This is a genomic window from Hyphomicrobiaceae bacterium, assembly GCA_041397645.1.
In the GTDB taxonomy this organism is placed as follows: Bacteria; Pseudomonadota; Alphaproteobacteria; order Rhizobiales; family Hyphomicrobiaceae; genus Hyphomicrobium_B.
In genome coordinates, this window is the sequence record JAWKWE010000005.1 from 1 (window position 1) to 57305 (window position 57305).

Here is a 57305-nt window from a genome sequence, read left to right on the forward strand (position 1 = left end):
CCTCTGCCTCCACGTTCCGCGGCTCGGATAAGCGTGGTGGCGCCAACGGTGGCCGCGTACGCCTTGCGCCTCAGAAGGACTGGGAAGCAAACGAGCCGGCCAAGCTGGCGAACGTGCTTTCTAAGCTGGAAGAGATTCAAAAAAGCTTCAATGCGAGTGCGAGCGGCGGCAAGAAGGTTTCGCTTGCCGATCTGATCGTGCTTGGCGGTTGCGCTGCTGTCGAGCAGGCGGCGAAGGATGGCGGGCACGCGATAGAAGTGCCTTTCACACCGGGCCGCACGGATGCTTCGCAGGAGCAGACTGACGCTGAGTCGTTCGAGCCGCTGGAGCCTGAGGCTGATGGCTTCCGCAACTATGCGAGGGCGAAGTATTCGGTACCCGCAGAGCAGATGCTGGTCGACAAGGCTCAGCTACTGACACTGACGGCTCCCGAGATGACCGCGCTCGTCGGTGGCCTTCGCGTGCTGGGCGCCAATCATGGGCAGAGTAAGAACGGCGTCTTCACCAAGACACCGGGCAAGCTCACCAACGACTTCTTCGTCAACGTGCTCGATATGGGCACGCAATGGAAGCCGACGTCGGGCGATGACCTGTTCGAAGGCCGTTGCTCCAAGACAGGTGCTCCGAAGTGGACCGGCACTCGCGTCGATCTGATTTTTGGTTCGAACTCGCAGTTGCGCGCGATCTCAGAGGTCTACGCTCAGGATGACGCGAAAGAAAAGTTCGTCAAAGACTTCGTGGCGGCTTGGACCAAAGTGATGAACGCCGATCGCTTCGATATCGCCTGACCACCGCGCGGCACTACAGTGCTACAAATTAGGTGAGGGCTCGTTCCGCTTTTTTTCGGAACGAGCCCTCTCTTGTTTCTGAGTGTGCATATGCGCCGTTATGGCGGTGTTTCGACACCAAGCCTCTGCAGAGCGTGGCGGGGCTTCACTTGCATGCCATTCGCCTTAAGCGAAAGCTTGTAACTCTCGATTGCGAGTGCCGTATCGCCGCGCCGTTCTGCAATTTCGCCTCGCGCCATAAGCGCGGGAACGTGGTCTGGCTTTATCTTCAAGGCTTCGGCGATCGCTTCATCCGATTTTTTCCGGTCGCCCGTCATGTCAAATGCCCGGGCAAGCCCGATAAGCGCTGCCGTATTCTTGGCGTCGATCTTGTTTGCGCGCTGATAGGCCAAGATGGCTTCCGGGAAGGCGCCCGAAGCAAAGAGATTGTCGCCTAATCGAATGAGCGCTCCAACATCATCGCTTTTTAGTTTGGCAACCTGCTCCCAATCTTTTGCGGCCTTGGAATACTGGCCATCCTCACTGTATGCCTCAGCGCGCCCTTCCAGGGCCGACACGTTGTCGGGCTCGGCAGCCAGCACAAGCGAGAAGTCCTCTGCGGCCTCGGCGAAATAGAAAAGCACAAGTTGCGCGCGCGCACGTCGCTCGTGGATGCGAATCTGTTGGGCGCTGTCGGGATTTGTGCTCATGAGAATACGTGAGCAAGCCCCGAGAGCCACATAAGCGTGCTCCTGCTGAAAGCAGTCTTTCTCCAGTTGTTCGAGTGTGTCTTGTGCGCGAGCGGTTGCGGTAGACAGGATCGTGGCCAGCGCAACTAGGACGTATGTTCTAGTTCTATCGGTCAATCGCAGCTCCTTCCGAATTGAAAGTTCAGATAAACACAGCGGCTCTGCGGGCAAAAATAGCAGCGAGTGTTCCAGCTTCGGACGCATTTTCGGCGGCCGCGTTACCCGCTTTCGCGCGCGCTGCGATGCCTTCAAAGATAATGGTCCAGCGGAACAACGCAAATGCTTTATGAAATTTGGTCAACTCGATTGGCTCACCCGCTGCAGCGTTGTAATCGGCAATGTATTCGTCGAGCGATGGAATGCCGAGACTGTCGATGTCGATGCCAATCAGACCGCCATATTCATCGCATGCAGTCAGCCAAGCAATTGCGTTATGGGCGACATCAGCCAGCGGATGTCCAAGTGTCGACAATTCCCAGTCCAGAACTGCGACGACGCGCGGCTCGGTCGGGTGAAACATAATATTGCCCGTGCGATAGTCGCCGTGAACCAGGCTCGTTCGGTCGTCGTCAGGGATGTGTTCCGGCAACCAGGCAATAAGCTTTTCCACGTTGGGGTCATTGCGTGTGCGCGATAATTCCCATTGCTTGCTCCAACGTGAGATCTGGCGCGCAAAATAGTTGCCCGGCTTTCCATAGTCGCCAAGACCAACGGCGTTGACGTCGACGGAATGGAATGCGGCAAGCGTTTGCGCCATGGCGCGGTACATTGCGCGCCGTTCGCTCTTGCTTACGTCGGGCAGGGTGCAGTCATGGAAGATGCGTCCGTCGACGCGCTCCATGACGTAGAAGGGTGTGCCGATGTGGGAGGGATCATTGCAATAAAGGATCGAAGGCGGCACTGGCACCGGCGTATCGGCAAGCGCGCTGATGATGCGGTATTCGCGATCGATGGCGTGTGCTGATGGCAGCAGTTTCCCCGGAGGCTGCTTGCGCATGACAAGACGGCGGTTGTCGAACGATACGAAATAGGTGGGGTTCGACTGTCCGCCCGAGATGGACTGCATACGCATGGCACCTTCAAGGCCAGGGATAGCCGCGCGCAGGTACGACTGAAGCGCAGCCGCGAATTCGGGAGCCGGGCTCTCTTGCATACTCATGCTTTCACCTCGGGATCGGCAACAGGCCAGCTCCAGAAATCCCATCCCTGCTTCTGGAGGGATCGATTAAGCACCATCTGGTGAACTTCGTCGGCGCCATCGACGAGGCGCGCCTGACGTGCGTAGCGATAGATCCATTCCAGGACGGTGTCTTTCGAGTAGCCGCGCGCGCCGTTGATCTGAATGGCTAGGTCCACGGCTTGATGGAGCGTGTTGGCGGCCTGGACCTTGGCCATGGAGACTTCCTTTTGTGCCTTTCCACCGCGGTCCAGTTCCCACGCGGCCTTCATGACGAGTAGCCTTGCGATCTCGATCGCCATAGCGGTCTTGCCCATCATGAGCTGAATGGATTCGCGGTCCGCGAGTTTTACCCCAAAGCCATAGCGTTCTGCCGCATAGCTTTGCGCAATCTCAAGACAGCGCTTGGATAGTCCCAGCCAGCGCATACAGTGGGTCAGTCGCGCAGGCCCAAGACGGATCTGCGTTGCACGCAAACCATCGCCTTCAGTCATCAGCACGTTATCGGGCGAGATCTGCAGGCCGTCGAATTCCATCTCGCAGTGGCCGCCGTGCTCTTCCGGGCCCATGATCGGAATGCGCCTGACAATGCTCCAGCCCGGCTGATCCTTATGAAAAAGAAAGGCGCTGAGACCACGTCGTGGGTCGTCCGAGGTGCGCGCGACGAGAATGAAATGGGAGGCTTCACCCGCACCGGTGATGAACCATTTGCGTCCGTAGATGCGATAAGAGCCATCGGGCTGCTTTTCTGCGCGCGTCAGCATCATGCCGGGATCCGAGCCGCCACCGGGATGCGGTTCGGTCATCGCAAAAGCGGAGCGGACTTCTCCTCTCACGATAGGGGCAAGCCACTTCTCTTTCTGTGCGGGCGTTCCTACCGCCTCAAGCAGCATCATGTTGCCGTCATCCGGGGCTGCCGAATTGAAGACGACCGGGCCGAAGATGGAGCGATTCATTTCTTCGTAGCACACCGCCATGCCGACGCGCCCGACACCCTTGCCGCCGGTCTCCGGCTTGAGCTGAAGACACCACAGCCCCTGCTCACGCGCCTTCGCCCGCAGCCTCGCGAGCACGTCGAGAGCGATGTTTTCGTGCTCGTCGTAGGAACTCGGTTCGCTTTCAAGCGTAAGAATTTCTGTTGCAACGAAAGTTGCGATGCGGCGGCGATAGTCTTCCAAAGAGGGAGGTATGGTGAAGTCCATGTCTGATCTCACAGTGAAGAAACGAGATGTCCGCCATCGACGACCAGCGATGAGCCGGTCATGTAGCGGGCGGCGTCGGAGCAGAGAAATAGAAGCGGACCTTCAAGGTCGGCGAGCGTGCCGAAGCGGCGTTGCGGAATGCGCTTGGTCAGGGCTTGGCCCACATCGCTCTCCAGAAAGTCGCGGTTGAGGTCGGTTTCGATATATCCAGGGCAGAGTGCGTTGATGCGAATTGAAAAGCGCGCCCACTCAAGCGCCATGCTCCTGGTCAATTGGACCAGCGCAGCTTTGGAGGCGGCATATGCCGCGACTTGTCCGGCAATGCGATGACCGAGTATCGAGGCCACGTTGACGATGTTTCCGCCGTTCCCTTGATCGCGCATGGTTCTTGCCGCCGCTTGCGCCACAAGAAATCCGCCTTTCAAGTTCGTATCGAAAATGCGGTCCCAGCCTGCTTCATCCTGGTCGATGAGTGGGATCGTTTGGGTGACGCCAGCGTTGTTGATCAAAATGTCGAGGCCGCCCAGTGCAGCCGCGGCCCGTTCCACCGCGCTCGAGACGTTATCGCTCGAGGACACGTCCATCGCCACGGCGACTGCTTTGCCGCCGCGAGAGCGAATGGAATCGCAAACGCTTTCGCAGGCCTTCAAATCGCGGGCAGCCACGGCAACGTATGCGCCAGAGGCGGCAAGAACGTGTGCAAAGTGCGCGCCCAATCCCTTTGAGGCGCCCGTGATCAGTGTGCGCCGATCACTAAGAGATATGACAAGGTCCTTCGTCATGCTTTCTTCCCATTTGCCCGCCAGTTGCGCTCCGCATCGTCCCAAGCGCCGAGAGGCTGCAGATCTGGGACCCATGCTAGCCCGGTCTTGCCGTCGGAAGATACAACCTCGGGCGTGACCACAAAGTCGATGAGCGCGGGGCGATTGGCGAGCGCGCGCGCGATGGCGGGGCCAATTTGGTCTTCTGTCTCGACGCGCTCAGCGTGCATACCAAGTGCACGCGCCATGCCTGCATAATCGGAAAACCGCAACCGGGTGCCGACAACCTTGCCATGAGTGACGGTCTGGTCGTGAACTTCGATGGCCCACGCTCCGTTGTTGGCAACTGCGAAAAGCACAGGCGCCTTATGGCGCACCGCAGTATCAAGTTCCATGGCGTTGAAGCCGAATGCGCCGTCGCCCGTTGCAACGAGGACCGTTTTATCGGGGCAAGCGAGGCTAGCCGCTACGCCGTAAGGCACGCCAACACCGATGCAGCCGAAGGGACCGGGGTCGAGCATCTGCGGTGCGCTGAGGCCGATGCGTGCGAAGGCGAGAAAGTCTCCGCCATCGGTGATAACAACCGAGTCTTCCGGGATCGCATCTTGCAGGGCCGAGATCACCTTATTGGGATGCAACCGCCCGTCCTTTCCGGGCTCAGCTGCGGCCATGCTCGATTTGAGTTTCGTCGCGCGCTTCTGGTGTTCGGCGCGCAGTTTCGCCGCCCAGGATTTGTCGAGCGTAGGTGCGCGATTGCCTGCGGCATCCACGACGGCTCGCAATGATGCTACGGGATTTGCGTAAATTTCGACGCTTCCGCGGCGGTTGTCGCGAACCTCGCCCGCCACGTCGCCGATGCGAACAAACTGCGCCGCGCCGAAAATGGCGGGTGAGCCAAAGCCAAGCTGGAAATCCAATCTGCGGCCGACGGTGAGAACAACATCGGCATCGCCCATCACCGCGCCCCGCATGGCGCTGACAACGCTGGGGTGGCTGTCGGCGATGAGGCCACGGCTCTCGCCGGTGTCGAGATACACGGCTCCCAGCTTGTCGAGTAGCGCGGTGAGTTCTGGTCCTGCTCCGCGCGCACCGCGACCGGAAATGACGAGAACGCGACGCGCCGACCACAGCACATCGACAGCTTTGGCAACGACGTTCGGATCGGGCAGGGCGATGGCGCGCGGCTTTGGCGCGAAGTGCTCTTCAAGCTGAAGTGGCTCGGGCACAAGCGCACGCATGGTGTCGGTGGGGAAGTCGATATACGCAGGGCCTGGCTCTCCGCCTTCGCCAAGGGCGCGGGAAATCGCTTCGTCAATCTCAGCTAACGCCAGTGACGCTTCGCGCACCGTTCGCGAATAGCGTGTGATGGAGCGCACGAGTTGGGGCTGGTCGAGGTCTTGCAATGCGCCGCGGTTTTCCTGTGGCCTTGTAACGGTGCCCGAAATGATCAGAACCGGCGCGCGCGAAACGTGCGCGTTGGCAATGCCGGTGATGGCATTGGTAAATCCCGGACCTGCAGTCACGAGAGCAACTCCAAGTTCGCCTGTCAGCTCAGTATGGGCTTGCGCCATATGCACCGCGCTGCGTTCGTCGCGAACGTCGATGATGCGTATTCCTTCCGCGTCGAGCCGCATCCATATCGGCATGATGTGTCCGCCGCACAAGGCGAATACATGCTTGACCCCGCGCGCCTTGAGCAGTCTGGCAACGACACCGGCAACGCTGTCTTGAGATATGTTCATTTGTCAAACTCCTTCACGGCGCCGATGGGCATTCCATCAGGCCAGCCATGCGATGATCAGCGACAATGTGAGTACTGAGATGAGGTGAGACGCAAGAATTGCGCCTGCGGTCGGTCCGGCATCAAGTCCGTAGGTCTTGGCGATCGTAAATGGCCCTGATCCGATCGGGAGGGAACTCAAAAGGACGGCTGAAGCCGACCAGACCTTTGGCATATCGAAGACAAATAATACCAAGCCTGTTGTCAACGCAGGCTGGAAGAGCAGCTTCAGAGAGACGAGCGTTCCCAAAGAACGCATGTCGGTTTGGCCTATGGGGATCTGCGCCAGAAATAGACCGATGCAAAAAAGGGCAGTTGGCGAGGCCGCAGCGCCGAGGAAACTCGCGAACCGTTCCAGGGGCGTCCAGAGCGGCATCCCGGTCACTCCGAAAGTCAATCCGAGGATGGGTGCGATGAACAGCGGGTTTCGCAAAAGCGCGCGTGCTGTCTTGCGCGCTATTTTTCCTCGTTCGTCTGCGGGTTGCACCCCTCGTTCGATCATGATCAGGCCAAAAAGAAAAAGAATGCAGGCGGTGAAGAGCGTCGCGATCACGGCCGGAGGCATGCTTTCCTGGCCAAGCGCAAGAAGGCAAAGCGGAATGCCCATGAAGCCCGTGTTTCCGTAAGCGCCGTCGAGAGCATCGAGGCTGGCATCGGCGAGTGGCTTGCCGCGCGCAGTCGCAATGAAATGACCCAAGGCATATGTGACGGCAATGCCAAGTCCGAAGGCGGCAGCAAATCCGTAATGACCAAGTTGTTCTGGTGTTACCTTGGACATAACCACGAAAATCAGAGCCGGAAGCGCGAAGTAGAAGGCGAAGCGATTGAGTGTGTCCGTTCCGTTCATGTCGAACATCTTTGCTCGTCCCGCCAGATAACCGACGAGAATGAGCGCGAAGATCGGCACGGTTGCGTTAAAGACGGCGGACATGATTAGGCGGCTTTATATCGAGGGCTGAGGGTTGGAAGGCGTCCGAAGGTTGACGTTGTGAGCAACGAGCCCCGTTACGTCTTTACGTCGGCGTAGCGTGTCTTGAGCTCACGATGGAGAATCTTTCCGGTCGCGTTTCGCGGCATCTGTGTATCCTCGATGAGCACGAACGCGCGGGGCCGCTTGTAGCCCGCCAGACGGGTCTTGACCCACGTGGCGAGGTCCTCATGCGTCAGCGTTGCGCCTTGGTGGGGCACGACGACGGCAAACACGCTCTCACCCCACTTCTCGTGCGGAACGCCGATAACGGCGACGTCCTTCACCTGCGGATGGGCTCCAAGCGCGGCCTCGACCTCGGATGGATATACGTTTTCACCGCCTGAGATGATCATGTTGCTCTTGCGGTCGACGAGGCGGATATATCCATCCTCGTCGCGCCGCGCCATGTCGCCGACGGTGCAATAGTCACCGCGAAACGCTTCTTTTGTCTTCTGCGGAAGATTCCAATAGCCGTCGAAGGTGTAGGGATTGCAGGAGTAGAGCTCTCCGGCTTCGCCATCGGGCACCTCCTCTCCGTCTTCGTTGAGGATCTTGATCGGGGCAGATCCGATGCACTCACGCCCGACCGAACCGAGCTTGTCGAACTGTTCATGGGGATGGAGCATGGTCACCCAGCCGGTTTCGGTGGAGCCGTAAAGCTCAAACAATCCGGAATTTCCGAACATCTCCATCACCGCGCGTTTGGTTTCGGCGCGTGCAGGCGCTGAGGAAATCATCAGCTTTGCAACGCGCGAGACATCGTGGCGTGCCTTTATCTGTTCGGAGAGTGCCAGCATCATGATGTAGTGGGTAGGAACGAGCGATGTGAACGTGGTTCCGCTTTGTGCAAGCGTGCGGACGCATTCTTCCGGATCGAAGCTCTTGCGCGAGTAAATCGTGGTGGTGGCGCCGCAGTAGGCAAACGCTCCGAAGAAATACAGCGAATTGGCATGGCACATCGGCATGACGAGGAGTGCGCCGTCCTCGCGTTGCAGACTGAGTTCAATGGATGTCACGAGCGCCATGGCAGCGGAACCGCGATGACTCCGAATGGCTCCCTTAGGGTTTCCCGTGGTGCCCGACGTATACATCAATGTCCACGGGTCACTCAGGCTGTGTTGCTGGTCCGGCTCACGAGCGCTGCCGCGTGAGAGCAGATCTTCGTAGTCACGAAAACCCGTTTGGCGTGAGTTGCCGAAGCAGATGATCCTGTCTTTGGGTATCGAGATGCCGCCGTCCATCTCCTCGACGACGCCTGCGAGTTCGTCCTGGACGATCAGCGCCGAAGCACCCGCATTCTCGGCGATGAAGGCGGCCTCTCTTGCCGTAAGGCGAAAGTTGATTGGCACGGCGACCAATCCGGCTTTTGCTGTTGCGGCGTAAATTTCCGCCCACTCCAAGCAGTTGTAGGCAAGAACGCCGACGCGTTCGCCCTTGCGCAGGCCAAGACCAAGAAGCGCATTGGCCAACTGGCATGCGCGCGCGTTCCATTGGCTGAACGTGAGCGAGCGTTCAAGATCGCGCGCACCGGCCTTATTGGGAAACAGGCGTGCGTGCGCGGTGAGCATCGCGCCGATGTTGAGAAGTTCCATCTTAGTTGAACTCCGGGTGCGGTTCGTCAGGCTTCATTTCAAAAATCCAGTGGAAAGGATCGGAAAGGCGGCGACCAAAGCGAGGCCGACAAATAGGGCGACGATGTAGGGAAGGATCTCGCGCATGCCTTTGTCGGGATGGACGCGCCCGATAGCGCAGGCGGCGTAGTAGCCGACGCCGAAGGGCGGGGCAAAAAGACCGAGTCCCATCGCAAGGACGACCACCATCGAATAGTGCACCGGATGGATGCCGAGCGATTTGGCAATCGGAAACAGCATCGGACCAAACAGCACGATCGCCGGAATTCCTTCGAGCACACTGCCAAGCACGATGAACGCCAGGATAGAGATCACTATGAAGCCCACCCCGCCGCCCGGGACGCGCGACATGGCGTCAGCAAGCTGGTGCGAGAAGCCAGACTGTGTCAGAGCCCAGGCCATCGCAGTCGCTGTTCCGATAATCAGAAGGATTGCACCGGAAAGCGAAGCGGTCTCGACGAGCAGCGTGCGAAGTCGTCCGAATTCGAAGCGGCGATAAAACACCAGGCCGACAAGAATGCAGTAGGCGATGCCCAGCGTGGAGACTTCTGTGGCGGTTGCGACGCCTTCTACGACGGCCGCCCGGATGACGAATGGCAATGCAATGGCCGGCGCGGCGATCAGCAACGCACGTCCAATCTCACGCGAGGTCGCGCGGCGAATGTGGCTCATGTCGTCATTGCGCGAACGCCAGAAGACAAGCAGACAGAGCATGGTTCCCAGCACGAGAGCCGGAACCAGACCGCCGCTGAACAGACTTGCAATGGAGACGCCAGTAACAGATCCAATGGTGATGAGGACGATGGACGGAGGAACTGTTTCGGTTTGGGCGCCGGTGGAAGAAAGAAGGGCAACAAGATCGCCTTCGCGCGCGCCGCGCTTTTTCATTTCCGGGAAGAGAACCGGTGCGATTGCCGCCATGTCGGCAACCTTGGAACCTGAGATTCCCGATACGAGATACATGCCGGCGATAAGGACGTAGTGAAGTCCGCCGCGCACGTGGCCGAGCAAGGACGCCAGGAAATCGACCATGGCCTTGGCCATTCCCGTCATCTCGACGATCTTTCCAAGGAACACGAAGAGCGGAATCGACAGAAGAATGAGGTGGCTCATGCCTTCCTCCATCCGCATCGGAATGATTGAAAGCGGCACCTGGGTCGTGAACGCGAGATAAGCGTACGTCGTCAGCGCGAATGAGAAGGCAATCGGAATGCCTGCCAGAATGCATACAGAAAGCGCAAGGATGAAGAAGACGATTAGATTTGCGTTGCCCAGACGATCCCAAAGAGGCGTAGCGAGCCAAATGGCCGCCAGTGCGCCTGCGATTAGCGCAAAAGCCAGACCCGGGCTCGGTCTACGCGCTATTTGAAACGCGCCGAAGACGAGCATCAGCGCGATGCCGGTAGGGATCGCTGCGATGCGCCATGAGTTCGGTATCTCCAGTGCCGGTGAGAGGATGACGTGCTCCTCGTGCGTGTAGGAAACCGCCGCGTAGATGATCAGCGCCAAAAAGACAATAGGGCCAGCGATGGCGAGCGTATCGAGGAACGCGCGGGGCTTTTCGCCAAGTCTGCTCAACGCGGCCGTCATGCGCATGTGTTCGCGCCGCCGGAAGGCGATTGCAGCGCCGAGCATGGCGAGCCAGAGAAACAGCACGGACGCGAGTTCATCGACCCAGGGCAGCGGATTGTGAAGCGCATAGCGCGCGCACACGCCAGCAAAGAGGATGACGATTTCGGCCGCGACAAGGATCGCCGCGGCTATTTCCACCATGGACCCCAGGGCGGATTCGATAGGTGAGGCGGTATGGCCGGCCTGCGCGTCCGGAGCGGTGTGGGTGTCTAGCAGATCCATCGCATTACCCCAGCCGTCCGGTGAATTTTTCAAGAAGGCTCCACGCCTGTTCTCCAAATCGCTCCCGTGACCGCGCGTAAAAGCCACTAGTGCGTAAAGCGGCTCTGAAGGCGCCGGGTTCAACGGTGGAAAATTGAAGGCCGTGGCTCTCCAACTCCTTGCGCAAAGTCGTATTGGCTTGTGCGATATCGGCGCGTTCGGCGAGGGCGGCCGCGTTGAGATGTTTGGCGAGCACGCCTTGAATGTCTTTCGGCAGCGCGTTCCAAACACGGTCGTTTGCGACCAGCCAGAAGCCGTCCCAGGCGTGATTGGTCAAAGAGCAGTACTTCTGCACCTCATAGAACTTCGCAATGCTGATCAGCGAGAGCGGGTTCTCCTGCCCGTCCGCGATGTGCGTCTGCAGGGACGAGTAGGCTTCGTTGAGCGGAATGCTCACGGGCGCGGCTTGCAGTGCTTTGAACATCGTCACCCACAACGGCACGACGGGAACGCGGATTTTGAAGCTGATCAGGTCTTGCGGAGAGAGGATGGGCTTCGTGCTCGTGGTGATTTGCCTAAAGCCGTTGTCCCATGCCGCCTCGAAGGGATGCAGGTGCGCACTGGAGAGTTGGGAACGCAGATGCTGGCCGAGCGCGCCATCCATCGACGCCCAGACGTCGTCGTAATTGGTGTAGGCAAAGCCGATACCCGGCAGTGCCATCACCGGAACCAATGTCGACATCACGGTTCCCGGGAACGTCGCCATCTCCAGCGCGCCCGACCGGACTTGCGACAGCATGTTGGGATCGCCCCCTAAGTGGTTGTTGGGGAACAATTCGATGAGAATAGCGCCCTGGGTTTCAGCCTGAATGGCGGCGACGGCTTCGCGCAGGCGCACGTTTACGGGATGGGCCGGCGGCAGGTCGTTGCCGAGCTTCAATCGGACGGCAGAGGGGTTCGCGCGGAGTTGCCCAACAAAGCGGCGACGCAATAGGCGCCAACACCTGAAACTGCCTGTCTGCGGCTTAACCCGTTCAAATCACACCTCTTTAGCGCAGGAAGCTGGCGGACCCTCGGAAAGGGATAAGCAACCTTATTCTGAATTCAGAATTCAAGCAAGTGAATTCTGAATTCAGAATGCGCTTGTGTGGAGAGGGCGTCGCTACTATTATCTTGCCAATGCCCGCCAGCCATGGAGGCCCGCCGTGAAGCCGCTTGCAGCCCAGCCTAGTCTTGTCGAACAGGTGTACGAGCAAATTCTCTCCGAGATCATCGGCGGACGGCTGGAGGACAATCCACGGCTGATTCAGGATGACTTGGCAAAGACTCTCGGCGTCTCGCGACAGCCTGTGCAGCAGGCTCTGTTGTTGTTGCGCAACCAAGGCTTCTTGCGGGATGCGCCGGGCCGCGGATTGGTGGTCGCGCCAATTGATGCCGATTTCGTGCGCGACCTGTTTGAGGTTCGTGCTGCAACGGAGGCTCTGGCGTGCAGGCTCGCAGCGGATAGAGGCTGCGATGAAGCAGCAAAGTTAGGCGCCAAGTTTATCGAAGACGGTCGCAAGGCCGAAGCCGAAGGCTCCGTTCCCAAGTTGATCGCCGCCGATAAGCGGTTTCACGAATTTCTCTATGAGATCTCCGGTAACGGCTTGATCAAGGACATGATGCAACCCTATTGGGCGCATCTGCGCCGCTTGATGGGCGAGGTGCTGTTGAAAGATGAGACACCAAGGAAAATTTGGGATCAGCACGAGGCAATCCTCGCGGCCGTCATCAGTGGAAATGGTGCTAAAGCGGAGGAACTGGCGCGCGCGCACATCGCCAATGCGGCAACGGTCTTCATAGAGCGGATGGCGAATTCGGAACACAGATCGGCTGCGCGCCGGCGTGCGGTTTGAATTCGCGCTACAAATAGAAATCCAAGACATTAGGGCAGGATAAGTCATGAACGCAGTGTTCGTCGTCGGCGCACAACGCAGCGCAATCGGAAGCTTCGGGGGAAGCCTGAAGGATGTGCCGCCCGGGGAACTCGGCGCACATGTAACGCGGGCAGCGATAGAGCGAAGTGGCGTCGATGTAAACCGCGTTGGCCATGTCGTATTCGGTCAAGTTGTGCCGACGGTTCCGGCGGATGCCTATCTATCACGTGTTGTGGCGGTGAACGCAGGCGTCCCTGTCGAAACTCCAGCCTTGACTGTCAACAGGCTGTGCGGTTCCGGACTGCAAGCGATCGTGTCAGCAGCACAGGCCATCATGCTGGGTGATTGTGACGTTGCAATCGGTGGCGGAGCTGAAGTGATGAGCCGTGCGCCCCACATAGTGTCTGCGTCGCGTTTCGGCCAGAAGATGGGCGACACGCTCATGATCGACACCATGATCGGTGCGCTCACCGATCCGTTCAACAAAATCCATATGGGCGTGACCGCGGAAAACGTTGCAGAGCGCTATCAAATCACACGAGAAGATCAGGATGCGCTTGCACTGATGAGCCAGCAAAGGGCTGCGCGCGCGGTCCGGGAGGGCCGCTTCAAAGAGCAGATCGTGCCCATTGACGTCAAGATGAAGGGAAAGGTTGTTACGTTCGACACGGATGAGTACGTGCGTATGGACGCGAAGCCTGATGACTTCAGCAAACTCAAGGCTGTGTTCAAGCGCGATGGCAGCGTAACGGCTGGCAACGCTTCGGGTATAAATGATGGAGCCGGGGCGGTTGTTCTTGCCAGCGAGAAGGCAGTGAAGGAGCAGGGTCTGAAGCCGCTTGCCCGTCTCGTTGGGTACGCCCATGCGGGCGTCGATCCGGCATATATGGGGATCGGTCCCGTGCCGGCGACGCAAAAGGTTCTGGAGCGGACTGGACTGAAGCTTGCCGATCTTGACGTCATCGAAGCAAATGAGGCGTTTGCTGCGCAGGCTTGCGCCGTTTCGCGCGAACTCGGATTTGATCCTGAAAAAGTGAACCCGAACGGAAGCGGTATCTCGCTTGGTCATCCTGTTGGAGCGACCGGAGCGATTATCACCACCAAGCTCATTTACGAGCTCGCGAGGGCAGGGGGGCGCTACGGCCTATCGACGATGTGCATCGGCGGAGGACAGGGTATCGCGGCGGTCTTTGAGCGGGTCTAGCTTCAGTCAGTGGTCCAGTCGCGACCGTGTGTGTTGTCAGCCCCAACGTAGACGGTCGAGGTGTTGTTCGCGCCGGTCGCGAGACTTCCGTTGTACGCGACGCCGCGCAATGAAGATAAGTGCTGCGAAAACGAGAAAGCAAATTACGGCGATTTCGATCGGATCCATGGCCTGACTCTAAGAGTGCGCCGACGTCGTCGAAACGGCGCAGGGCAGCGTTTGCAGTCGCGGCGGGCCAAAAAAATGGATCGATTACTTTGGAAGCGGTCGGCCCGCATAATGGAATATGAGAAAGCGACGGCCGGACCAAATTGGTCCGGCCGTTTCTTACTAGCCGCGCAAAATTTCGTGGAGCTTGCGTTAGGAACTTTTGTGTCGGACCATCGATGCCGCGCGGGCCCTCAGCCAATGTCCTGCCTGTACGGGCCAGGCTGAATAATCTAGCGGGTTGTTGGTCAGTTCCGCCGCTGCGTGGAGCGGCCATTGTGGATTTGCCAGCGCTTCACGACCAAGCGCAACTAGGTCTGCGCGATCCTCATCTACGATGCTGGCGGCTTCGGATGGCTTGGTAATGAGCCCCACCGCCATCGTCTTGATGTCAGCCTTCTCTCGAATGGCTTGAGCAAACGGCACCTGATGCATCGGTCCAGGCTTGCCGCTATAGCTGCGGCCAACGCCGCCCGACGAGGTGTCGACCACATCGACTCCGATCTTGGCGAGCGCCGTGGCGAAGACGATGCTGTCGTCGAGGGTCCAGCCACCCTCCACGCCGTCGATCGCTGAGATCCGCACGAACAGCGGCTTGTGCTGCGGCCAGACCGCGCGCACCGCTTCGATGGTCTCCAACGGAAAGCGCATGCGATTTTCCAGAGTGCCGCCGTAGGAGTCCGTCCGCTTGTTTGCTATGGGCGACAGGAACTCGTTCATCAGATAGCCATGCGCGCAGTGAACTTCGACGATTTCGAATCCTGCCGTATCTGCGCGGCGCGCCGTCGCGACGAAGGCGTCACGTATGCGATCAATCCCGGCTTGGTCGAGAGCTTCAGGCATCAGCCAGCCGTCGTTATGAGGAATAGAGCTGGGGGCATAGACCTTCCAAGGCGCCTCGGCGCGTTCGGTCAAGTCTTTTTCTGTCATCGCAGAATCGCCTTCCCACGGGCGCTGCGCAGATGCCTTGCGGCCCGCATGTGCAATCTGGATCGCAGGCACGGCGCCATGGGTTTTCAAGAATGCCGCGATATGTGCGAGCGGCACGATCTGGGCATCGTTCCAAAGTCCCAAATCGCCGTGCGTAATACGACCCTCCGGCGTGACAGCGGTGGCTTCGACCATAACAGTGCCGAAGCCTCCCAGTGCAAATCGGGAAAGATGCGCAAAGTGCCAGTCATTCGCGAGGCCGAGCCCGGCGGAGTATTGACACATCGGCGAAACGACGAGGCGGTTGCGCGGGGTGATGGAGCGCAGCGACAGGGGGCTGAGCAGCTTTGGAAAAGCCTTCATGGTCGGTCCTTTGGCGGAAAGAGCGTCGAGGCGGGGCAACGCTCGTGTTTGAGTGACGGCTTAGATCGCGAATTTTCCGCGTCGCCGCCTCAGGGCAGATGGCCGCAGAAGGCGCGAGGATCAAGTCCGAACCATCCCAAAGCACAATGCTATTTCAGGAAGGATCCGCTCGCATGGGCCCGAATGACATCGTGAACGAAGTTGAGTTTGATCCGGGCCGGGGTGGACACGATAAATGGATAGAAGTCGAAGTGGCCCATGCTGCGGCTCATCGAATTGAGCGCAAGAGTGAGCGGCACCCATCGCTCCATCAACGCTTCGAAAGTCTCTTCACGATAGATGTCATATGACTTGAACGGCCATGCCGAACCGAACACCAGGCCGCTGGCGCGAGGTTCCAGGCCCCAAGACTCGGCAGTGTCGAGCGCATCCACCATGTGCAGATAATGAGCCCAAGTCTCGGCCCAATCCTCCCAAGGATGCGCGTCCGCGTAAGCAGAAACGTAGCGCGATTGCCAGTCGGCCGCAGGGCCTTGGCCATGGTAGCGATCGAGTGCCGTCGCGTAGTCTTCGCGGTCGTCGCCAAACAGCTCGCGGAATTCCTCTAGCCGCCCTGTGGCCTCAACCAGAAGCATCCAATAGAAATGACCGCTCTCGTGGCGTAAGTGGCCGAGGAGGGCGCGATAGGGTTCGGAAAAGATTTGACGCTGTTGTTCGCGCCAAACGGAATCTGCCTCCATGACGTCGACGCTAATCACACCATCCAAATGTCCGGTGGTTGTGTGCCGCGCAAAATCGAACGTAAGCCGCCCCTTGCCGATGTAACTTCCGTCCAACGGCAAGCGGAACCGCAGCAACTGATAAACAAGGCGCTTCTTTGCGCGTTCGAACTTCTGCCAGGCCTTGAGATTGGCTGTTTGCGAGAGATCGGGAATCGTTCGGTTCATGTCGCATGCCACGCAAAGGCCGTTGCCTTCGTCGACGCGCGTCAGCCAGTTGCAGGCCCCGTGCAGAGTATTTTCGCAATACTTATAGAGCGTTCCCGACGGATCTTTCAGCACGGTGCGTGCCTCTTCGCCGGACGCAGGGTTCAGCGTTCTCATATCGAGCGCCGCGCTGTCGAACGCCAGATCGTGACCGCAACGAATGCAGACAATATTTTCGAAGTAGATCCGGCTACCGCACGACGAGCAAACCGATGTCTTCATACCGTTTCCGATGAGCCTTGTGCGAGTCGACGATAAAGAACGGCTAGTTATAGACTTTGTTCCGAACCGTGCCGTAAGCTGATTGCATGAAATATGACCAATAGCCAATCCAAAGTTTAATCACGACGCTTAAAACTGCGTCAAACCGGCGCAAATTTCATCGCGAAGAAGGTTCATACATTGGCAGCATCGAAGGCAACCGATATTGCAGAATAAGCGTGTCTGATTTTTGAGCGCGCGGGTTTTTCGTGTCTTGCGGCTCGTTACGGCCGTGCCCCCACAACAACATCTGGTGTCGTCTATATGGTGCTAAACGTCTCTCTGACACATAAGACGAGTTACAAATACGATCGCCCTGTTTCGATGGGCCCCCATATCGTCCGGCTTCGCCCCGCGCCCCATTGCCGGACACCGATTCTGAGTTATTCGCTCAAGATCGAACCGCAACTCCACTTCGTAAACTGGCAGCAGGATCCGTTCGGAAATTTCCTCGCGCGGATTGTCTTTCCCGAAGACACGCGGGAGTTCTCAGTGACCGTCGGTCTGGTTGCCAACATGGCGATCATCAATCCGTTCGACTTCTTCGTTGAAGAAAGTGCGAAGGATTGGCCGTTCGACTACGACGATGCGCTGAAGGCCGAGCTTGGTCCCTATCTTGTGCCCGATGCGGCGGGGCCGCGCTTGCGCGCGTACGTCAATGCCGTCGACAAACTGGTGCAGGGTTCTCCCACGACAATCGACTTCCTATGCGATCTCAATCGCAAGGTGCAATCGGACGTCGCCTACCTTGTCCGCATGGAGCCGGGCGTGCAGACGCCCGAGGAAACCCTTGCGAAGGCATCAGGATCATGCCGCGATAGCGCGTGGCTGCTGGTGCAGATCCTGCGCCAACTGGGATTGGCGGCGCGCTTTGTCTCGGGCTACCTGATACAGTTGACGCCCGACGTAAAATCACTCGATGGCCCGACAGGCACCGACGTAGATTTCACCGATCTGCACGCCTGGGCCGAGGTCTATCTCCCAGGTGCAGGCTGGATTGGGCTTGATGCGACCTCCGGCCTGCTGGCTGGCGAAGGACACATCCCGCTGGCTGCGACGCCTCATCCCGTCAGCGCAGCACCGATCACAGGCGCACATTCCAAGGCAGAGGTTGATTTCGATTTCGCGATGCGCGTCAATCGCATTCGCGAAACGCCGCGTGTGACCAAACCGTACAGCGATGAGACCTGGGAGCAGATCGTTGAAACCGGTCATCTGATTGACGAGCGCTTGCGCCGCGGCGACGTCCGCCTGAGCATGGGCGGCGAGCCGACATTCATTGCCGCTGACGATATGGAAGGCGCGGAATGGAATACCGCTGCTGTTGGCCCTAACAAACGCCGCTATGCCGACGATCTCGTCCGGCGTCTGCAGGCGCGGTTTGCTCCTGGCGGATTGCTGCATTACGGGCAGGGCAAATGGTATCCGGGAGAGCAGCTTCCGCGCTGGGCGTTTGCCCTTTATTGGCGCACCGACGGACAGCCTTTGTGGGAGCGCAGCGAACTTATTGCGCAAGAAAAGCCAGGCCCGAGGGTGACAACTGACGACGCCAAGGCAGTAATGTCGGCACTGATCAATCAACTCGGCCTGCCGCAGGATAGCGCCATGCCGGCTTATGAAGACGCAGCGTATTTTGCGCTGGTGGAGCAAAAACTTCCGATCAATGTGACGCCGAAGGCCAATAAGCTTGAAGATCCACAAGAGCGCGAGCGTGTCGTGCGCGTCTTCGATCAAGGCGTAACAACCGTTGCCGGATACGTGCTTCCAATCCAGGTTTGGCACACCCAGGATCGCGGTCGACGATGGGTCACCGAGCGTTGGGCGTTGCGTCGCGACAAGCTGTTTTTGCTTCCCGGAGATTCCTCTGTCGGATTTCGCTTGCCGCTAGGCTCGACCTATTATCTCTCGCCGTCGCAGTATCCTCATCAGTGGCCGCGTGATCCGTTTTCCGGTGCGCCGCCGTTGCCGGAGCGATATGTGCTTATGCAGCGTCGGCGCACGGTGACGTTAGAAGCGCCCACTATCGCGCCCCAAACGCCCGATGAGATCGTTGCAGGATCTGTGCGGACAGCGCTGACGGTGGAACCGCGCGGCGACAAGGTCTGCATATTCATGCCACCGCTCATGGATGCGGAAGACTACGCCGCCCTCGTTGCCGTAGTGGAGGAAGCTGCCGCTAAGACTGGCGTGCCCGTCCATCTTGAAGGCTACACGCCTCCGTCGGATCCGCGTCTCAGCGTGATCAAGGTCACGCCCGATCCCGGCGTTATCGAAGTGAATATCCAGCCAGCCACCAGCTGGGATGAAGCCGTTTCGATTACCACCGCTCTTTACGAAGAGGCGCATCTGGCGCGCTTGTCGAGTGAGAAGTTCATGCTGGACGGACGACACACGGGTACCGGTGGCGGCAATCACATCGTCCTTGGAGGCATGTCGCCGGCGGACAGTCCATTCATTCGCCGGCCCGATCTTCTGGCCTCAATCATCGCCTATTGGCAGAACCATCCATCTCTTTCGTATTTGTTCTCGGGATTGTTCATCGGACCAACAAGCCAGGCGCCGCGTGCCGACGAAGGACGACATGAAGCACTCTACGAACTGGAGATTGCGCTGTCGCAGATTCCAGAACCTGGCGCGGGAAGTGTGCCGCCCTGGCTCGTGGACCGCATCTTCCGCAACCTCCTCATCGACGTGACGGGCAACACGCACCGTGCGGAGATCTGCATCGATAAGCTCTACTCCCCCGATGGGCCGACCGGCCGGTTGGGCCTCGTTGAGTTTCGCTCCTTCGAGATGCCCCCACATGCCCGCATGAGCCTCGCCCAGCAACTTCTCTTGCGTGCGCTCGTCGTCATGTTCTGGGAGCGTCCGTATCGCCAGAAGCTTGTGCGCTGGGGCACATCGCTCCACGACCGGTTCATGCTCCCACACATGCTGTGGTCTGATTTCTCCGACGTGGTTGGGGATCTCAATTCTTCGGGTTTGCAGATCGACTTGGAATGGTTCCGCCCCCATTTCGAGTTCCGGTTCCCCATGTTGGGCACGGTTGCGGCGCAGGGCGTGGAGCTGCAATTGCGGCAGGCGCTGGAGCCTTGGCATGTGCTGGGCGAGGAGGGCGTCATCGGGGGAACCGCGCGCTACGTCGATTCTTCGCTGGAGCGCGTAGAGATGAAGGTCAAGGGGTTGATCGGAGATCGTTTCGTCGTGACGTGCAACGGTCACACCCTTCCGTTGACGCCTACGGGAGAGCAGGGAGAGGCAGTCTGTGGGGTGCGATATCGCGCATGGTGCCCACCTTCGGCTCTGCATCCGACTATCGCACCGCACGTGCCGCTCACATTCGATATCTTCGACACTTGGACAGGGCGGTCGATCGCGGGGTGCCGTTATCACGTCTCCCATCCGGGCGGTCGCAGTTTCGAGATATTCCCCATCAACGCCTATGAGGCGGAGGGGCGACGTCTCGCAAGGTTCGAATCGCTGGGCTATACCGCGACGCCGTTCAGGCCGGTCCCGCAGCGACCCAATCCAGACTATCCCATGACACTGGACCTACGGCGGACCTAAGGGCGCAATGAGTGAGCGGAATAGGAATATGGTAAATGCGTCTCGCCAGCGTCGCGTTCGTCATACTGATAAGATTCCTATGCAAGTTGCGCGATTCGCCGTGTTAGCATTCGACTGATGCGGGGAGGTCGTAGAGGGCGATTACCTTGCGCGGGGGGATATCAGGCGAGGCGCCGTGGCTATGAAGCACAGGGCTCCACTCGATATGGAGTCGGCAGATACGTTCTTTGCATTCCAGAGCCGTGCCCAAGAACGCGGCTATGACGAGGCGTTCGATTCCCAAGGCCGTCCTCGCTCGCACTGGTCGCCGCTCCTTTCCGAACTGACTTCACTGCCGACATCCGAGATTCGTGCCCGAGGGGACCGGCTTGCCAAGCGTGTGCGCGAAGCCGGCGTCGATTTCGACATCTTTTCTCATCCCACCCGCCCCACTCAGAGATGGCAAATAGACCTAGCGCCTGTCGTCATCTCCGCAGGCGAGTGGCGGTGGCTTGAAAAAGCGCTGTGCCAACGTGCACGGCTGATGAACCTCATTCTGCAAGACATCTACGGCGCTCAGACTTTGATGAGTTCCGGCGCCATTCCGGCCGAACTGGTTTTCGCCGACCCTACCTTCCTTCGCCCGTGTCAGAGTATTTTGCCAAACGCGGGGCCGTTACGCTTTTTTGCGGCCGACATTGCGCGCGATGAAAATGGGCAGTGGCGGGTCATCGACAACCACTCCGAAACGCTGGCGGGCATGGGGTATGCCATCGCCAATCGCGTGGTTCATTCGCACGTTACGGGCGATATATTCCGACGCTGCAATGCGGTGCGGCTCGCTCAGTTTTTCCAGAACCTGCAGGGTTCGTTGACGGCGAGTGCCGGTCGCGACAATGCGCGGATTGCACTGCTGACGCCGGGACCGACCGATCAGGATTATTTCTCCCACGCTTACTTGGCGCGCTATCTCGGCTACATTCTGGTCGAGGGTCCGGATCTCAGGACCAAGGGCAACCAAGTCTACCTCAAGACCCTTGAGGGTCTGAAAGAGGTCGATCTTCTGGTTCGCTGCGTGGATGGTCGTCAGATCGATGCGCTTGAGCTTGATCCTGGCGGATTGTCGGGGCCTGCGGGATTACTGCGAGTGAACCGCGCGATGCCGCATCTCATCGTGAATGCGGTCGGCTCTGGCCTCGTCCAGAACCGCGGGCTCGGTCCATATCTCTCTCGCCTTTCGCGGGATCTGCTCGGAGAAGATCTGCTTTTGCCTGACGCAAGGCGTCACTGGCTGGGCGATCCTCAGTCGCGCCGCGAGGTGCTCGACAACCTCGATACCTACATCGTTCGCAAAGCCCAGGAAGGTACAGGGCGTCCGGGCCAGGCGGAGCTTGGTCAAGAGCCGCGCGCGTTGTCGTCAGTCGAACGTGATGCACTCGTGCGCTCGATCACCATGCGAGGTGCGGCGCTTGTCGCCGAGGAAGAATTTGGTTTCAGCCGTGCGCCGACGATCGAAGGCGAGACGCTATCGAGCCGTCCTTTCGCGATCCGCTTTTTCGTCGCCAACATGGGTAGCGATTACGAAGTTATGCCGGGCGGGCTTGCGATGTCGGTTGACCCGGGCCGTGCTGTTGCGCTCAGCACGATTGATGGACACAACCGCGACGTCTGGGTGCTCTCCGATGCAGAACAGCGCCCGCATGTCAGCCTCTGGCGTCCCCGCATGGAAAATGCGCGCGTGGAACGCTCTCAACGTGTCATTCAAAGCCGCGTCGCTGACGATCTTTTCTGGCTCGGACGCTATCACGAGCGTGCCGATTGGCTCATGCGGGTCTTGCGCGGCGCGTATCGACGGATCGAAGAGGACAGCGGCGATCTCGATGGCTTGACCGCAGTTGAGAAATGTCTGCGGACGCTTCTTGAAAAATCGGGCCCGCTGCAGCCACGGACGACGGATCGGCAAATCGAAAGGCTTTGTGTCGAGCTGACCTCCGGCGCCGATCGTTATCGCACGCTAAAGCACACGTGCGAGGATCTCTATCGCTGTGCAAATCTGGGCCGTGACCGTTTATCGTTCGAGGCATGGCAAACGCTGAGCAAGTTCAGGCCCGGAGACGCCTATCTCAACGAATTGACGCGTGCGAGCGCGAGTACGGTTCTGGATCTACTTGACGAGGGTTTATCATCGCTTTCGGCGTTCAGCGGATTGATGCACGAGAACATGACGCGAAACTTCGGCTGGCGTTTCCTCGACGTTGGTCGGCGCGTGGAGCGTGCGTACAACCTGTGTGAATTGATAGACACCTTGTTCTCGCGTGTCGAGGAGCCGGAGGAAGAGACCAACGCGCTGCGTCTGATGCTTGAGCTTGCTGACAGCTACATCACATACCGCTCGCGTTATCGCATCGATCCAAAGCTTCCTCTCACGCTCGATTTGCTGTTGCTTGACGAGACAAATCCGCGCTCGCTGGCCTATCAGCTCAACGCCACCTCTCAGCACCTGGACGCATTGCCGGAGGGTGTTCGCGGCACGCCTTTGCCCGACGACAAGCGTTTACTGCTGGCGGCCCTGACGGCTGTTCGTTTGGCGGATGTGGAGGTACTGGGCGCCGCCAAGACCCGAGATCAATTGGCGAGGCTCATGAGCGAGCAGCTTGAGCTGCTGCCGGAGCTTTCGAATGCGATCGGCCGACACTACTTCAATCCGGCAGACGATACGCCCCATCGCGTGCATACGCGCAGCGAGACGGTGCCATGAAGTTTGAGGTCAGTCACCGGACTACCTACCGTTACAGCGAGCCGGTAGTTCAATCGCAGCATGTCGTGCACCTGGCACCCCGCCAGAACCCAGCTCAGATCATCCATCGCCATAGTCTCATCATCGAGCCCGCCCCGACGATGCGCCATGACGGCTACGATGCATTCGCCAATCCGACGACCGCGCTGGAGATCGAGCGTCCGCACGAGGATCTGGTCTTGTGCGCGCGCTCGATCATTGAAACTTCGCCACCCCTCTATGTGGATGCTTCCAGTACGACGCCTTGGGACGCGCTTGACGATGTTCTTGCCCCTGTGGGCGGCCTTGTCGATCTCGACGTCGTTCAGTACCGCAATCCCTCGGGGCTGACGAACGCTTCATTCGAGATTGCCGATTATGCGCTGGCGTCATTCACGCCGGGCAGACCCGTTCTCGAAGCAGCACAAGACCTGATGTGCAGGATCTACCGCGATTTCAAATTCGATCCCACCGCGACGGATGTTTCCACGCCGGTATCCAGGGTCTTCATCGAGCGGCGCGGCGTATGCCAGGACTTCGCGCACTTTGCGCTGGCGTGTATGCGCGCACTCCGCGTGCCGTCAAAATACGTGAGCGGCTACATTCTCACCCATCCTCCGCCTGGACAGCCCAAGTTGCAGGGCGCCGACGCATCTCATGCTTGGATCTCGGTGTGGTCGCCGCAGTCCGGTTGGCAGGGACTTGATCCGACGAACGGTATCGTCGCGAGCGAAGAGCACATCGTCGTTGCCGAAGGGCGAGATTATAACGACGTGTGTCCGATTACCGGCGTGCTGCTGGGGGGCGGAAAGCACTCCGTTGCTGTAGCCGTGGATGTTATTCCCATATCGTGATTAGCAGTCAGTCGAAAGGACAAGGCTTGAGCGCGTGCCTAAGCCTTGTCCTTGAAAGCTCAGGCCGCTCGTCTGACCAAACCTATCAACAACAGCAGGATGACTGCGCCGATTGTGGCGGAGATGATCGTGCTAACCATGTCGCCGCCGGCAAAAAAGCCGAGCCTTGGGAACAACCAGCCGGCGACGAATGCGCCAACGATGCCAACAACGATATTTCCGATGAGACCGAAGCCATACCCCTTAACGAGGAGGCCAGCGAGAAACCCGGCGATCGCGCCGATCACGAGCCAAACGATGAGTGCTTCAATTGTCATGAACCTTCCCCTTATGTTGTGCAGTCGCAATAAGTTTCACGCGCGAAACTGAAAGCCGCTTCATCAGGTCAGGTCGCGGCCTTCCGTTCCGATAATCGGAGAAAATGCTTCTACGTCGCATACGGTTCCGCGATGCGATTCCTAACATGATTTGCGATTGCGCGCGCCCCTCCACGCATATGAGGGAGAAATTTTATCGGCTTGGAGTGCCGACCTCCCGCGCCAGTTTGTCTTCGCGCAGTGCCCGGAAGGTCGCGTGACGCAGCAGATTGTCGGTAGTCCACGACCGGTACTCAATCTGTGCAACCCACTCTGGCGAAACCCAAATCGCGTTGCGGCGCTGCTCGGTTGTGAGCTTCTGCACAAATGGCGATGTTTTGCGCCGCAATACTTGAAGGTCGCTCCAGAGTGCGTGGGCGGTTGCCTGCGAAAAGCCGGTCCCGACGCGGCCAGCGTAGACAAATTTCCCGTGCTGGAATGTTCCCAGCAGAAGCGCGCCAATGGCGTCCTTCATGGCAGTGGAATCGGTATATCCGCCAATCACGAATTCATCCGTGAGGGTGCATTTGATTTTGAGCCAATCGTCGTGGCGGCCGGATCGATAGGCCCTGTCCGCGCGCTTTGAAATGATGCCTTCAAGGCCAAGCTTGCAGACCTCCGACAGCAGCGTCGCCCCATCCTCCGCAGCAACGTACTGACTGAAGCGAAGATGCGCGTTCCTTGGAAGCTTCGACAACAGTTTGTCCAACAGCTCCTTCCTGTTCATGAGATGCAAGGAGCGGGTGTCGTGGCCATCGAGATAGAGCAGGTCGAATGCATAAAATAGCATACGGTTTGAGCGGCCCGCCTTCAGGTCTTCGACCAGCAGTGCAAAGTTTGAAGCTCCCTTGTCATTTTGGACAACAACTTCGCCGTCGATGATTGTATTCTTCACTTTGAGTTTCGCGAACTCGGGTGCAAGAGCTGCGAAGCGCTCGGTCCAGTCCAGTCCATTACGCGTTTTGAACGAGATGTGACCATCCTCGCCGATCCGGGCCTGAAGTCGATAACCATCGTACTTGATTTCGTGCAGCCAGGCCGATCCGTTTGGCGGTGCGTGGACGAGCTTGGCAAGGCAGGGCTTTATGAAGCGTGGCCCAAGCTTCTGCTCCCCCGTGGTCTGGTGCTTCAGCTCCATCACGCGTTGCCAATGAGTTTTTGGATGGCCGACTTCAACGGGGTGGCGGCGCGCGCGTAGTCGTCCCACGCCTTTGAACGGGAGAGCAGGTTGGGCGCTGAGCGAATATCGAAGCGTTTCGGATCAAGTCCCGCGCGGACCTGTCCCCAATTCAAGGGCATCGAAACCGGCGCGCCCGGCCGCGCGCGCGGCGACAACGGAGCGACGGCGGTGGCCTTGGTGTCGTTCCGCAGGTAGTCGAGGAAAATGCGACCCCTTCGGAGCTTGAGCGTCATCTTCGTCAGATAGCGGTCTGGGCTGTCATGAGCCATTTGGGTGCAGACAGCTTGCGCAAACGTCTTGGCATCACGCCAGCTCATTGCATTGGCTTGCGTGGTTTTCAGCGGCGTTACGACATGCAGCCCTTTTCCGCCCGTCGTCTTGCAGAAGGCAGTAAGCCCCAATTTTTCCAGCCGTTCGCGCATTTCGCGCGCGGCCGTTACGACCGCGTCGAAGGTCACGTCACTCGCGGGATCCAAATCGAATACCAATCGACCAGGCACCGACGGCTCGTAAGGCGCGCAGTTCCAAGGGTGGAATTCAAGAGCTGCCAGCTGACCCATTGAAACGAGCGCTTCTACAGTGTCGATCTGCAGGTATGGCTCGCGATCTCCCGAAACCTTCAGCTGCGTGACGGCATCTGACACGCCTTGCATGATGTGGCGCTGGAAGAAAGTTTGCTCCCCGATGCCGTCGGGTGCGCGCACAACTGAGCAGGGGCGTCCCTCGATATGTGCAATCATCCAGGGACCGACGGTTGCAAGGTATTGCGCGAGGTCTTTCTTGGTTATGGCGCCGCTGCCTGCAGATTTAGGCCACAGCGCTTTGACGGGATTGGAAATCGCGACGCCCGCCACGGTGTTGCCGGACCACTCCGCCTGTTTGATGTCGCTGGCGTACACGGACTTGGCGAGCGCGCGAGCTTTGCGCGCTCGCGGTGACGCATCATCGTCATTTGGATGTAAAGCGTCGGAGTGCCAAACAGCGTCGGGTTGAGCCGCGCGGCCACCATCGAGCATGAATGGGACTGGGCCATTTCCCTTTCCGGCTGCGATTTGGCCCATATTACGTTTTGAGGCGACCGAGCGATCTTTCTTCAGCAGCGCATCGTCATCGCCGGGCTTTGCGTAACTGTCGCGATGCTTGATGAGGAGCCAGTTGTTGCGTGGTGATACGCGGGAATCGCGTTTCATGCGGACCAGTACGAAGCTGCCTTTCAGCTTCTCACCCGCGATATTGAACTTTAGCTCGCCTTTGGCTAGCGCTTCGGCAGACGTATCGTCGCCCAGAGGCGAATAGTAACCTCGGTCCCATATCATGACGGTGCCGCCGCCGTATTCGCCCTCAGGAATGGTGCCTTCGAAATCTCCGTAAGCCAGCGGATGGTCCTCGACTTCGACCGCGAGCCTCTTGTCGGCCGGATCGCGTGACGGGCCGCGAGTAACCGCCCATGATTTGAAGACGCCATCAACCTCAAGTCTCAGATCGTAGTGGAGGCGGGTCGCGTCGTGTTTCTGTATGACGAAGCGCGGGTATTCGGCGCGCCGTATGCCGCGACTTCCGCGCGGCTCTGTCGTCCGGCTGAAGTCTCGTTTCGCTTCGTATTCGGCAAGAGCTTTCGCCATGCAATATCGTTGTTAAGGACGGTCAGGACTTTAATCGTTTGGGCCTGTTGCCAGCATCGTTATCGGCTGTGGTTCGCGCGCTCTGCGTTAGCGCCTCGCGCAAAGTGAGAGGCTGAGCATTTGTCTTCAAGAACTGACGCAACGCCTCATCGGCCAATTGGTTCACTGACTTACCCCGTTCTCGTGCAAGGCTTTCGAGTCCATTGAGCACGCGCGGTTCGAGCATGAACAGCTTGCGGCGCAATTGGGAAGGGGCCGTCTTCATGCTCGTGATCTCAAGCCGATTTTTTGGCTCTTGAGGTCTTGGTCTTCGCAGGCGTCTTGGAGGTTTTCTCAGCCTTCTTGCCGCCACCCGACGCCTGTTGTTGACCGATGGAGCGCTTCAAGGCTTCCATCAGATCGACGACGTTTGCGCCCTTGGGTCTTGCCTCTTCGTGCGGTGCAACGATCTTGCGGCCCTTGAGCTTCTCTTGCACCAGTTCCTTCAGCGCAGTCTGATAGTGGTTCTGATACTTTTCTGGCTTGAAGGGAGACGACTTCTTGCCGATGAGCTGAACGGCAAGATCGATCATCTCCTTGTCGGGCTTCATGTCGGGGACTTCGTCAAAATAGTCGGCCGGATCGCGCAGTTCGTCGGCGTAACGCAACATCTCCATGATGAGACCGTCTTCCAACGGCGAGATCGCGATCAGCCATTCGCGTCCGCCGATCGTCACTTGCGCTAGACCCACTTTGCCGGATTTGCGTAACGCATCGCGGATGACGACATAACCTTCTGCTGCCAGCTCATCGGCCGGTGCGATAAAATAGGGACGCTCGAAGTAGCGATAATCGATTTCCTTGGCATCGACGAATTGCACAAGATCGATTGTTTTCTTGCTTTCGAGCTTGACGGCATCGATCTCTTCGGGCTCGAGCGTGACGTAGGTGTCGTCGTCGACCTCGTAGCCCTTGACGATATCGGAGTTCTCGATTTTGCCGATGCCCGGCACGACCTTCTCGTAGCTCACCCGGCGACCGGACGGCTTATGAATCTGTCGGAAAGTAATTTCCGCCGCCGATTCAACGGCATTGTAGATCTCGACGCCGATCGACACGAGGCTCAGGCGGAGAAAGCCTTTCCAATATGCGCGGGCTCTCTTCTTAGGCATGACGCAACCCCTGGTACGCTGGGAGAGGTGAAATACACTATAGGCGCGTTTGCCGGCGCTTTCACCCACATTATGGCGCCAACGCGCCTGGCGCCGGCAAGTTCCCCGCAGGAGCACTCTTAACCTTGCTCGCGGCCGGTCGCAGTAAGGGCGACGGCAACGGCGGGGGCGCATCGTGTCGCCCAGGCGCGATGTTCGACAGGTGCGTCGATGACGCCGCCGAACGTCACAGTCGATAATCCGAGACGGCGTGCCACCACCTCGGCAACCGGCGCGCCAATCCCTGCAGCGACGACGCTTGTTACGGTCAGTCCCGGACGCGACAACACCTGCATGGCGCCATCGCAGATCGAGCGGATTTGGATTTCGCGAACATAAGCTGCCGCAACCTGCCAGACGGGCAAATGGCGTTCCTCGCCATCTCGTCCGAAGCCGCGCGCGAAGCGGCGCAAGCTGTCGGACACGGATTTACTGCGTCCGTCGGCCGTGTCGTGACTATCGACCCCCTCGGGCAGTTCCCCAAGTAGACGTCGCACGTCAGCCATGGTCGCAAACGTATCGCGTGCCAGGGTCTGCCATGTTCCCAAAAGAGGAGCACGTGTGCTCACCGAGGGAACGGGGGTTCGCGTAAAGCCGGTGTAGACCAGTTCTCCGGTCTGGAGGCGCTCCGCATCGCTCAATCCCTGTGGCCGGTCGCACGGAACGATGTCTGTGGTCGTTGAGCCGATGTCGATGAGCAATGCAGCAGCCTTGCGCGCCGAGATGGATTGTGCGGTTGCAAGAAAATTTGCTGAAGCGACGCTGGAGGGATCTTTAAGAGCCGATTGAAGGTCACGTAGGCCTTTGAGACCCATGTAGAATGATGCCGAACTGCCATAAACCTCAGCCAATCGCTGGATCAGCACGGTGGCGCCTTCCTCGCGCGAGGCGAAGATTTCCGTGAGTTCCGCCGTCATGGTGATGGCAACGCGCGAAGCGTCGTTTGTCAGGGGACGCAACTCGCGCAAGGCGGCGTCGAGCCGGTCTAGGCCGAGCCAGAGAGGACATGCGAGCTGACGAATGGCGGCAATCCTCCCGTTGTCCAGTCTTGCTGCCTTTAGATGGGCCCCGCCCACGTCCAATCCGACGATCGTAGACATCTGCCTGCATGCACTCCTTGCCCCCATTTGTGATACACAAGACCTCGCAGGAGGCAATCAATATGGAAGTCGTACCCGTCATCGATGTTGCGCGCGGTGAGGTGGTGCGTGGCGTCAAGGGTGATAGGGCATGCTACAAACGCATTGTCACGCCGCTTACGCAAAGTGCGGAGCCTGCTGCTGTAGCCAGGGCGTTGATGGGGCTTTATCCGTTCCGCAAGATTTATGTCGCTGACCTCGATGGGATTGAGGGACGTGGACGGAACGTCCACCTGGTACCGAGTTTATCTGCGGCGCTCGGACAGTCGGAAATCTGGATCGATGCAGGTGTGACCTCGCCCAAAGCTGCGCGCGCGGTCCTGGCGGCTCCGGTCACGACACTGATTGTGGGATCGGAAAGCGTTGAGCAGGCAGGTGAATTCTCAGACATCGCGGCGGAAAGCCCGCAACGCACAATTCTCTCGCTCGATTTTCGCGGGGATGAGTTCATGGGACCGCGCCGGTTGCTGGAGGACGCATCGGTTTGGCCCGATCGGATCATCGTGATGACGCTCGCGCGGGTGGGCAGCGAGGAAGGTCCGGATCTGGCGCGGGTCGGCGAGATCATCGCGCGCGCTGGGCGGCGGAAGGTCTATGCTGCTGGTGGTGTGCGAGACGCAGCCGATCTGGCGGCGGTGAAGGCTGCGGGTGCCGCAGGCGTATTGCTGGCGAGCGCGCTCCACTCGGGCCGGATCACGCCTGCACAGTTGAAAAAGATGGCTGTGCGATAGGAATTGCTGCGAATGGTTCGGGAACTGGTGGGCAAACTCAATGCGTCCGCTCGATGACGTCTTTCGGGCCTTAGCACGTTCGAAGTTTCGAAGCCGGTTCCATTTGGGTCCGCGCGAACGTGATTACGTTGCCGCCAAGGGAATGGCCACCATAAGGCGTCATGCGGCCGATTTCGTCGCCCAGAAATTGGCCCCGGCTCACCCAAAGAATGACGGTAAGCAGACGCCCATGCGCGGCCATCCCGTCTTCATTGCTCAGCATGCGACGGCGACATGTTGCCGGGGATGTTTGAGCAAATGGTACGGGATTGAATCCGGCAGGCCTTTGAACGAGGCAGAGGCAGCCCATGTTCTTGCGGCCATCAATCGATGGATTTTGAGCGATATTGGGCAAGCATCGCACGGTTGAAACAGAGAAAAAAATCGGCCGGTAAAACCTGTTGGTTTACCGGCCGGTAGTTGGTCTTCGTAGTTTCAGTCTTGGGCAGGTCGAGCAGGTCTTCCTGCCGTGTCAGCCGCTATAGCGGCCCGATAAGAATCTACCCAATCGCTGCAGCAGACCCCCCTTCATAGGAGGGGCGGTGTCGTATTTATTATCGTCCTGCTGCGGACGGTTTCCGCTTCAAGTCTTCGCACCGAAGGGGTGAGCGACCGAGTTGCGCTGAGCGGTAGCTTCAGCAGCCGTCGGCTTGCCAGCAACGGCGCGGGCAAGAGCTTCCTTTGTTGCGCGATAGTTGTAGTCCTGAATCTTGGCGTCGTCGGCAGCTTCCCAGTGGATGAACACGCCAACGCAGACGTAGAGATCGTCGGCTTCAGCTGCGGGGATGACGCCTTCAGCGACCGAGTCCTGAACAGCCTTCGCAACGCCGTACTGCGCCGGTCCGAACATCTGAACGGCCTGACGGGCGTCTTTGATGGTGACCTTGTTGTACAGGATCGTGTTGGGCTTGCAGGGCAGGTTCGGCGCGATGACGGCGAGGAGAGACGTGAAGCCGTCTTTGTTGTTCGTCAGGCTGTTGCAGAAAGCAACTTCGGCGGCCGAGCCACGCGGACCGACGATGAGGTCGATATGCGCAACTTCATTGCCGTCGCCAACCAGCGACTCGCCAACCATGACTTTGTTGATTTTGGCCATAAGGGGGGTTCCTCCCACGAATATTACGATACGAGCACCAACGCTCCCCCGTCGAATGCCGGGACTTCGCTGTTTTGCTCTTCTAGCGATTTCTTGCCCGCCTGCTGCTCCACTGAAAGGCTAAAGCCATTCGCGGACAACCATCGGACCAGTCGATCGTGCCTTGCGGACACGGCCCTCTATTAGCCCCAGGTCGGCAGTCTCGACAAGTACTTAAGTAGGTCGCCGTGACGTGTTCACGGTTGTTTCTGTTTGATCAGACTCTGAGCAAACTTTGTGGTCACGACAAAGTCGGCCGTCGTGCCGGGATTATAGCCGGTCTGCTTGAGCTGACGATCAAATTCAAGAAGCGCGTTGAATGACTTAGGTGTTGTTATCGGCTTCCACAGCGGAGCGAGTTCGCGGGCGCGTTCCTGCACCGAGGCTGCGGCAACAGGTCCCCATTTGCGAACGATATGGCTGTCGGGGAATGCCGCCAGAAGGGTCATATGCAACGTTGTGATGGCAAGATGCTCCTGCTCACCCGCCTTTTGCGCTTCCTCAAGCGCGGGAAGTGCAACGTCGAAAACGTCTGAGTATTCGGTCACGTACGCATTGGCGATGCGGTCACGTTCGGCGGCCAGATGCATGGCTTCAATCAAGGTCATGCGCGGATTGGAAATGCTCACATCGCCTTTCTCGACCTTCCCCAGACCAGCAGGATTCGCTAGGCGGATAGCCTGAAAGGCGTCGTCGGCATCGTCTTCATCGAGATGCGAAAGCAGGTCTGCCAACTTTCGCCGAAGCCCCAAGTTGGGTGCGTCCTCCTGCGAAGCCTTGGCGAGCGGTACGCAAAGCAGAACGATACCGAGATTGGCATTGACGCCCGTTGCTGCAACGCTTGCCTCGGTCGCCCGCAGGATCCGTTTGCCAACGCTGAGTTCAGGATCTGCGATATACGGTGCGGCGGCATCTGCGGCGCGCTCGAATGTTGCCACGTCCATGCCGTGACCGGGGCTGTGAATGTGGACGTTACCTGGTTTGAGCGCCGTCAACTCAGCCTGGCACGCACAAATGAACGACACCTCGATCGCTTTTGGTGCCACCGGCCGCGTCATCGCGCCGTTGCCCTGTGCGTGTTGACGGTTGTGAGGAAGTCGTGGGCGATAGCTTCCGCGATGTTGATGTCGGCGACAGCTTGAAGCCCACGCCAAGCAGGATTGGAATTCACTTCCAGCACTTGCAACTGGCCTGATGGCGTGCGGATAAGATCGATCCCCGCATAATCCGCATCGAGCGCCCGCATGGCCGCCATCGAGATTGCCGCCATTTCTGCATCGGGCACGAGCGCCTTGGCTTTGCCGCCTTGGTGAATGTTCGTCACCCAGCTCGTCCCTCGTCGCGTCATAGCAGCGACAATCCGATGGCGGGTCGCCAGCACGCGCCAATCTTCAAACAAGCCATCGTTGGGAGCAATGTAGTCCTGCATATAGTACATATGATCAACTGTAGGGCCGGTGGGAAGTTCAGCTTGCGAATGAATGAGCCCGATGCCCTTGCCCTGGCTGCCAAACAGCGGCTTCAGAACCAGCGTTCGGTCGAGGTCTTGCGTGTATTCGCGCGCGTGCGCTTCCGTTTCGACGACGCGAGTGCGGGGCGTGGGAATGACTGCTTTGTGCAGCAGAAACGTCGTTTGCGATTTGTCCACGCAACGCTCGATTACGCGCGCGTCGTTCCACACGCGCACGCCGCTTTCGCGCAGCGCGTGCAGCAATCCCAGTCGGAAGGTAATCTGTTCCAGCGTTCCGGCGGAAATGGAGCGCACGAAGACGCCGTCGGGTAACCGACCTGCGAAGCCGGGAATTTCGATGCCGCTTTCAAGTCCCGTGTCGAAGGCGCAATGGGGCAGCGAGGAAACGGTGACTTTGGCGCCGCACGCCTCCAGTGCCCGCACGATCCTGCGTGCGTGCCACTCGCCGCGACCTTCTTCGATCAGCAACGCCAAGTGCAACCCCGCGCCGTCTGGCGGAGGTTGCTGCATTGGCGGTGATGTGAGCTCATTTGAAGCTGGCATCGACAATCTCTGGCGCGATTTTTCCGGCATGGAACGACGCACCAGTCTCGATATTGGACACGATTACCTGCGCCGGGGAGAACAACATCGGGTCGATCTTATAGAAGTCTCCGTTCACCTCCGAGAAAATGTCCGCGAACGGCTTGCCGTAAGAGCTCGAAGACGAGGAGGGCAGTCCCTCAGCCAGCTTCTTGGCGTCTGCGTCAGAACCCTTGACGAACAGGTGGATGCGGCCGCCGTAGATGATGGCGTCGTTCGTGCGTCCCATCGCCTTGACGAAATCGGGGAACGGCGGCGCGATTGGGCAGGTGCCGGTGCCGTCGAGAATGTTCTCCAACGGGAAATGCAGTTCGTGGGCTTTATGGATGGCAACTTCCAGGACGCGCGCAGCAATCTGCACGGTGCCTGCGAGACTCCAAGTCGGAGCGTACAGAATTGTCAGACCTGACGTTGCGATCCCGCACGCTTCAGCGACCTTCGTCGCGACGGCCTCGGGTGGTGCCTTGTCGCCCTCGATCACGAGCGCGGCGGTCTTTCCGCCGTCGACGTAGGCAAGTTCCTTATAGAGTTCTTCAACGCGCGAGAGGGCCCGCGCTGGGCCCGATCCAAGCGCGAAGAAGCCCGTCGCGTCGTCGGTGATGGTCCAGCCCGCATACTGCGAGCCAAGGCACGAGATCACCGGATTTGTGGAATGCACGACGACACCCAGCGGCCAGTTTGGACACGGCGACGATTTGGTGATTTGAACGGTGCCGAGCCCGCCCATGCACACTTCACCAAGCAGGCGTCCCGCTTCGAGGCAACCTGGGACTGCCGCGCCGAGATCGATCAGACGTCCGCCAGCATTGCCGGTCGATACGCCAACGCGCAACGCGAGTGCATCGGCGGCGATCTTGTCGACGATCTTGCCAGCAAGAGCATTGACGCTTGGGGCCGGCGCTCCGGCGGTGGTGGCCTGCATGGGATTGTCTCCTCAAGTCTTGTTTTGAAACTGTGTGTAGACGAGGTCGGCGAGCCTTGAAAGGCGCGCGCGAACATTGGTTTCTGCATCTTCGGCGCTGGCGCCATCGGCGTGGACGGTCGCTAAGGGCTGTTCTGAGGCAATGGTAGTTCCTGGCAGCGGCCTGTCCGAGACCCAATCGGGCCACTCCAGCTCTCCCGCGATCAACGGCCCGCGGTCAGCGTAGAGGAGGGCTGAGGCGCGCGATTGCACGTTTGGCAGCATACGATCCTGCCAAAGGCCGTTGCCAAGCCCGGCTTCCACCTGAGCGCGAAACAGGTTGCCATCAAGATCGTCGAAAACATCGAGCGTTGCGCCCGGCCGCGGATTAACCTCAAGCAGGTAGGCTGTGGCGTCGTTAACGATGAAATCGAATGAGATCAGCCCAACGGGGTCGAGAAGTTCGACCAGAGTGGCTGCCGCGCTGACCATCTGCTGCTCGGGGGATGTTTCCGCATACTCTGTGATGACAGCGCCGCCGTAGCGAAACGGCTTGCGCGCGCTGGGGCAGACCCACTGACGTGAAAACTCCATGGCAAGCCCCCCTTGCGCCGAGATGGCCATCACGGATCTCGCCTCGCCACTGAGGCGGCGTTGGAAATAGTGGCGTGCGTGTGGTCTGCGCAGATTTGCAAACTCGCGGATGTGCGCGCCGCCTGCCGCGCCGACGCGCTTTGCAAGCCATCCTTCACGGTCGTCCGGGGCGCTCAGAGTGGTAGGCGGATGCGCGATGCCAAGCTGTTTGAGAAGCGGAAAGAACGTTCCTGGGTTTTTCAATTCCGCGACGGTTTCGGCCTTTGTGCCAAGAAGGCGATAGCGGTCGTCAAGGCTTTCGATGAGCTTCGGCCGATCTTCAAATCCTGAGCCGAGCACGATGCCGATTGGCGGCGTCGCAGCTTTAGCGATGAGTGTCTCGATCGCGGCAAGGAGCGGTTTGGCGGAGAAGCCTCGGCGAACTGCATCTGGGAGTTGAACATAATGCGCCGCCGCCGCGCGTGTGTCGGCATCGCCAAAGGCGTCGACGACGAGAGGCACAAATCCGGCGCGGCGCGCAGACTGCGCGAGCGCGCGCCCGGAAAATGCGGCAATGAGGACCGTTTCGCCTGACATCGCTATCGCTGTCCCGCATCCAGCCCGAAAGCCGATGGCGTTGAAGTTTTGATGTGGGCCGGAAAGCTGCATGGCCGGATGCGCTCCGGCCATGTTCGATGGTGTCTTGTCTCAGCACCCAATGAGCGAGCGCTTCGGGGAAGATGGGCTTGCGCTTAAGCGAGGCCAGTCAGTTCCTTGGCCTTCGCATAGGCATGACGGAAGTCGAGAAGCAGCGGCTTGTCAGAGGTAAGCATCTGCTTGAAGAGGCCGGACTCCGTCTTGTACTTGATGTCGCCGATGGCGAGTGCGCCGACCCCGAGGGCCTTGCTGCCGGGCAGTTCCACGCCGTCCATGAACAGGTCCATTCCGTCGACGCCGGGAGGCGGTACGGCATTGACGTCGGCCACGATGAGCAAGTTCTTGGCGATCTCTTTGTCTTCCTTGGAAACGACCTGCACGCCGGCGGCGGCGGCGGCAAAGATGACTTCCGCATTAGAGATGATGTCGCGCTTCTGCTCGGCCGTTTCGCCTGCAACCGGTTCCAGATCGACGCCGAAACGCTCCTTGGAAATCGCCGCGCTCTTGATGACGCGGTCAACGCCACGATGAGCGACAAGGCGAACCTTCGCGCCTTCAAGCGCAGCGATGATCGAAGAAGCGAAACCGACAACGCCGGTTGCGCCAAAAACTGTGACGGTGACGTCTTTCCAGCTCTTGTTGAGCTTCGTCTTCATCTGACGCTCAACGCATGCGACCATGGCGGCTGCTGTCGTGAACGAGCCGGCTGGATCTGCAAATACGGAGCATTCGAACGGCGGCACCATTGCCTTCTTGGCGGCTTCCAGCATGTCCAGAGCCATGATGGCGTCTTTGCCGCCAAGGAAGAAGCCAGTGCGGACGCCGAAGTTCGGCGGACGCGAGAAGATGGCATCCTGAATGAGCGGAGTGACATCAGCGATCTCGACGCTGGTGTAAGGCACGATAACCTTATAACCGGCGTCAGCGGCCATGTTCACATCGAAGGGGCTAACGTGCTTGCGGGGGTCGAGCATATGCAGAATGGGCGTGGCTTCGCTCATAACGTCTTCAAACTCCCAGATCTTTTTTTGGTTATTTAGATTTGATCGATAGTGGCGCCCGTGTTGCGACCACGCGCAACGACGATTTCAAGTCCGTCCGCTTTAGCCTCTTCGACTAAAGAATGATAGAGGCGATCTGACGCTTCCTCGCTCTCGACGAACGCGAACCCCGTGGGCCCCCACGAGCTTTGCCCCAGTCCGATAGCGCCTAGCTCGCCCATACGTTGAACGAGGCGACCTACCGCCGCGCTTGTCCATGGGCTTCCGCCCTGGGCTTTGGCGAAGTGTGCGCCGACAATCTGCTGGATTTCGGTCAGTGCGCTGCCGAATGCCTGGATATCGAGTTCCTTCAGTCCCGGGACCAGCTTCATTAGGATCAATCGGCAGATGGTGGCTGCCCATTCCTCGGGGAACACCGGCAGTGCCTTAAACGCCAGTACCTCGGCCTCTCCCGATACTCCCGATCTTGCCGGATCCAGAACAAGAAGCACCCGCCAATGGTCCGGAAAGTCAGCGCGCAGCGTTACCGGCGGGGCTTGATCGTGCGTGCCACGGCCGCCATCGATCAAAAAGCCGCCGTCAACGAACGCCGCCAGCCCGATACCCGACCGCGCTCCACGCTCCCCCAACTGGGCAAGGCCATAGGGTGTCAGAGGCCGCCCTTCCAGCTGGGCGATAGCCGCGCCAATCGCAAGGGCAAGCTGCGTTCCCGAGCCCAGTCCTGCGTGGGCAGGAATGGCCTCTTCCACGGTTACGGAGTAGCCTTGGCCAGAGTGGTTTGAGAAGCGGCTAACAAGATGAAGTGCGCGACTGCTTTCGGGGCCATGCGCCGAATGGTTGGCCGCGCGCTGGATGACGAGGCGCGTCTGCGGTTTGTCGATGGCCAGCCCAATACTGCCGAAACGGCGGCCGAGCGAACCGTTGAGGTCGAGAAATCCAAGATGGAGCCGAGCGGGCGCATTCACTCTCAGGCCGGGAGTCTTCGTATTCCTCGGGTTCAAATTTCTCTGGTCCTTCACGTGACGGGCGGCCGTGGGCTAGGCAAGAGAGTTTTCCTGGCGCACGGCATCGAGGTAGGGTCTATTCGAGCCAGAGTCCAGCAAAGCCTGAGCGAGGGCAAGATATGAGCAAAGAACGTGAAATTCCTATGCCCGCCGCGGACGTCGAAGCGTGGTTGAAAGCCAATCTTCCGGCCTGGCGGCTAGAAGACGGGTGGATTAAGCGCACATACAAGACCGCCAGTTGGAAGGGAACGTTGATGGTGATCAACACCGTCGGGCATCTGGCCGAGGCGGCATGGCACCACCCTGACATCACCGCTTCATATGCCTGGGTAGAGGTCCGCCTCATGACCCACAGCGCCAAGGGCATCACCGTCAAGGACCTCGAACTGGCGTGCAAGATCGAGGACGTCGTGGGCTGGCAGCCCGGCAAAGAAGGCAAGGGACTGGAAGGCACGCCGGAAGGCGATATGCGCTTCGCTTATATTAAATATGACTGACGTGCCATCGGTTCCAATAGAAGGCGATCGTCCATTCGATGCCACCATTGGATTGGGCTCGAACGTTGGCGATAAGCGCGCCAACATTGCCCGCGCCGTAGAGTTGTTGACCGCGCGGGGCGACATCGTGCTGGTGGCGCGCTCGCGAGATTATCGATCCGCGCCTTGGGGCGTTCTAGAGCAGGACTGGTTTGTCAACGCAGTGATCTGCGTTGCGACGGGATTGGCGCCACACGATTTGCTCGCGCGTTGCCTTGCAGTTGAAAATGAGATGGGTCGCGTGCGCGCCCAGAAGTGGGGGCCACGATTGATCGACGTCGATGTGCTGACCTACAGGGACGAGACAATCAATACGCCAGATCTGATCGTGCCACATCCTCTAATCGCGCAACGTGGCTTCGTATTGGTTCCGCTGCGTGAGGTCGCACCTGGTCTCAAGATCAATGGGCGGGAAATCACCGATCTCCTGCGCGACGTGGATACTTCAGACCTTGTTCCGATCGAGCACGGATTGAAGCAATGACCAAAGCGCGTAGCCAACAAAAAACCGCGGCTCGAGTGAGCCGCGGTTTCGAGCAGTCAGGCGCTAGCCTTACTTGCTGAAGGTCTTGAGATACTCAAAGAGGTTCTTGCGATCGTCTTCGCTCTTGAGGCCCATGAAGACCATCTTGTTGCCGGGCACCTTTGCGCGCGGGTTCGTGATGTACTCTTCGAAGGTAGCCTCGTCCCAGGTCAGGCCCGAGTTCTTCATGGCTTCCGAATAATTGAAGCCTTCCTCGCTGCCAGCCTTACGACCGATGACGCCTGTCAGGTTGGGGCCAACAGCGTTCTTGGCGCCTTCACCGACCTGGTGGCAGGCCTTGCATTTATTGAAAACGGTCTTGCCTGCCTCAGCATCGGCTGCAGAAGCCGCGACCGGCATGGCAGCGACCATAGCGGCCGCCAGAACCCACTTGCGCATCGTGTGTTTCCTCTCGTTTCGCCATTCTTGGCACCTGGTTAGAGCGCCAAGCTTTTTAAACTAGCGCGGGCAATTTGACAGTCTTTTTCTGAACCCAAGCTGAACCAAATGCCGCACCTCCAAGGCGAAACATCTTCTCATCTTAAATTCATGACTTCAATCAAGAATTCAGATTAGAGCGCATGCGTACTGCAGCGCCATCGTGATGGCTTATTCTTCCGACTTCGAGGCGCCACCCACGCGCCGGTAAATGAACGGCGGCGGGTCTGCTTGCGCGCTTTCGCGCTCAGCTGTCGCGACGAAGTCGGCGTGGTAAGGTGAGAACTTGCACGCAGGGTCCGTATTGCTTGCGTCGCCCGTGAAAGCCATGGCTTGGCAGCGGCATCCGCCGAAGTCGATTTCGGCACGCGGACAGCTCTTGCACGGCTCCTTCATCCAGCTCGTGCCGCGATAGGCTTGGAAGGCCTGACCGTTAAGCCAGATATCGGCAAGCTTGCGCTCGCGCACATTGTCGAACTGAAGCCCAGGCACGGTTTCGGCTGCATGACACGGCAACACCTTACCCGACGGCGTGATGTTCATGATGCCGCGACCCCAGCCGCCCATGCACGGCTTCGGCGTCTTGGCGTAGTAGTCGGGCACGACGAAGTCGAATACCAGGATACCCTTCAGCCGCTCCTTGGCCTCTTCGACAATCTCGGCGCTCTTCATGAATTCGGCGCGCGTCGGCATCAAAGCGGCGCGGTTCTTCAACGCCCAGGCGTAGTATTGGATATTGGCGACTTCCAACCGCTCCGCGCCCATCTCGACGGCGAAGTCGATGATGCGGGGCAGGTTCTTCATGTTGTGGCGATGGATCGGCGCGTTGATGGTCAACGGCATGTCGAATTCTCGCACCCACTTGCCGAGCTCGCGCTTCTTGGCAAGGCCGCCCTTGTAGGCGGAGATGCGTTCCGCGTTCTCGTCATCCACGTCCTGGATCGACAGTTGGACGTGATCGAGCCCAAGATCCTTGAGCTTCTTGAGGCGATCACGTGTGAGCGTGACACCTGCAGTGATGAGGTTGGTGTAGAGCCCCGCCTTGGCGGCGACTTCGACGATGTCTTCCAAATCCTTGCGCACGGTCGGCTCGCCGCCCGAGAGATGGATCTGCAGAATGCCGAGCTCACCCGCCTGGCGCATGACGTCTTGCCATTCAGCGGTCGTCAGCTCGGTATTCACACGTTCCAGCTCCAGCGGGTTGGAGCAGTACGGGCACTGCAGCGGGCAGCGATGGGTCAGTTCCGCAAGCAGACCGACCGGCGCACGCGCGCACAGGTTCGGCTCGACTGCGTCTCCGAACTCTTCGAGCGGGGCGATCTCGGCGATCTCATTCATGGTAGGCCGGACTCCGTTATCTATTAGGCTTTCACGACACCCTTATCGGAAAGCTCCTGCAACATGGATATGGTGTCTTTGACGATGTCTTGCAGCGGTGCGTTGTATTCTTTTGCTAACACGGCCGCGATGTCCTCGACGCTCGTCGCTCCATCACAACGCTTCAATATTTCGACAGAGATCTCGTCGGGTTCGAATACGCGCTCTGGTGCGAGAATGAGCCAGCGACCGCGACCGGCGTCATGGCGCAGCTTGATGTGTCTTGGCAGCGATGGCTTGGATGTCAGAACGACGATCGCGCGGGTACGTGCAGCGGACGAGGGTGTGGTCTCGGTCATCTAAATCAAGCCTCCGGCCTAAACGCGCCGGGCGGAATGTTGCCGGCGACATAGGCGTTATAGAGCGCATCGAGCTGCACCCAAAGCACGTTGCACTTGAAGCGGACCGCTTCCACGCAGGCTTCCTGCTCATCCCGCGTCTTGGCGTGGTCGAGAACGTAGTTAAGCGCAAACTCGCTATCGCGCGGGGCCTGGGTCAGGCGGCGCTTGAAATAGGCCATCACCTCGTCGTCGATGAAGTCATAGTTCTCCAGCATCCCAGAGATGCGCTCTTTGTGGATCTTGGGAGCGAATAGCTCGGTCAACGACGATGCAACGGCAACAGTGAGCGGCTGTTCGCGCACGAACGTAACGTAGCTTTCGACCGCGAACACGGTAGCGGCGAGTGCTCCGCGCCTTGATGTTACATATTCGCGATCAAGCCCCAGACCATCGGTTAGAACCAGCCAACGCTCGATGCCACCCGGTTCCTCGGGCGGAAGGCCGTCATGATCGTGGATGCGGTTCAGCCATTCGCGGCGCAGTTCCCGGTCGTGAACGCGCGAGATGAGGGCGGCATCTTTGCGCGGTACGGCAGCCTGGTAGCAGTAGCGGTTCAAAGCCCACGCCTGCACTTGCCCCTTGTTGAGCTTGCCGCCGTGGAGCATGTGGTGGAAGGGATGCAGATCGTGATAGCGCTCAGGTCCGACGGCGCGGATCTGCTTTTCGAATTCATCGCGCGTCCACATCGGCTGTTCGCCGCGCGCCGTAGCGCTCTTTTGTTCAAGGCTGATTGCGGTCATATCCGGACCTCCATTCCATCGTAGCCCACTTCCCAGCCGGAGGCATCGACGGCCTTTCGGGCCGGCGAATTCTCATCGAGTGCGGGATTGGAGTTATTGATGTGCACGTAAATGCGCCGCTTGATGTTGAGTGGTTTGAAGACCTCGATGGATCCGTCAGATCCCGACATCGAGATGTGTCCCATGCGCTGGCCGGTCTTCTGCATCAGCCCCTGATCGATCATTTCATTGTCGGTGAAAAGCGTGCCATCGAAGAAAATCAGATCGGCGCCTTTGATCTTCTTGGCCAGCGGTTCATCCACCTCGGCGCATCCTGGAATGTAGAAGAATGACTTGCCGGTTTTGTTGTCGGTTATCTCCAGACCGATGGTGTCACCTTCGCGGCTACCGTAGTTTGTACTCTCGCCACCTTTTTCTAGGAACAGAGCAATCTTGCCTGGAACTGCGAATGCTTCAACTGTCAAGCCAAGGTCGATTCCATCGCCGGTGAGCTCTGTTTTGGTATCGAGCGGCAGCGTGATGCGGGGCACGATGTCATGCGCGCACACATCAAAAATCGAATTGGAGGCGATGGTCGCCAGAACGCGGTCGGAGCCGTAGATCGAGAAGGGCTGGCGCTCGCGGAGATTGATCAGACCGACGATGTGATCGACGTCGGCGTTGGTCAGCACGGCGGCCTTGATAGGACTGTTGCGCAGCGCTCCAGTCTTTTCCGGATGAAGCTCGGGATTATCCGCGATCTGCTGGCGCAAATCCGGCGAAGCGTTCAGCAGCACCCAGTTGCGCCCGTCGGAAGAGACTGCGAGGGACGATTGAGTGCGAGGTCGGTAACCGGACTTGCCTGCCCGAACAGCTGCGGAGTGCGTACCGTTGCAGTTCCATTGGGGGAAGCCGCCTCCCGCCCCGGAACCAAGAATCTTGATGATCATTTCGAAAGGCCGAGTTGGGCGCGCCGGCGCCGGTGGAGTTGATTGTCGCCGATGCTGGAAATATCGCCGGGTGCCAGAAATGGCTGCGGCGGCCGATGAAGTTCATCGACCGCCGCGCCGGAAACTCACGGATAATCGCGAGTCCGAGTGCGTCACACTTAGATGACGTCGATCTCGGCGGGGAGGTAGCTCGTTACTTCGAGACCAACTTCCTGCTCACGAACTTCGGGCTTCGACCAGATCTTCATAGGATTTCCTCCAGTTTTCAAAGCTGCCTTCTCAGAAGTGATGCCCGGCTGGGCCCATTTCTGGGGCAGACACATTTCTTTTTGTGCCGGCCCACTCTGCGGATCGAAATTGAGAAGTCAAGACCGCTCCGCGTCGAATTCTTTAGAACACGGAAACCAGCGCAAGCCAATTCAACGCATTTCACGTCTGCGTGTTAAGTGCGTGTGATCTCTATGTAATTTTGTATCATTACACTTTGCGCTGGGTCTCGGAGAAGATGAGGATGCGCTCGGATGCGAGCCGTCAGATGCCGGACTGTTGGAACGCTTCGTTCGGCTCAGCGATCCACTCCAGGTGGCGGTTTGGATAGGCCGTCGCGAGCCCATCCCCGAAGGCGGCACGGGACCACAAAGTGCGCGGAGAACATGGTGCGCTGCAAATAGACGTCGAAATGGAATGATAGACCGGTTTCATCGGATATTTGGATTTTTGTTCTATTGAGTCTCGTATAGCTTCGTGATAATCGAAAAATAATTCCCCGCCCATGGCTGACGACGGTGTGTTCGTTAAGCCTTATGACGGGGCTGCAAAGTCCCTGCTGCCCGCAAGGCTTGTGCTGTGCTTTAAGGAGCGCAAACGAAAGGCCCGTTAGTGTCGGTGTAGAATTTCGCCGCGCCGCCCACTGGAGAGATCTGTGACGTCTATTCCTTTGCTGCCGAAGAACGCTCCGTTCCCGGCTGAAGACATCGACGCCTTGAACAAGGTGGTCGCAAAATCGACTCCCCTCCAGCGCAGCTGGTTGGCAGGATTCTTTGCGGGCTTTGAAGCCGCGCAGGGCGGTGCATCGGCGACGCCAGCGGCTCCGCCTAGGCCGCGTGTTCCCCTCACGATCCTATATGCGAGCGAAAGCGGCAACGCAGAAGGACTCGCGCTGAAGGCCAAGAAGGTTGCCGCCAAGCAGGGCTTCGATGCCAAGGTCTTCGACATGGCCGATGCAGACATGGCATTGCTCGGCAAGGCTAAGAATATCATCGTCTATGCTGCTACTTGGGGCGAGGGCGATCCGCCCAGCCGCGCAGTTGATTTCTATCAGGAGCTGATGGGCGATGGCGCCCCGCGCCTCGATGGCGTGCGTTTCGCCGTCCTGGCGCTAGGTGACACCGCCTACGCGCAGTTCTGCGAGGTCGGAAAGCGCATCGATGCGCGTCTTGAAGCGCTGGGTGGCGTGCGGGCCGCCGATCGCGTCGATTGCGACCTCGACTTCGCCAAGCACGCTTCGGACTGGACGGAAAAGACATTCGCCAAGCTTGCGCCAGCCGATACCGGCGGTGGGGCCACCGTCGTGCATGTCGATTTCAAGGGTGCTGCACCTCTTGCCGACGATGAAGATGCCGAGCCAGCGTTCACTGCTGAAAATCCGCTGGAAGCTGAAATCGCCGCCCTCATCGACCTCAATGGCACCGGTTCGACTCGCGAGACGTGGCACGTCGAGTTTGCCACGGATGATCCGGCGTTTGTGTATACGCCTGGTGATGCCATCGGTGTGCTGCCCGAAAACGATCCCGAGCTTGTCGATCAGCTTTTGAAAGCGACGGGGCTGTCGTCGGACGCAGCGCTGTTGCTTAAGCTTCAGAAGTCCTACGACGTCACGACGCTGTCAAAGCCGCTGGTTGAGAACTACGCGAAATTGACGGGACGTGCCGACGTCAAGGCGTTGCTTGAAGGCGATGCGCTGGCGCGCTTTGGAGCCGACCGCCAACTCGTCGATCTGTTCGAGACTTACCCTGAAGTGCTCAATGCGGAGCAGCTCGTTTCGGTGTTGAGACCGCTTCCTGGCCGGCTCTATTCGGTTGCCTCCAGTCTGAAGGCGCATCAAGGCGAAGCGCATCTCACCGTTGGCGCTGTGCGCTGGGAAAGCCATGGAAAGATGCGCAAGGGCGTTGCCTCGACTTATCTCGCCGATCGCCGCAAGGCGGGAACGACGGCGCGCATCTACGTCAAGCCCAACCGTCACTTCCGTCTTCCCACCGATGGCAACACACCGATCATCATGATCGGCGCGGGCACAGGTGTTGCGCCCTATCGCGGCTTCGTGGAAGAGCGCGCAGAGACGGGTGCGACCGGCAAGAGCTGGCTGTTCTTCGGCGAGCGCAACTTCACCAACGATTTCCTTTACCAGCTCGATTGGCAGGATCATCTGGCGTCGGGCGCGCTGACCAATATCGATGTCGCCTTTTCGCGTGACCAGCCCGAGAAGATCTACGTGCAGCACCGGCTTTGGGAACGACGCGCGGAGTTGTTGCGCTGGATTGACGAGGGGGCGCACATCTACGTGTGCGGCGATGAGAAGGGCATGGCAAAGGACGTCGATGCGACACTCGTCAAGATCCTCGCGGAAAATGCCAAGGGCGACGAGGAAGCGGGTAAGGCAAAGCTGAAGGAATTCACCAAGGCTGGCCGCTACCAGCGCGACGTATATTGAGAATTTTGAGCTGACCCAAGAACGGGCAGGCACGGGTTGGGCGCAATGCGGTTTGTGGTGCCCGGCCTCACGGCTCTTCCCACAAGGCGAAGGGCAACGACCTCAGGACAAGTCCAGACATGACCGACAAGCGCGCCAAGAACGAGATCATCAAGGAAAACAGCCGCCAGCTTCGCGGCACGCTGGCTGAAGGGCTGCAGGATCAGGTTACCGGCAACATTGCCGAGGACGATCATCAGCTCATCAAGTTTCACGGCTCCTACATCCAGGACGATCGCGACGTGCGTGGAGAGCGCGCGAAGAAGAAGCTGGAAAAGGCCTTCTCCTTCATGCTGCGCTTGCGCATCCCCGGAGGCGTCTTATCCGCCAAGCAGTGGATCGCGCTCGACGACATCGCGAATAACTACGCCAATCACACATTGCGGCTCACCACGCGCGAGACCTTCCAGTACCACGGCGTCATCAAGTCGAACCTCAAGCGCACGATGCAGGCGATAAACAAAGCTGCGCTCGATACGCTCGCGGCTTGTGGCGACGTCAACCGCAACGTCATGACGGCGTCTAACCCGTATCTGTCGAAGGCCCATAAATCTGCCTACGACCTGGGTGTGGCGATCAGCGAGCATCTGCTCCCCAAGACCGGCGCCTATCACGAGATCTGGCTCGACGGCGAAAAGGTCGAAGATGTTTCACGTCCGTCCAAGAAGGACGAAGAGCCGCTTTACGGGGTCCACTACCTGCCTCGCAAGTTCAAGACCGTGATTGCGGTGCCGCCCGATAACGACGTCGATATCTTCGCCCATGACCTCGGCTACATTGCCATCGTGGAAAAGGGTGAGGTCATCGGCTGGAACGTGACTGTGGGCGGTGGAATGGGCATGACCCATGGCGACACCAACACGTTCCCGCGAACGGCCGATTTGATGTGCTTCTGCACGCCAGAGCAAGCGATCAAGCTTGCCGAGTGCGTACTCACTACGCAGCGCGACTGGGGCAATCGCGAGAACCGGGCTCGTGCCCGTCTCAAGTACACGATCGAGGACAAGGGGCTGGAGAACTTCCGCGCTGAGGTTGAGAAGCGTTGTGGCTTCAAACTGGGCAAGCCGCGCGCCTACAAATTCGAAAGCACCTCCGACGTGCTTGGGTGGCGCCAGGGCGAGGACAAAAACTGGAACTTCACGCTGTTCGTGGAGAACGGACGCATCAAGGATGTCGAGGGACGTCGGCTCAAGACCGCCATGCGCGAAATTGCAGAGGCTGGCATTTGCGAATTCGTTTGCACGGCCAATCAGAACGTGACCATGGCGAAGGTTTCCGCCAAGGCGAAGTCGAAGATCGAGTCCATTCTCAAGGGACACGGTATCTCGTTCGACGTTTCCTCGCGTCTGCGTGCGAACGCGATGGCGTGTGTGGCGCTGCCGACGTGCGGCTTGGCGCTGGCCGAAAGCGAACGCTATCTGCCGAGCCTTATTTCCAAGCTGGAGGTCAGTTTGGATAAGGCTGGTCTGCGCGCGGACGACATTGTCATCCGCATGACGGGATGCCCGAACGGCTGCGCGCGGCCTTATCTTGCCGAGATAGGTCTGGTTGGACGCAACCCGGGGCTTTACAACTTATACCTCGGCGCAGCGTTCGATGGTTCGCGGCTGTCGAAGCTTTATGCGCAAGACGTCGATGAAGCGCGCATCCTCGAACTGCTTGAGCCGATTTTCAAAGCCTATGCGAAGGGGCGAGAGAAGGGCGAGCGGTTCGGCGACTTCTGTATCCGCGCCGCCTATGTGAAGGCGACGACAACGGGCAATCAGTTCCACGCCGACATCAAGCTCGTATGAGTACCGCCCGCTAGATCTCTATATGAACTCGCGGCGGCCTATTTCGCGTCCTCGCCCGGGGAGGGTTCGGCGGCGCCGGGCGTAGTTTCGCTGCCTTGATCAGTCGGTGCCGCCTCGCGCGTGGTGGAACTCGACAACGCCGGTTCAGAGTTCTTGGAAACTGCCGGTTGCCAGTTTGTGTTGGTCATTGCGATGGTTCCACGACGAAATTCCAGATGCTGATCTGAGATGAAGGGCATTCTCATATGGAACGTGAGCGGCTGCGGATCGGTGCGCATGGCCTGCTCTACCAGATCTGGTCGATCTGGCTTGACCGTGATGAGCTTCAGAGTGAAGCGATAATCGCCCTTTTCGTCGACCACGTAGGGCTTCGTCTTCTCAGACATTGGATAAAAACGCACGGTCTCGGTGAATGTGCCGTGACCAGGGATCGATAGTGGGGCGAAAGAACGGTTCGGCGCGGTATCGTCCTTCGGGTAGTCGCCAAGAAATGCGCTGTAGAACCTCGCAGATTTTCTTGGAGCGTCGGCACGGAGGTTTTCGGCGTCGAGTTCCATCGCGAGAACTGTTCCGGTGCGGGCGCCATCGTTCGCGATCGTGATGGGAACGTTGAAGACGTCGCCTTCACCGTCGCGCGCATAATGAATCATGGGCGGCACATAAACGGAGAGCTCTGCGGTGCGCAGAGTGCTCTCGTAGTAGGACATGCCCGAAATTGCCAAAGCGAGCGCGGAGAGGATGGTAGCGAAAAGCCCGCCATGGCTGCCATGCTCGAGAATCCTGCTTGCGTCAGGCTCGCTGCGGCGCGCGCCAATTTTGAACGACATGAAAATTCCCCTGAACAGCCGTGTGGCGTACACGCATGGAGCGCGCGCCATTGCGGCGAACGTAGGGCCGCGAGGCTATTCGTAGATCGCGTAGACTTTCTTGGCGGGCTCGATGACTTCCCAAATGCCGGTAAAGCCCGCCGGTGAAACAAATGCGTCGCCAGCGCGGAACGTTCGCTCCGATGCTCCGTCGTCTCCCGTTACGACCAGGACGCCTTCGAGAATTTGGCAGAACTCGTGTTCGGTAAAGACCACGCGCCACTTGCCCGGCTGGCAAGTCCACACGCCGCAATGGAAATGCCCATCCGCGCTTGAATAGAAGTTGTGGGCCGTTTGCACAGGATCGCCGGACAGAATCCTCTCGGCAAGCGGACGGTAAGGTTGGCTGGGGGGCAGGCTTCCGGCAAAGTCGATCAGCGGGGCAAAGCGCAGCGCAGGGGTATGCTCAGGCATGGAAGTCTCTCTCTTGGCTGCGAGGGTTTCGCTTGGTCGTTGGAACGAGAAGACGTTTTGGCCTTTGCGCTACTCGTTGCGTCTGCGGTTCATGAATGCCAGACGTTCCAGAAGGTGAGCATCCTGCTCATTCTTGATGAGCGCGCCCGCAAGCGGCGGGATGAGGCGCCTGGGATCGTTCTCACGCAAGAGCGCGGGATCGATGTCCTCATTCAGCAGCAGCTTGAGCCAATCGAGAAGCTCGGAGGTCGATGGCTTCTTCTTCAGGCCCGGCACATCTCGCAATTCGTAAAAGACCCGCAATGCCTCTTGAACAAGTCGACCTTTCAGCCCGGGGAAGTGGACATCTACAATGCGCGCCATCGTGTCCGCGTCGGGGAATTTTATGAAGTGGAAGAAGCAACGGCGCAGAAAGGCATCCGGCAGTTCTTTCTCGTTGTTGGAGGTGATCATTACGATCGGGCGGTTCTTCGCTTTGACCGTTTCCCCCGTCTCGTAAACGAAGAATTCCATGCGATCGAGTTCCAGAAGCAAGTCGTTTGGGAACTCGATATCGGCCTTGTCAATCTCGTCAATCAGGAGTACCGGGCGCGATTCATGAGCAAAAGCATCCCACAACTTTCCACGCTTGATGTAGTTGGCGATGTCCTTGACGCGCTCGTCTCCAAGCTGCCCGTCGCGCAAACGCGAAACGGCGTCGTATTCGTAAAGGCCCTGTTGCGCCTTGGTCGTCGATTTGATGTGCCATTCAATCAGTGGGACGCCGAGTGCCCCGGCGACCTCGGTTGCAAGGACAGATTTACCGGTCCCGGGTTCGCCCTTGATGAGAAGCGGCCTTTGCAGAGTGATCGCTGCGTTGACGGCGACTTTCAAATCATCCGTTGCGACGTAGCTTTTGGTGCCTTCGAACTGCATTGAAACCGGCCTCGCGTTCTTCGCTAAAAAATATGCGCCCCTCGCACGTGGTGGGATGGACTGCGTGCGAAGCCTAAAGACCTTACTGAGGTAAGCAAACAGCGCATCGCGACGCGCCAGCCAGGAGGGAGGTATGCGTGGGCACGATGGCAGTGGGTTGGAAAGAAAGTTGCGCCGCTCCTTTGTGGGGAAGGAGCGGCGCTGGTGGGCCTTGCGAGGCACCACAGGCGCATCCTGGCTGTCCAGGCCAAGTTAGCCGGGGGGGCTTGGCTAAAAGCGCCAACTTTTGTGCTCGCACTTCACCTGGCGTGCCCGAGACGGACGGTCTCGCGGGAGAGATAAGTCTAGGGCAACCGAGAGGGGCAAGAACTTTCTAATACAATCTAAGGTAGTCGATGCGAGTAAACACCACGTTAACACTAGGAAGAGATTTAGCATTTCGGCACAGGTGCAAGTCCTCCGGCGCTCAGTGTTTCAGGTTAAGATACTGTCACACCTACGTTATCCAGAGCCAATACCGCATTTCGGCGCGCGCACGAGCTTGACAGGCCGTACGCCCCGCCTACATACGGTGCGGCCTTGTTGGCGGGGACATGAGTCGAACACACGGGATTCATTTGCCCGGCGCCCTGGCTGAAGAAATGGCGTACGCGGCCTCACAGGAGGCGGACGATGAGCAAGAAACAGAACGCGAAATCTGGCGCTAAGTCCGGAAGCGGTGCGGCTGCTCGTGTGAAAGCTTCGGCCGGAGCCAAGCAGGAGTCAAAGGCCGCTGGGTCCGCCGCAAAGGTGGCAAAACCTGCCGCCAAAGTTGCAGCGAAGGGCAAAGCTGCCTCCCTAAAGACGCAGAAGGTCTCTAAGGACAGAGCGCTCACGAAGACCGCGGCCGCGGTGAAGCAGGCCGTGGTCGCCAAGTCGGCTGTGACGAAGAACGTCGAGGTCCGCAAGACGCCCGCGCGAACCATTGCAGTTTCCAAGTCCGAGCAATCGAAGAAGACCGAAGGGGGACACAAGAAGATGGCCGCTCGCGCCAAGATATCGGAAATTGTGCTCCCTGCGGACTACCGCCCCTCCGAGGACGAGCCATTCATGAACGAGATGCACCGTGCGTACTTCCGCAAACGGCTTCTCGAATGGAAGGACGAAATCCTGCGCCAGACTCGGGAGACGTTGGCGATCCTGCACGAGGATTCCACCCAGCACGCCGATCTCGCCGACAGGGCTACGTCTGAAACCGATCGAGCCACCGAGCTGCGCACACGTGATCGCCAGCGCAAGCTGATCGCGAAGATCGACGCTGCCTTGGCGCGCATCGAAGACGGATCATACGGCTATTGTGAAGAGACAGGCGAGCCGATCGGCTTGAAGCGGCTTGATGCTCGTCCCATCGCGACGCTATCGGTGGAAGCCCAGGAGCGCCACGAACGCCGCGAGCGCGTGTACCGCGAAGAGTAGAACGACCTTCAAGAGCCGCTTTGTTGACCTGCGGATTTGGCTGTCCGTCCAGGCGTGAGAGAGGCTGCCTCATTCGGCGATTTTAGAGTTTGTTGCAATTTGTGACAGCTCTTCATCTAGTGTTAAGATTTTAAGCGGCACACTGACTAAACCCTGCAGCCGGGATAGTGTGCCTAGATGCAGGGCTTCGTCGTCCACCGCGCAGTCTCGCGCCTGTCAAGGATGTGTCCCGTGTCTAGTTCTCAGTTGTGCTTGAGAATTCCGGCTGCCGTTCTCGGCGCTTTCGTCATGCTAAGCCCGCACGTTGTGGCTACCGGTCCTGTCGCTCATGCCGTTGGCAAGCTCGATCCGGAAGCTTTTGCACTGCCCCTCTCGGGCAACAAGCTTTTCTCTCACAAATCGAGTGGCTTCGTCACGACAGCTACCATCGAGCTCGATTTGCGCAGGCTCGGTACCGCCGACTTCGGTGACGAAACGCGCTAAGTCCCAAGAGATAGGCATGCCGTAGCTGCGCGCGCCGCCTTGGGTAACAAAACTGCCTCGATCGGCGTTATGCTGTGACCAACACAGATAAGAACCGATGGAGGAAATCAATGACCACCACATTCTTGCGCACGGCGCGCGGTGTGAGCTTGGCTCTCGCCTGCGGAGTGCTTGCAACAGCGGCGCACGCCGATCAGGCGACAATGACCTTCTTCGTCACCAGCAGCGGTCCCGGCGATGGCGCAAATCTTGGCGGTCTGTCGGGTGCAGACGCGCAGTGCAAGAAGCTCGCGGAGGCCGTGGGCGCGGGCAATCACACCTGGCGCGCATACCTAAGCGCAAGTGCTGCCGATGGAGCGGCCGCGGTCAATGCGCGTGACCGCATCGGCAAAGGGCCTTGGACCAATGCCAAGGGCGTCGTCATCGCGACCAGCGTTGAAGATTTGCATAGTGCCAACAACAAGCTGTCAAAAGAGACGGCAGTGGACGAGAACGGTGCAGTCATCGCGGGGCGGGGAGACAAGCCCAACCGCCACGACATGCTCACGGGCTCGCAGCCGGATGGGACCGCATTCTCAGGCGAGGAAGACAAGACGTGCGGAAACTGGAGCAAGAACGCGCAAGGCTCTGCAGTCGTTGGTCATCATGACCGCATGGGTCTCAATGACAGTGCGCCGATGAAGTCGTGGAATTCTTCGCACGGTTCCAAAGGGTGTTCGCAAGACAACCTGCGCTCAACCGGTGGCGATGGACTCTTCTATTGCTTCGCGGCGGATTGATTGGGTGGCCTGCTTAGGCGGCTAGTTTCGAGAGCTGCCTCCGGGGCAGGCATACGGCGAAAAAATATAAAAGCGAGCGACAAGAACGTAACGATTGTCATCCCGGCGGTCATATTGATCAGGTCGGTGACGACGTCGGATGCGACGGAGGCGAGACGTGAGACCTTAGCAGTTGGCTCGATAAGCAGGGCGCATAATTCTGAGCCAATCCAGGATGGCGCAATTGCGAGACCTGCGCCCGCCATCAGCCGCCAGCTATTTCCTTGGGTAAGGTTCCATAGGCTGGAAAGTGACGACATGTCGTCAACGGCTCGGGCCGGGTAGACTGGGCTAATGCGTGCGGCGACGAGCCAACCTGGTAAGAGGCCAAATCCCATCAGCAGCTTATCAAGTGGAGTAATGATCTCGGCGTCTACGGGAGGTATGACTGTCCGGCCAAGTTCGACTAGGCCGAATGAGAACCAAATAGCGGGTATAAGCGGCGCAAAGACGAGAAGCTCCCACTTCATATAGCGCCAAATGCGCAGTTGAAACGGGTTCAAATCGGAGGTCGTCGGAGGGGTGCCTAATAACAGATAGCGGTGCCAAGGCACTGCGATCATCGCGCTCGCCAGTATGAAAGCGATAGTTTGCGTGAACATCAAAATCGTATCGCCAGTCCAGAAATTCGCACCTGCCGAAATCGTCTTCTGTGGACCTTCAAAAGTCACCCATGTAATCAGACCTCTTGTGATGACGAGAACTATGAGTAGGGGCCAGGAATACGTCAGGATCGTACCGGCATGCCGCCATGTGAGCCGATAGCAGGCCCAGACGGTTTGCCAGAAGGGCAGTTTGCTTATGTGTGGGTCCACAATCGCCGCTCAGAAAAAACGGACACGGAAGAACGCCTCGCAGATTTGCGCGCGCGCCGCAAGTGTGGTGGGGCTGCAATCCGTTACTTGCCCAGCACTTCGAGTTTGACCTTGGAAAGGCCCTGGTCGGTCATGCCGATTTCTTCGGCGGCACGCTTGGAAAGATCAATCACGCGGCCGGGCTTGAATGGACCGCGGTCGTTGATGCGCACGATGACGCTGGTGCCGGTATCGACTCGCGTGACGCGCACGCGCGTTCCGAAGGGGAGCGTTTTGTGGGCGGCGGTAAGTTGGGTGGGATCGAACCGTTCACCCGTGGCCGTCATCTGGCCTTGCCAATAATACGATGCGATGCCTTCCAGGGCGTGTCCCTTGCCTGTGAGGCGAGAGGCGTTTGACAATCGCGAAGCCAAGTCGGCCGGCAGGGCTAGGCCAACGTTCATGACATAGGTCTGGATGGGGGCGGGGCGTGCTACCTTTACGGTGATGGCCCATGTCGAAGCAGGTGCTGAGGCTTGGTTCTCGGCGTGGGCTGGGAACATCCCGGAAGGCAGCACAAGAACGCAAAGCGCGCACAAGCCACGTGATGCCATTCGAGCCCAAGCATGACGCATCCCGCGAGACGCACGGGCACTGCGGTGTGTCGAAGTCTTCAACGCGCTTCCCCCCGGATTGCGAACCTAGTCCAGGGGTTTAGGTGATTCGGGAGGCCGGAAATAAGGCAAGCGGCGGGTATGGGCGCCGCCGCTTGCTGAATGATTGTCGCGGTTATACTTCGGGTAAGGCGAACGACCCCTTTCGCGAAGCCTGCAGTGGGGCTCAGCCCTTGCCGAGCACGGTGACGCTGACAGGAACCACGCCCGAACCCGTCATGGAGATGGCCTGCGCGGCGGCGCGCGAAAGGTCGATGACGCGACCGGCCACGTAAGGTCCGCGATCGTTGATGGTGACGACGACCGACTTGCCATTGTTGCGGTTTGTGACGCGGACCTTGGTGCCGAAGGGCAGCGTCTTATGAGCTGCCGTCATGGCGTTCGGGTTAAACCAGCCGCCCGAGGCAACGCGCTGGGGCTGCCAGTAGTAGGACGCCTTGCCGGAGTAGCCACCGCCAGAGCTCTTGTTGCTGGCGTAGTTCTTCTTGGAGCTCTTGTAAGCTGTCTTAGTCGCCTTCTTCGAGCTCTTGTAGGACGTCTTGTGGACCGATTTTTTGGACGAGGACTTGTAGGAAGTCTTCGTGGCGTTTGCGGCTTTGGCACAGGCAGGTGCAGGGCCCTGACATTCCCAAGCACTGGCCGAGATCGTGGTGGTGGTGAGGGCTGCGAGCGCCACGGCCGCCATCGCGAGTGTCTTACGCATCGTGTGAACTCCTGGTCAAAGTTTTCTCAGGCAGTGGTCGGCAGTGCGATGTGAGGTGGCGAATGTTCCGCCGACGCTTTTGAAAACGTTCCTGGTGTTCAAGCGTTATCGTTCGCGAACTTGCAGGGCGGCGTTTCGCACGAAACGCGCGCTTAACGTGCCAAAAGCTAATCGGAGGTGCCGATCTCCTCTCGTGCCGGTGACAAAGAAACCGAGTGCCTCGACCGGTTTCACTGCCTGTGTCGAGCGTTCCCCTCTCAGGTTCGCCTCGACGCGCGGGAGAGCAGCATCGGAGTTAAAACACGTCAAGATATTCTTAAGGTCGGAATTCAAACACAATCGGCACTCGTTTGAATTGCCTTGATTTAATCGGACACATCTGTGAGCTGGGCGACAGCCTGCCGCACATTGCGAGTTCTAGCGGCCTATGTTGATGTTCGTCTGCACGTTCTGCCTGCTTACGATTGAATGCGTGATCAATTCGCATTCGACAGCAGCATCGATTTCGTTGCATTAAAATAGAAAGCAGCGCGGCCATTCGCGGCGCACGCTGCTTCTACGTCGTTTAGGAAAGGGCTGGCTGGGCAAAGCCGCCTGAACTTAGCCGCGGCCGAGAACCGTGAGCTTCACGTGGCCGACGCCGTTGATGCCGATGGAGCTGGCAGCAGCGCGCGACAGGTCGATGATGCGGCCACCGACGAAGGGCCCGCGATCATTGATGCGCACCACAACGGTGTTGCCGTTGCTCGTGTTGGTCACGCGCACGCGCGTTCCGAACGGAAGCGAACGATGAGCTGCGGTCAAAGCGTTCTGATTGAAACGCTCGCCGTTCGCGGTCTTGCGGCCATGGAACTTGCCGCCGTACCACGACGCGACGCCCGACTGTCCGCCGCCGTAGCTTGCCGCCTTCATCGTCTTCTTGTGCGACTTGTGGGCAACGTTGTGCGACTTCTTATTATGCGAGGACTTGGCGTAGTGCTTCTTGTGGCTCTTCTTGGTCGCGTGCTTCGCCGTTCCGTGCTTGCTGTACTTCTTCGCGCAGACGTTCGCCGGAGCGGTGCAATTCCAAGCTTTGGTAGCGGCATTGGCGCCAGAGGCTGAAACAAATGCGCCGGCTACGATTGCGAGCAGGGCTTTCATCAACATCCGCATGAACTGAACTCCTCATGTTAAAATGGCAACGCAAACCCTTGTGCACTTACGGAGTCTCCAGCGCGGTGCGTCGTATACAAAGCGCCCAGTCCGGGCTTGTGTTCGGCACAGCGTGCGAGCGTCGAAAAGTGCGGTCCCTCATTGCCACCGGTTGGAAACTGGCGATCGCCCGTTTCTGGCGGCGGAGAACGCCCAAGGCTTGACGGAGGTCAATCGGTCATTCGCACCGCATATATGACTCTTGTGAGCATATTATTGGCAGGGTTGAGGAAAATATTGAGCCATGTGCATATGCGCGACGGCGGGACGCAGGTCGGTCGAAGCCAAAACGGGGCGAAACAAGGCCGATGGGCGGAAATTCGACAAGGGTAGAGAAGGGTGAAATCGGGCCTGCGGTGACATTCGCCGAGGCTCTGAAAACCTTTGGCGTCATTGGATGCATGTCGTTTGGAGGTCCGGCGGGCCAGATAGCGATGATGCACAAGATGCTGGTTGAAGAGAAACGCTGGCTGGATGAGCGGACCTATCTGCTCGCTTTGAATTTCTGCACGCTTCTTCCTGGTCCGGAGGCGATGCAACTCGCAACATATTCCGGTTGGCGCATCCTCGGCGTGAAAGGCGGCTTGGCTGCCGGACTGCTTTTTGTGTTGCCCGGCGCGATCGTCATCGCGGCGCTCTCTTTGCTCTATGCATTGTATGGTGAGGTGTCGGCGGTTTCGGCGGCCTTCCTCGGTATCAAGGCGGCCGTGCTGGCGATCGTAATCGAAGCATTGTTGCGGATCGCGCGGCGGTCGCTGAAGGAACACGCCGAATGGCTCATCGCCTTCGGTGCCTTCGTCGCGATCTATTTCTTCAAAGTGCCATTTCCGTTGATCGTGGTGGCCGCCGGCGCGATCGGCTATTTGCGCTCCAACGGCAAAGACACGGAAAAGGCGATTTCCCCTGGGCCGGTCTTGGATGCGGTATCGTGGCAGCAGACAGCGCGCACGCTCACGATTTGGCTTGCTGTGTGGATCCTGCCCTTGCTAGCGGTCGCCACCGTGTTTGGAACCGACCATGTGCTGTCCAAGATCGCGGTGTTCTTTTCGAAACTTGCGGTCGTAACTTTCGGCGGCGCCTATGCGGTGCTCGCCTATATGGCGCAGGACGTCGTCCAGCAATATGGCTGGTTACAGCCCGGGGAGATGCTGGATGGGCTGGGGTTGGCCGAGACTACGCCCGGTCCGCTGATCCTGGTAACGGAGTTCGTGGGGTTCATCGCTTCATACCGTCATGGCGGCGGAGATCCGGTGCTTTATGGGTTTCTGGGGGCGTTTGTTACCCTGTGGGCGACGTTCGCTCCGTGCTTTCTTTGGATCTTCACCGGCGCCCCGTATGTCGCGCGCATCGCCAACATGCCCCGTCTGGCTGGCGCATTGTCCGCCATTACTGCAGCGGTCGTCGGCGTCATTCTGAATTTGTCGGTCTGGTTTGCGCTGCACGTGATTTTTCAGGTGGTCCCCGAGATCGCATTTGGTCCGTTGCGGTTCGCGGCTCCGCAGTTGGAGAGCATCAACTGGACCGCGGCCTTCCTCGCATTGCTGGCGGCCGTTGCACTTTTCAAGCTGCGATTTGGAATGCTCACGACACTCGCGCTGTCAGCTGGCCTTGCATTGGCAGCTTCGCAATTTGCAAGCCTGTCTTAGTGCCGCCCGCGCGGGCAGCGGTTCTATAACCATCCCTTGCGGCGGAAATAGAGGAACGGCACGAGGGCGGAGACGAACATCAAGGCCAGCGCAATCGGGTAGCCGTAGGGCCAGTCAAGCTCCGGCATATGCTTGAAGTTCATGCCGTAAACCGAGGCGACCAGGGTTGGCGGCATCAGCATCACGGCCATCACCGAGAACAGCTTGATGATCTGGTTTTGCTCGTTCGAAATCATGCCGAGCGTTGCATCGAGCAGGAACGCAATCCGCCCAGAAAGTGCCTTCAAATGATCCGCCAAAGATCCCATGTCGCGCGCCGCGCTCTCGATGCGCCCAAGCAGGGCGGGCTCGGCACCATCGGATTTGACAGCTTCGGCAAAATAATGAAGCGTTCGATGCAATGAGACCGCCGACTCTAACGCACGT

General features: G+C 58.9%; 54 protein-coding genes (1 of these 54 running past the window's edge). 16 read left to right on the forward strand and 38 right to left on the reverse strand.

Annotated features, from left to right (window positions below):
• Positions 1-788: peroxidase family protein (locus tag R3D51_13850; protein MEZ5900562.1), on the forward strand; the 788-nt coding region annotated here is incomplete at its 5' end.
• Positions 789-886: 98 nt separating this feature from the next.
• On the opposite strand, the gene R3D51_13855 is transcribed toward R3D51_13850, so the two are convergent.
• From R3D51_13855 to R3D51_13895, 9 genes are all read right to left on the reverse strand, one after another.
• Positions 887-1633, reverse strand: coding sequence for a tetratricopeptide repeat protein (locus R3D51_13855; protein ID MEZ5900563.1), 747 nt, complete (start codon positions 1631-1633; stop codon positions 887-889).
• A 25-nt stretch (positions 1634-1658) separates the two neighbouring features.
• Positions 1659-2675, reverse strand: coding sequence for a phosphotransferase family protein (locus R3D51_13860; protein MEZ5900564.1), 1017 nt, complete (start codon positions 2673-2675; stop codon positions 1659-1661).
• Positions 2672-3895, reverse strand: a complete 1224-nt coding sequence (locus R3D51_13865) for an acyl-CoA dehydrogenase family protein (protein MEZ5900565.1) — start codon at positions 3893-3895, stop codon at positions 2672-2674. Before R3D51_13865 ends, R3D51_13860 begins: the two co-directional genes overlap by 4 nt.
• Positions 3896-3903: 8 nt before the next feature.
• Entirely contained in the window at positions 3904-4677 is a 774-nt protein-coding gene (locus tag R3D51_13870; GenBank protein ID MEZ5900566.1) for a glucose 1-dehydrogenase, read from the reverse strand.
• Positions 4674-6398: a thiamine pyrophosphate-binding protein gene (locus R3D51_13875; protein MEZ5900567.1), complete on the reverse strand. Its 1725-nt coding sequence runs from the start codon at positions 6396-6398 to the stop codon at positions 4674-4676. The genes R3D51_13870 and R3D51_13875 overlap by 4 nt, the downstream gene beginning before the upstream one ends.
• 36 nt (positions 6399-6434) lie before the next feature.
• Positions 6435-7367 (reverse strand): AEC family transporter, encoded by a 933-nt coding sequence (locus tag R3D51_13880; GenBank protein ID MEZ5900568.1) that lies wholly within the window; start codon positions 7365-7367, stop codon positions 6435-6437.
• A gap of 74 nt (positions 7368-7441) precedes the next feature.
• A complete protein-coding gene (locus tag R3D51_13885) occupies positions 7442-8998 on the reverse strand; it encodes a class I adenylate-forming enzyme family protein (protein MEZ5900569.1) in 1557 nt (518 codons plus the stop codon).
• A 33-nt stretch (positions 8999-9031) separates the two neighbouring features.
• Entirely contained in the window at positions 9032-10891 is a 1860-nt protein-coding gene (locus R3D51_13890) for a TRAP transporter large permease subunit (GenBank protein MEZ5900570.1), read from the reverse strand.
• A gap of 4 nt (positions 10892-10895) precedes the next feature.
• Positions 10896-11810, reverse strand: coding sequence for a TRAP transporter substrate-binding protein (locus tag R3D51_13895; protein MEZ5900571.1), 915 nt, complete (start codon positions 11808-11810; stop codon positions 10896-10898).
• A 265-nt stretch (positions 11811-12075) separates the two neighbouring features.
• On the opposite strand from R3D51_13895, the gene R3D51_13900 reads away from it, so the two are divergent.
• Both R3D51_13900 and R3D51_13905 read left to right on the forward strand, forming a co-directional pair.
• Positions 12076-12765 (forward strand): GntR family transcriptional regulator, encoded by a 690-nt coding sequence (locus R3D51_13900; protein ID MEZ5900572.1) that lies wholly within the window; start codon positions 12076-12078, stop codon positions 12763-12765.
• A 46-nt stretch (positions 12766-12811) separates the two neighbouring features.
• A complete protein-coding gene (locus tag R3D51_13905) occupies positions 12812-13990 on the forward strand; it encodes an acetyl-CoA C-acyltransferase family protein (GenBank protein MEZ5900573.1) in 1179 nt (392 codons plus the stop codon).
• A gap of 360 nt (positions 13991-14350) precedes the next feature.
• Here R3D51_13905 and R3D51_13910 read toward each other — a convergent pair whose 3' ends face one another.
• Together R3D51_13910 and R3D51_13915 are read right to left on the reverse strand one after the other, a co-directional pair.
• Entirely contained in the window at positions 14351-15490 is a 1140-nt protein-coding gene (locus R3D51_13910) for an NADH:flavin oxidoreductase/NADH oxidase (protein ID MEZ5900574.1), read from the reverse strand.
• Between the two features lie 149 nt (positions 15491-15639).
• A complete protein-coding gene (locus tag R3D51_13915) occupies positions 15640-16698 on the reverse strand; it encodes a putative zinc-binding metallopeptidase (protein MEZ5900575.1) in 1059 nt (352 codons plus the stop codon).
• A gap of 303 nt (positions 16699-17001) precedes the next feature.
• Between R3D51_13915 and R3D51_13920 the strand changes: the two genes are divergently transcribed.
• The 3 genes from R3D51_13920 to R3D51_13930 all read left to right on the forward strand — a co-directional run bounded on the left by R3D51_13920 (position 17002) and on the right by R3D51_13930 (position 23913).
• Positions 17002-20304, forward strand: a complete 3303-nt coding sequence (locus R3D51_13920; protein ID MEZ5900576.1) for a transglutaminase family protein — start codon at positions 17002-17004, stop codon at positions 20302-20304.
• A gap of 181 nt (positions 20305-20485) precedes the next feature.
• Positions 20486-23041 carry a circularly permuted type 2 ATP-grasp protein gene (locus R3D51_13925; GenBank protein ID MEZ5900577.1) on the forward strand — a complete coding sequence of 852 codons (2556 nt, stop codon included), beginning with the start codon at positions 20486-20488 and terminating at the stop codon, positions 23039-23041.
• The gene (locus R3D51_13930; protein MEZ5900578.1) at positions 23038-23913 is read left to right on the forward strand and encodes a transglutaminase family protein; all 876 of its coding nucleotides are present in this window, start codon (positions 23038-23040) and stop codon (positions 23911-23913) included. Before R3D51_13925 ends, R3D51_13930 begins: the two co-directional genes overlap by 4 nt.
• Positions 23914-23972: 59 nt before the next feature.
• Here the strand turns inward: R3D51_13930 and R3D51_13935 are convergent, their stop codons facing one another.
• The 6 genes from R3D51_13935 to R3D51_13960 form a co-directional block, all read right to left on the reverse strand.
• Positions 23973-24230, reverse strand: coding sequence for a GlsB/YeaQ/YmgE family stress response membrane protein (locus R3D51_13935; protein MEZ5900579.1), 258 nt, complete (start codon positions 24228-24230; stop codon positions 23973-23975).
• Between the two features lie 193 nt (positions 24231-24423).
• Complete coding sequence (ligD, locus tag R3D51_13940; GenBank protein MEZ5900580.1) at positions 24424-25407, reverse strand: non-homologous end-joining DNA ligase; 984 nt, start codon at positions 25405-25407, stop codon at positions 24424-24426.
• Positions 25407-27071, reverse strand: coding sequence for a non-homologous end-joining DNA ligase (ligD, locus tag R3D51_13945; GenBank protein MEZ5900581.1), 1665 nt, complete (start codon positions 27069-27071; stop codon positions 25407-25409). Before ligD (R3D51_13945) ends, ligD (R3D51_13940) begins: the two co-directional genes overlap by 1 nt.
• Before the next feature lie 22 nt (positions 27072-27093).
• Positions 27094-27336, reverse strand: coding sequence for a hypothetical protein (locus R3D51_13950; GenBank protein MEZ5900582.1), 243 nt, complete (start codon positions 27334-27336; stop codon positions 27094-27096).
• A 10-nt stretch (positions 27337-27346) separates the two neighbouring features.
• Positions 27347-28222 carry a Ku protein gene (locus tag R3D51_13955; protein ID MEZ5900583.1) on the reverse strand — a complete coding sequence of 292 codons (876 nt, stop codon included), beginning with the start codon at positions 28220-28222 and terminating at the stop codon, positions 27347-27349.
• A 119-nt stretch (positions 28223-28341) separates the two neighbouring features.
• Positions 28342-29361, reverse strand: coding sequence for a hydantoinase/oxoprolinase family protein (locus tag R3D51_13960; protein MEZ5900584.1), 1020 nt, complete (start codon positions 29359-29361; stop codon positions 28342-28344).
• Between the two features lie 62 nt (positions 29362-29423).
• On the opposite strand from R3D51_13960, the gene R3D51_13965 reads away from it, so the two are divergent.
• Entirely contained in the window at positions 29424-30131 is a 708-nt protein-coding gene (locus tag R3D51_13965) for a HisA/HisF-related TIM barrel protein (protein ID MEZ5900585.1), read from the forward strand.
• 40 nt (positions 30132-30171) lie between these two features.
• Positions 30172-30540 carry a DUF4186 domain-containing protein gene (locus R3D51_13970; GenBank protein MEZ5900586.1) on the forward strand — a complete coding sequence of 123 codons (369 nt, stop codon included), beginning with the start codon at positions 30172-30174 and terminating at the stop codon, positions 30538-30540.
• 213 nt (positions 30541-30753) lie between these two features.
• On the opposite strand, the gene fae is transcribed toward R3D51_13970, so the two are convergent.
• The 7 genes from fae to R3D51_14005 form a co-directional block, all read right to left on the reverse strand.
• The gene (gene fae, locus R3D51_13975) at positions 30754-31266 is read right to left on the reverse strand and encodes a formaldehyde-activating enzyme (GenBank protein ID MEZ5900587.1); all 513 of its coding nucleotides are present in this window, start codon (positions 31264-31266) and stop codon (positions 30754-30756) included.
• A gap of 236 nt (positions 31267-31502) precedes the next feature.
• Positions 31503-32351, reverse strand: coding sequence for a triphosphoribosyl-dephospho-CoA synthase (locus R3D51_13980; GenBank protein ID MEZ5900588.1), 849 nt, complete (start codon positions 32349-32351; stop codon positions 31503-31505).
• Positions 32352-32359: 8 nt separating this feature from the next.
• The gene (locus tag R3D51_13985) at positions 32360-33319 is read right to left on the reverse strand and encodes a RimK family alpha-L-glutamate ligase (protein MEZ5900589.1); all 960 of its coding nucleotides are present in this window, start codon (positions 33317-33319) and stop codon (positions 32360-32362) included.
• Positions 33303-34280, reverse strand: coding sequence for a methenyltetrahydromethanopterin cyclohydrolase (gene mch / locus R3D51_13990; GenBank protein ID MEZ5900590.1), 978 nt, complete (start codon positions 34278-34280; stop codon positions 33303-33305). Before mch ends, R3D51_13985 begins: the two co-directional genes overlap by 17 nt.
• Positions 34281-34292: 12 nt before the next feature.
• Positions 34293-35522 carry an ATP-grasp domain-containing protein gene (locus tag R3D51_13995; protein ID MEZ5900591.1) on the reverse strand — a complete coding sequence of 410 codons (1230 nt, stop codon included), beginning with the start codon at positions 35520-35522 and terminating at the stop codon, positions 34293-34295.
• Between the two features lie 62 nt (positions 35523-35584).
• Positions 35585-36490: an NAD(P)-dependent methylenetetrahydromethanopterin dehydrogenase gene (locus R3D51_14000; protein ID MEZ5900592.1), complete on the reverse strand. Its 906-nt coding sequence runs from the start codon at positions 36488-36490 to the stop codon at positions 35585-35587.
• A gap of 35 nt (positions 36491-36525) precedes the next feature.
• Positions 36526-37455 (reverse strand): GHMP kinase, encoded by a 930-nt coding sequence (locus tag R3D51_14005; protein ID MEZ5900593.1) that lies wholly within the window; start codon positions 37453-37455, stop codon positions 36526-36528.
• A gap of 158 nt (positions 37456-37613) precedes the next feature.
• Here R3D51_14005 and R3D51_14010 point away from each other — a divergent pair, with 158 nt between their 5' ends.
• Positions 37614-37991, forward strand: coding sequence for a 4a-hydroxytetrahydrobiopterin dehydratase (locus tag R3D51_14010; protein ID MEZ5900594.1), 378 nt, complete (start codon positions 37614-37616; stop codon positions 37989-37991).
• The gene (gene folK / locus R3D51_14015) at positions 37984-38514 is read left to right on the forward strand and encodes a 2-amino-4-hydroxy-6-hydroxymethyldihydropteridine diphosphokinase (GenBank protein ID MEZ5900595.1); all 531 of its coding nucleotides are present in this window, start codon (positions 37984-37986) and stop codon (positions 38512-38514) included. The genes R3D51_14010 and folK overlap by 8 nt, the downstream gene beginning before the upstream one ends.
• 69 nt (positions 38515-38583) lie before the next feature.
• On the opposite strand, the gene R3D51_14020 is transcribed toward folK, so the two are convergent.
• The 6 genes from R3D51_14020 to pqqA form a co-directional block, all read right to left on the reverse strand.
• The gene (locus tag R3D51_14020) at positions 38584-38952 is read right to left on the reverse strand and encodes a cytochrome c family protein (protein MEZ5900596.1); all 369 of its coding nucleotides are present in this window, start codon (positions 38950-38952) and stop codon (positions 38584-38586) included.
• A 210-nt stretch (positions 38953-39162) separates the two neighbouring features.
• Positions 39163-40320: a pyrroloquinoline quinone biosynthesis protein PqqE gene (gene pqqE / locus R3D51_14025; protein MEZ5900597.1), complete on the reverse strand. Its 1158-nt coding sequence runs from the start codon at positions 40318-40320 to the stop codon at positions 39163-39165.
• Between the two features lie 32 nt (positions 40321-40352).
• A complete protein-coding gene (pqqD, locus tag R3D51_14030) occupies positions 40353-40667 on the reverse strand; it encodes a pyrroloquinoline quinone biosynthesis peptide chaperone PqqD (GenBank protein ID MEZ5900598.1) in 315 nt (104 codons plus the stop codon).
• A 5-nt stretch (positions 40668-40672) separates the two neighbouring features.
• On the reverse strand, positions 40673-41449 hold the full coding sequence (gene pqqC, locus R3D51_14035) for a pyrroloquinoline-quinone synthase PqqC (protein MEZ5900599.1): 777 nt from the start codon (positions 41447-41449) through the stop codon (positions 40673-40675).
• Positions 41446-42378, reverse strand: coding sequence for a pyrroloquinoline quinone biosynthesis protein PqqB (pqqB, locus tag R3D51_14040; GenBank protein ID MEZ5900600.1), 933 nt, complete (start codon positions 42376-42378; stop codon positions 41446-41448). Before pqqB ends, pqqC begins: the two co-directional genes overlap by 4 nt.
• Positions 42379-42536: 158 nt before the next feature.
• Positions 42537-42626, reverse strand: coding sequence for a pyrroloquinoline quinone precursor peptide PqqA (gene pqqA, locus R3D51_14045; protein ID MEZ5900601.1), 90 nt, complete (start codon positions 42624-42626; stop codon positions 42537-42539).
• A 674-nt stretch (positions 42627-43300) separates the two neighbouring features.
• Here pqqA and R3D51_14050 point away from each other — a divergent pair.
• Complete coding sequence (locus tag R3D51_14050) at positions 43301-45088, forward strand: flavodoxin domain-containing protein (GenBank protein ID MEZ5900602.1); 1788 nt, start codon at positions 43301-43303, stop codon at positions 45086-45088.
• Between the two features lie 119 nt (positions 45089-45207).
• A complete protein-coding gene (locus R3D51_14055; GenBank protein ID MEZ5900603.1) occupies positions 45208-46920 on the forward strand; it encodes an NADPH-dependent assimilatory sulfite reductase hemoprotein subunit in 1713 nt (570 codons plus the stop codon).
• Between the two features lie 38 nt (positions 46921-46958).
• On the opposite strand, the gene R3D51_14060 is transcribed toward R3D51_14055, so the two are convergent.
• The 3 genes from R3D51_14060 to R3D51_14070 all read right to left on the reverse strand — a co-directional run bounded on the left by R3D51_14060 (position 46959) and on the right by R3D51_14070 (position 49115).
• Complete coding sequence (locus R3D51_14060; GenBank protein MEZ5900604.1) at positions 46959-47747, reverse strand: hypothetical protein; 789 nt, start codon at positions 47745-47747, stop codon at positions 46959-46961.
• A gap of 75 nt (positions 47748-47822) precedes the next feature.
• Complete coding sequence (locus tag R3D51_14065; GenBank protein MEZ5900605.1) at positions 47823-48200, reverse strand: cupin domain-containing protein; 378 nt, start codon at positions 48198-48200, stop codon at positions 47823-47825.
• A 69-nt stretch (positions 48201-48269) separates the two neighbouring features.
• Positions 48270-49115, reverse strand: a complete 846-nt coding sequence (locus R3D51_14070) for a MoxR family ATPase (protein MEZ5900606.1) — start codon at positions 49113-49115, stop codon at positions 48270-48272.
• Positions 49116-50132: 1017 nt separating this feature from the next.
• Here R3D51_14070 and dksA point away from each other — a divergent pair.
• The 3 genes from dksA to R3D51_14085 all read left to right on the forward strand — a co-directional run bounded on the left by dksA (position 50133) and on the right by R3D51_14085 (position 51832).
• Positions 50133-50570, forward strand: coding sequence for an RNA polymerase-binding protein DksA (gene dksA, locus R3D51_14075; GenBank protein ID MEZ5900607.1), 438 nt, complete (start codon positions 50133-50135; stop codon positions 50568-50570).
• A 231-nt stretch (positions 50571-50801) separates the two neighbouring features.
• Entirely contained in the window at positions 50802-51053 is a 252-nt protein-coding gene (locus tag R3D51_14080) for a hypothetical protein (GenBank protein ID MEZ5900608.1), read from the forward strand.
• Between the two features lie 110 nt (positions 51054-51163).
• Positions 51164-51832 carry a lectin gene (locus R3D51_14085; protein ID MEZ5900609.1) on the forward strand — a complete coding sequence of 223 codons (669 nt, stop codon included), beginning with the start codon at positions 51164-51166 and terminating at the stop codon, positions 51830-51832.
• On the opposite strand, the gene R3D51_14090 is transcribed toward R3D51_14085, so the two are convergent.
• The 4 genes from R3D51_14090 to R3D51_14105 form a co-directional block, all read right to left on the reverse strand.
• Entirely contained in the window at positions 51811-52686 is an 876-nt protein-coding gene (locus R3D51_14090; protein MEZ5900610.1) for a hypothetical protein, read from the reverse strand. The two genes, R3D51_14085 and R3D51_14090, sit on opposite strands and share 22 nt — an antisense overlap.
• A gap of 83 nt (positions 52687-52769) precedes the next feature.
• On the reverse strand, positions 52770-53279 hold the full coding sequence (locus tag R3D51_14095; GenBank protein ID MEZ5900611.1) for a septal ring lytic transglycosylase RlpA family protein: 510 nt from the start codon (positions 53277-53279) through the stop codon (positions 52770-52772).
• A 226-nt stretch (positions 53280-53505) separates the two neighbouring features.
• The gene (locus R3D51_14100) at positions 53506-54042 is read right to left on the reverse strand and encodes a septal ring lytic transglycosylase RlpA family protein (GenBank protein MEZ5900612.1); all 537 of its coding nucleotides are present in this window, start codon (positions 54040-54042) and stop codon (positions 53506-53508) included.
• Between the two features lie 600 nt (positions 54043-54642).
• Positions 54643-54954 (reverse strand): septal ring lytic transglycosylase RlpA family protein, encoded by a 312-nt coding sequence (locus tag R3D51_14105; GenBank protein ID MEZ5900613.1) that lies wholly within the window; start codon positions 54952-54954, stop codon positions 54643-54645.
• A gap of 587 nt (positions 54955-55541) precedes the next feature.
• Between R3D51_14105 and chrA the strand changes: the two genes are divergently transcribed.
• The gene (gene chrA, locus R3D51_14110) at positions 55542-56879 is read left to right on the forward strand and encodes a chromate efflux transporter (protein MEZ5900614.1); all 1338 of its coding nucleotides are present in this window, start codon (positions 55542-55544) and stop codon (positions 56877-56879) included.
• Positions 56880-56902: 23 nt separating this feature from the next.
• On the opposite strand, the gene R3D51_14115 is transcribed toward chrA, so the two are convergent.
• Positions 56903-57305, reverse strand: partial view of a magnesium transporter CorA family protein gene (locus R3D51_14115; GenBank protein ID MEZ5900615.1) — the 3' end only. It continues 569 nt past the right edge of the window; 403 of the gene's 972 nt are visible here — the last part of the coding sequence; the start codon falls outside the window, past its right edge; it ends in the stop codon at positions 56903-56905.

What these genes read in the sequence shown, in the direction of transcription:
- mch (MEZ5900590.1), bottom strand. Translation starts at nt 34,280, where the DNA reads ATGCAGGCCACCACCGCCGGAGCGCCGGCCCCAAGCGTCAATGCTCTT.
- R3D51_13920 (MEZ5900576.1), top strand. Translation starts at nt 17,002, where the DNA reads ATGGTGCTAAACGTCTCTCTGACACATAAGACGAGTTACAAATACGAT.
- fae (MEZ5900587.1), bottom strand. Translation starts at nt 31,266, where the DNA reads ATGGCCAAAATCAACAAAGTCATGGTTGGCGAGTCGCTGGTTGGCGAC.
- R3D51_14055 (MEZ5900603.1), top strand. Translation starts at nt 45,208, where the DNA reads ATGACCGACAAGCGCGCCAAGAACGAGATCATCAAGGAAAACAGCCGC.
- ligD (MEZ5900581.1), bottom strand. Translation starts at nt 27,071, where the DNA reads ATGGCGAAAGCTCTTGCCGAATACGAAGCGAAACGAGACTTCAGCCGG.
- R3D51_13970 (MEZ5900586.1), top strand. Translation starts at nt 30,172, where the DNA reads ATGCGTCCGCTCGATGACGTCTTTCGGGCCTTAGCACGTTCGAAGTTT.
- R3D51_13905 (MEZ5900573.1), top strand. Translation starts at nt 12,812, where the DNA reads ATGAACGCAGTGTTCGTCGTCGGCGCACAACGCAGCGCAATCGGAAGC.
- R3D51_14060 (MEZ5900604.1), bottom strand. Translation starts at nt 47,747, where the DNA reads ATGTCGTTCAAAATTGGCGCGCGCCGCAGCGAGCCTGACGCAAGCAGG.
- R3D51_13865 (MEZ5900565.1), bottom strand. Translation starts at nt 3,895, where the DNA reads ATGGACTTCACCATACCTCCCTCTTTGGAAGACTATCGCCGCCGCATC.
- R3D51_13880 (MEZ5900568.1), bottom strand. Translation starts at nt 7,367, where the DNA reads ATGTCCGCCGTCTTTAACGCAACCGTGCCGATCTTCGCGCTCATTCTC.
- R3D51_14000 (MEZ5900592.1), bottom strand. Translation starts at nt 36,490, where the DNA reads ATGAGCGAAGCCACGCCCATTCTGCATATGCTCGACCCCCGCAAGCAC.
- pqqC (MEZ5900599.1), bottom strand. Translation starts at nt 41,449, where the DNA reads ATGACCGCAATCAGCCTTGAACAAAAGAGCGCTACGGCGCGCGGCGAA.
- R3D51_13930 (MEZ5900578.1), top strand. Translation starts at nt 23,038, where the DNA reads ATGAAGTTTGAGGTCAGTCACCGGACTACCTACCGTTACAGCGAGCCG.
- R3D51_14010 (MEZ5900594.1), top strand. Translation starts at nt 37,614, where the DNA reads ATGAGCAAAGAACGTGAAATTCCTATGCCCGCCGCGGACGTCGAAGCG.
- R3D51_13935 (MEZ5900579.1), bottom strand. Translation starts at nt 24,230, where the DNA reads ATGACAATTGAAGCACTCATCGTTTGGCTCGTGATCGGCGCGATCGCC.
- R3D51_13960 (MEZ5900584.1), bottom strand. Translation starts at nt 29,361, where the DNA reads ATGTCTACGATCGTCGGATTGGACGTGGGCGGGGCCCATCTAAAGGCA.
- R3D51_14095 (MEZ5900611.1), bottom strand. Translation starts at nt 53,279, where the DNA reads ATGGCATCACGTGGCTTGTGCGCGCTTTGCGTTCTTGTGCTGCCTTCC.
- R3D51_14020 (MEZ5900596.1), bottom strand. Translation starts at nt 38,952, where the DNA reads ATGCGCAAGTGGGTTCTGGCGGCCGCTATGGTCGCTGCCATGCCGGTC.
- R3D51_13870 (MEZ5900566.1), bottom strand. Translation starts at nt 4,677, where the DNA reads ATGACGAAGGACCTTGTCATATCTCTTAGTGATCGGCGCACACTGATC.
- R3D51_14070 (MEZ5900606.1), bottom strand. Translation starts at nt 49,115, where the DNA reads ATGCAGTTCGAAGGCACCAAAAGCTACGTCGCAACGGATGATTTGAAA.
- R3D51_13995 (MEZ5900591.1), bottom strand. Translation starts at nt 35,522, where the DNA reads ATGGCCGGAGCGCATCCGGCCATGCAGCTTTCCGGCCCACATCAAAAC.
- R3D51_13965 (MEZ5900585.1), top strand. Translation starts at nt 29,424, where the DNA reads ATGGAAGTCGTACCCGTCATCGATGTTGCGCGCGGTGAGGTGGTGCGT.
- pqqD (MEZ5900598.1), bottom strand. Translation starts at nt 40,667, where the DNA reads ATGACCGAGACCACACCCTCGTCCGCTGCACGTACCCGCGCGATCGTC.
- R3D51_13875 (MEZ5900567.1), bottom strand. Translation starts at nt 6,398, where the DNA reads ATGAACATATCTCAAGACAGCGTTGCCGGTGTCGTTGCCAGACTGCTC.
- ligD (MEZ5900580.1), bottom strand. Translation starts at nt 25,407, where the DNA reads ATGGAGCTGAAGCACCAGACCACGGGGGAGCAGAAGCTTGGGCCACGC.
- R3D51_13985 (MEZ5900589.1), bottom strand. Translation starts at nt 33,319, where the DNA reads ATGCCAGCTTCAAATGAGCTCACATCACCGCCAATGCAGCAACCTCCG.
- R3D51_13925 (MEZ5900577.1), top strand. Translation starts at nt 20,486, where the DNA reads ATGAAGCACAGGGCTCCACTCGATATGGAGTCGGCAGATACGTTCTTT.
- R3D51_14100 (MEZ5900612.1), bottom strand. Translation starts at nt 54,042, where the DNA reads ATGCGTAAGACACTCGCGATGGCGGCCGTGGCGCTCGCAGCCCTCACC.
- R3D51_13915 (MEZ5900575.1), bottom strand. Translation starts at nt 16,698, where the DNA reads ATGAAGACATCGGTTTGCTCGTCGTGCGGTAGCCGGATCTACTTCGAA.
- R3D51_13910 (MEZ5900574.1), bottom strand. Translation starts at nt 15,490, where the DNA reads ATGAAGGCTTTTCCAAAGCTGCTCAGCCCCCTGTCGCTGCGCTCCATC.
- pqqA (MEZ5900601.1), bottom strand. Translation starts at nt 42,626, where the DNA reads ATGAAGATCTGGTCGAAGCCCGAAGTTCGTGAGCAGGAAGTTGGTCTC.
- R3D51_13890 (MEZ5900570.1), bottom strand. Translation starts at nt 10,891, where the DNA reads ATGGATCTGCTAGACACCCACACCGCTCCGGACGCGCAGGCCGGCCAT.
- R3D51_14105 (MEZ5900613.1), bottom strand. Translation starts at nt 54,954, where the DNA reads ATGAAGGCGGCAAGCTACGGCGGCGGACAGTCGGGCGTCGCGTCGTGG.
- R3D51_13950 (MEZ5900582.1), bottom strand. Translation starts at nt 27,336, where the DNA reads ATGAAGACGGCCCCTTCCCAATTGCGCCGCAAGCTGTTCATGCTCGAA.
- dksA (MEZ5900607.1), top strand. Translation starts at nt 50,133, where the DNA reads ATGGCCGCTCGCGCCAAGATATCGGAAATTGTGCTCCCTGCGGACTAC.
- R3D51_13885 (MEZ5900569.1), bottom strand. Translation starts at nt 8,998, where the DNA reads ATGGAACTTCTCAACATCGGCGCGATGCTCACCGCGCACGCACGCCTG.
- R3D51_14065 (MEZ5900605.1), bottom strand. Translation starts at nt 48,200, where the DNA reads ATGCCTGAGCATACCCCTGCGCTGCGCTTTGCCCCGCTGATCGACTTT.
- R3D51_13955 (MEZ5900583.1), bottom strand. Translation starts at nt 28,222, where the DNA reads ATGCCTAAGAAGAGAGCCCGCGCATATTGGAAAGGCTTTCTCCGCCTG.
- chrA (MEZ5900614.1), top strand. Translation starts at nt 55,542, where the DNA reads ATGGGCGGAAATTCGACAAGGGTAGAGAAGGGTGAAATCGGGCCTGCG.
- pqqB (MEZ5900600.1), bottom strand. Translation starts at nt 42,378, where the DNA reads ATGATCATCAAGATTCTTGGTTCCGGGGCGGGAGGCGGCTTCCCCCAA.
- R3D51_13860 (MEZ5900564.1), bottom strand. Translation starts at nt 2,675, where the DNA reads ATGAGTATGCAAGAGAGCCCGGCTCCCGAATTCGCGGCTGCGCTTCAG.
- R3D51_14085 (MEZ5900609.1), top strand. Translation starts at nt 51,164, where the DNA reads ATGACCACCACATTCTTGCGCACGGCGCGCGGTGTGAGCTTGGCTCTC.
- folK (MEZ5900595.1), top strand. Translation starts at nt 37,984, where the DNA reads ATGACTGACGTGCCATCGGTTCCAATAGAAGGCGATCGTCCATTCGAT.